Annotated in this window: 51 protein-coding genes, 3 tRNA genes and 1 pseudogene (1 of these 55 only partly in view); 31 read left to right on the top strand and 24 right to left on the bottom strand. The window is 66.9% G+C overall.

Going from position 1 to position 57,671, the window contains the following annotated elements:
* Together WD184_04105 and WD184_04100 are read right to left on the bottom strand one after the other, a co-directional pair.
* Window positions 1–676 carry the 5' portion of a cystathionine gamma-synthase gene (locus WD184_04105; protein ID MEX0825924.1) on the bottom strand. The gene continues 500 nt to the left of window position 1, outside the view, so only the first 676 of its 1,176 coding nucleotides appear in the window; the start codon lies at window positions 674–676; the stop codon falls past the left edge of the window.
* Window positions 643–1,596 (bottom strand): annotated as a pseudogene (locus WD184_04100) (pyridoxal-phosphate dependent enzyme). Before WD184_04100 ends, WD184_04105 begins: the two are co-directional and overlap by 34 nt.
* Window positions 1,597–1,853: 257 nt before the next feature.
* Between WD184_04100 and WD184_04095 the strand changes: the two are divergent.
* The 4 genes from WD184_04095 (at window position 1,854) to WD184_04080 (ending at window position 6,710) form a co-directional block, all read left to right on the top strand.
* Entirely contained in the window at window positions 1,854–3,182 is a 1,329-nt protein-coding gene (locus tag WD184_04095; protein MEX0825923.1) for a DUF2254 domain-containing protein, read from the top strand.
* A gap of 94 nt (window positions 3,183–3,276) precedes the next feature.
* Window positions 3,277–3,489: a cation transporter gene (locus tag WD184_04090; GenBank protein ID MEX0825922.1), complete on the top strand. Its 213-nt coding sequence runs from the start codon at window positions 3,277–3,279 to the stop codon at window positions 3,487–3,489.
* Between the two features lie 41 nt (window positions 3,490–3,530).
* Window positions 3,531–5,696, top strand: coding sequence for a heavy metal translocating P-type ATPase (locus tag WD184_04085; protein ID MEX0825921.1), 2,166 nt, complete (start codon window positions 3,531–3,533; stop codon window positions 5,694–5,696).
* Between the two features lie 45 nt (window positions 5,697–5,741).
* Window positions 5,742–6,710, top strand: a complete 969-nt coding sequence (locus tag WD184_04080) for a GNAT family N-acetyltransferase (GenBank protein ID MEX0825920.1) — start codon at window positions 5,742–5,744, stop codon at window positions 6,708–6,710.
* Window positions 6,711–6,827: 117 nt separating this feature from the next.
* Here WD184_04080 and erpA read toward each other — a convergent pair whose 3' ends face one another.
* Window positions 6,828–7,187 carry an iron-sulfur cluster insertion protein ErpA gene (gene erpA / locus WD184_04075; GenBank protein MEX0825919.1) on the bottom strand — a complete coding sequence of 120 codons (360 nt, stop codon included), beginning with the start codon at window positions 7,185–7,187 and terminating at the stop codon, window positions 6,828–6,830.
* Between the two features lie 100 nt (window positions 7,188–7,287).
* Between erpA and WD184_04070 the strand changes: the two genes are divergently transcribed.
* The 3 genes from WD184_04070 to WD184_04060 are packed head-to-tail and all read left to right on the top strand — an operon-like array spanning window position 7,288 to window position 8,988.
* A complete protein-coding gene (locus WD184_04070) occupies window positions 7,288–8,430 on the top strand; it encodes a P-loop NTPase (protein MEX0825918.1) in 1,143 nt (380 codons plus the stop codon).
* Window positions 8,431–8,464: 34 nt separating this feature from the next.
* Complete coding sequence (locus WD184_04065; protein ID MEX0825917.1) at window positions 8,465–8,698, top strand: hypothetical protein; 234 nt, start codon at window positions 8,465–8,467, stop codon at window positions 8,696–8,698.
* Window positions 8,699–8,706: 8 nt separating this feature from the next.
* The gene (locus WD184_04060; protein MEX0825916.1) at window positions 8,707–8,988 is read left to right on the top strand and encodes a hypothetical protein; all 282 of its coding nucleotides are present in this window, start codon (window positions 8,707–8,709) and stop codon (window positions 8,986–8,988) included.
* A gap of 16 nt (window positions 8,989–9,004) precedes the next feature.
* On the opposite strand, the gene WD184_04055 is transcribed toward WD184_04060, so the two are convergent.
* From WD184_04055 to WD184_04040, 4 genes are all read right to left on the bottom strand, one after another.
* Entirely contained in the window at window positions 9,005–10,087 is a 1,083-nt protein-coding gene (locus WD184_04055; protein MEX0825915.1) for a peptidoglycan DD-metalloendopeptidase family protein, read from the bottom strand.
* Between the two features lie 85 nt (window positions 10,088–10,172).
* Window positions 10,173–11,351 carry a M23 family metallopeptidase gene (locus WD184_04050; protein MEX0825914.1) on the bottom strand — a complete coding sequence of 393 codons (1,179 nt, stop codon included), beginning with the start codon at window positions 11,349–11,351 and terminating at the stop codon, window positions 10,173–10,175.
* Window positions 11,348–12,124, bottom strand: a complete 777-nt coding sequence (locus WD184_04045) for an MBL fold metallo-hydrolase (protein ID MEX0825913.1) — start codon at window positions 12,122–12,124, stop codon at window positions 11,348–11,350. Before WD184_04045 ends, WD184_04050 begins: the two co-directional genes overlap by 4 nt.
* Window positions 12,121–12,285, bottom strand: coding sequence for a hypothetical protein (locus tag WD184_04040; GenBank protein MEX0825912.1), 165 nt, complete (start codon window positions 12,283–12,285; stop codon window positions 12,121–12,123). The genes WD184_04045 and WD184_04040 overlap by 4 nt, the downstream gene beginning before the upstream one ends.
* A 30-nt stretch (window positions 12,286–12,315) precedes the next feature.
* On the opposite strand from WD184_04040, the gene selA reads away from it, so the two are divergent.
* Entirely contained in the window at window positions 12,316–13,638 is a 1,323-nt protein-coding gene (gene selA, locus WD184_04035; GenBank protein MEX0825911.1) for an L-seryl-tRNA(Sec) selenium transferase, read from the top strand.
* Window positions 13,629–15,395, top strand: a complete 1,767-nt coding sequence (gene selB, locus WD184_04030) for a selenocysteine-specific translation elongation factor (protein ID MEX0825910.1) — start codon at window positions 13,629–13,631, stop codon at window positions 15,393–15,395. The genes selA and selB overlap by 10 nt, the downstream gene beginning before the upstream one ends.
* On the opposite strand, the gene WD184_04025 is transcribed toward selB, so the two are convergent.
* Entirely contained in the window at window positions 15,385–15,621 is a 237-nt protein-coding gene (locus WD184_04025) for a WhiB family transcriptional regulator (GenBank protein MEX0825909.1), read from the bottom strand. The two genes, selB and WD184_04025, sit on opposite strands and share 11 nt — an antisense overlap.
* 279 nt (window positions 15,622–15,900) lie before the next feature.
* The gene (locus tag WD184_04020; GenBank protein MEX0825908.1) at window positions 15,901–17,217 is read right to left on the bottom strand and encodes an NfeD family protein; all 1,317 of its coding nucleotides are present in this window, start codon (window positions 17,215–17,217) and stop codon (window positions 15,901–15,903) included.
* Between the two features lie 78 nt (window positions 17,218–17,295).
* On the opposite strand from WD184_04020, the gene WD184_04015 reads away from it, so the two are divergent.
* Window positions 17,296–17,664, top strand: a complete 369-nt coding sequence (locus WD184_04015; protein ID MEX0825907.1) for a response regulator — start codon at window positions 17,296–17,298, stop codon at window positions 17,662–17,664.
* Window positions 17,665–17,713: 49 nt separating this feature from the next.
* Entirely contained in the window at window positions 17,714–18,973 is a 1,260-nt protein-coding gene (locus WD184_04010) for a hemolysin family protein (protein ID MEX0825906.1), read from the top strand.
* A gap of 189 nt (window positions 18,974–19,162) precedes the next feature.
* On the opposite strand, the gene WD184_04005 is transcribed toward WD184_04010, so the two are convergent.
* The 3 genes from WD184_04005 to WD184_03995 form a co-directional block, all read right to left on the bottom strand.
* Window positions 19,163–19,239 (bottom strand) — tRNA-Pro (locus tag WD184_04005).
* 92 nt (window positions 19,240–19,331) lie between these two features.
* Window positions 19,332–20,342: an aspartate-semialdehyde dehydrogenase gene (locus tag WD184_04000; GenBank protein MEX0825905.1), complete on the bottom strand. Its 1,011-nt coding sequence runs from the start codon at window positions 20,340–20,342 to the stop codon at window positions 19,332–19,334.
* Window positions 20,339–21,550 (bottom strand): aspartate kinase, encoded by a 1,212-nt coding sequence (locus WD184_03995; GenBank protein MEX0825904.1) that lies wholly within the window; start codon window positions 21,548–21,550, stop codon window positions 20,339–20,341. Before WD184_03995 ends, WD184_04000 begins: the two co-directional genes overlap by 4 nt.
* Window positions 21,551–21,817: 267 nt before the next feature.
* Between WD184_03995 and WD184_03990 the strand changes: the two genes are divergently transcribed.
* Both WD184_03990 and WD184_03985 read left to right on the top strand, forming a co-directional pair.
* Entirely contained in the window at window positions 21,818–22,654 is an 837-nt protein-coding gene (locus tag WD184_03990; GenBank protein ID MEX0825903.1) for a PHP domain-containing protein, read from the top strand.
* A gap of 102 nt (window positions 22,655–22,756) precedes the next feature.
* The gene (locus tag WD184_03985; GenBank protein MEX0825902.1) at window positions 22,757–24,034 is read left to right on the top strand and encodes a HAMP domain-containing sensor histidine kinase; all 1,278 of its coding nucleotides are present in this window, start codon (window positions 22,757–22,759) and stop codon (window positions 24,032–24,034) included.
* On the opposite strand, the gene WD184_03980 is transcribed toward WD184_03985, so the two are convergent.
* The 4 genes from WD184_03980 to WD184_03965 all read right to left on the bottom strand — a co-directional run bounded on the left by WD184_03980 (window position 24,020) and on the right by WD184_03965 (window position 26,333).
* Window positions 24,020–24,289, bottom strand: a complete 270-nt coding sequence (locus WD184_03980; GenBank protein MEX0825901.1) for a hypothetical protein — start codon at window positions 24,287–24,289, stop codon at window positions 24,020–24,022. The two genes, WD184_03985 and WD184_03980, sit on opposite strands and share 15 nt — an antisense overlap.
* Window positions 24,286–24,690: a methylmalonyl-CoA epimerase gene (gene mce, locus WD184_03975; protein ID MEX0825900.1), complete on the bottom strand. Its 405-nt coding sequence runs from the start codon at window positions 24,688–24,690 to the stop codon at window positions 24,286–24,288. Before mce ends, WD184_03980 begins: the two co-directional genes overlap by 4 nt.
* Window positions 24,691–24,782: 92 nt before the next feature.
* A complete protein-coding gene (locus WD184_03970; GenBank protein MEX0825899.1) occupies window positions 24,783–25,421 on the bottom strand; it encodes a class F sortase in 639 nt (212 codons plus the stop codon).
* Window positions 25,422–25,433: 12 nt separating this feature from the next.
* Entirely contained in the window at window positions 25,434–26,333 is a 900-nt protein-coding gene (locus tag WD184_03965) for an ice-binding family protein (protein MEX0825898.1), read from the bottom strand.
* A 185-nt stretch (window positions 26,334–26,518) separates the two neighbouring features.
* Between WD184_03965 and WD184_03960 the strand changes: the two genes are divergently transcribed.
* From WD184_03960 to WD184_03950, 3 genes are all read left to right on the top strand, one after another.
* Window positions 26,519–27,703: an acetyl-CoA C-acyltransferase gene (locus WD184_03960; protein ID MEX0825897.1), complete on the top strand. Its 1,185-nt coding sequence runs from the start codon at window positions 26,519–26,521 to the stop codon at window positions 27,701–27,703.
* Window positions 27,700–28,689: a class II fructose-bisphosphatase gene (gene glpX, locus WD184_03955; GenBank protein ID MEX0825896.1), complete on the top strand. Its 990-nt coding sequence runs from the start codon at window positions 27,700–27,702 to the stop codon at window positions 28,687–28,689. The genes WD184_03960 and glpX overlap by 4 nt, the downstream gene beginning before the upstream one ends.
* Before the next feature lie 171 nt (window positions 28,690–28,860).
* Window positions 28,861–29,832, top strand: a complete 972-nt coding sequence (locus WD184_03950) for an IS481 family transposase (protein ID MEX0825895.1) — start codon at window positions 28,861–28,863, stop codon at window positions 29,830–29,832.
* A 49-nt stretch (window positions 29,833–29,881) separates the two neighbouring features.
* Here WD184_03950 and recR read toward each other — a convergent pair whose 3' ends face one another.
* Both recR and dnaX read right to left on the bottom strand, forming a co-directional pair.
* Complete coding sequence (recR, locus tag WD184_03945) at window positions 29,882–30,475, bottom strand: recombination mediator RecR (protein MEX0825894.1); 594 nt, start codon at window positions 30,473–30,475, stop codon at window positions 29,882–29,884.
* Window positions 30,476–30,695: 220 nt separating this feature from the next.
* Window positions 30,696–32,462 carry a DNA polymerase III subunit gamma/tau gene (gene dnaX / locus WD184_03940; protein MEX0825893.1) on the bottom strand — a complete coding sequence of 589 codons (1,767 nt, stop codon included), beginning with the start codon at window positions 32,460–32,462 and terminating at the stop codon, window positions 30,696–30,698.
* 223 nt (window positions 32,463–32,685) lie between these two features.
* On the opposite strand from dnaX, the gene WD184_03935 reads away from it, so the two are divergent.
* The 6 genes from WD184_03935 to WD184_03910 all read left to right on the top strand — a co-directional run bounded on the left by WD184_03935 (window position 32,686) and on the right by WD184_03910 (window position 39,077).
* The gene (locus WD184_03935) at window positions 32,686–33,480 is read left to right on the top strand and encodes a transporter substrate-binding domain-containing protein (protein ID MEX0825892.1); all 795 of its coding nucleotides are present in this window, start codon (window positions 32,686–32,688) and stop codon (window positions 33,478–33,480) included.
* Between the two features lie 275 nt (window positions 33,481–33,755).
* Entirely contained in the window at window positions 33,756–34,799 is a 1,044-nt protein-coding gene (locus WD184_03930; GenBank protein ID MEX0825891.1) for a PhnD/SsuA/transferrin family substrate-binding protein, read from the top strand.
* Window positions 34,800–34,918: 119 nt separating this feature from the next.
* The gene (gene phnC / locus WD184_03925; GenBank protein MEX0825890.1) at window positions 34,919–35,692 is read left to right on the top strand and encodes a phosphonate ABC transporter ATP-binding protein; all 774 of its coding nucleotides are present in this window, start codon (window positions 34,919–34,921) and stop codon (window positions 35,690–35,692) included.
* Window positions 35,689–37,056: a phosphonate ABC transporter, permease protein PhnE gene (gene phnE, locus WD184_03920; protein MEX0825889.1), complete on the top strand. Its 1,368-nt coding sequence runs from the start codon at window positions 35,689–35,691 to the stop codon at window positions 37,054–37,056. Before phnC ends, phnE (WD184_03920) begins: the two co-directional genes overlap by 4 nt.
* The gene (gene phnE / locus WD184_03915) at window positions 37,053–38,006 is read left to right on the top strand and encodes a phosphonate ABC transporter, permease protein PhnE (protein MEX0825888.1); all 954 of its coding nucleotides are present in this window, start codon (window positions 37,053–37,055) and stop codon (window positions 38,004–38,006) included. Before phnE (WD184_03920) ends, phnE (WD184_03915) begins: the two co-directional genes overlap by 4 nt.
* Window positions 38,007–38,063: 57 nt before the next feature.
* A complete protein-coding gene (locus WD184_03910) occupies window positions 38,064–39,077 on the top strand; it encodes a deoxyguanosinetriphosphate triphosphohydrolase (protein MEX0825887.1) in 1,014 nt (337 codons plus the stop codon).
* 89 nt (window positions 39,078–39,166) lie between these two features.
* On the opposite strand, the gene WD184_03905 is transcribed toward WD184_03910, so the two are convergent.
* Both WD184_03905 and WD184_03900 read right to left on the bottom strand, forming a co-directional pair.
* Window positions 39,167–39,994 (bottom strand): hypothetical protein, encoded by an 828-nt coding sequence (locus WD184_03905; protein MEX0825886.1) that lies wholly within the window; start codon window positions 39,992–39,994, stop codon window positions 39,167–39,169.
* Between the two features lie 134 nt (window positions 39,995–40,128).
* Entirely contained in the window at window positions 40,129–40,764 is a 636-nt protein-coding gene (locus WD184_03900; protein ID MEX0825885.1) for a hypothetical protein, read from the bottom strand.
* A gap of 59 nt (window positions 40,765–40,823) precedes the next feature.
* On the opposite strand from WD184_03900, the gene WD184_03895 reads away from it, so the two are divergent.
* Window positions 40,824–42,326 (top strand): PQQ-dependent sugar dehydrogenase, encoded by a 1,503-nt coding sequence (locus WD184_03895; GenBank protein MEX0825884.1) that lies wholly within the window; start codon window positions 40,824–40,826, stop codon window positions 42,324–42,326.
* Between the two features lie 209 nt (window positions 42,327–42,535).
* Here the strand turns inward: WD184_03895 and WD184_03890 are convergent, their stop codons facing one another.
* Window positions 42,536–45,112, bottom strand: a complete 2,577-nt coding sequence (locus tag WD184_03890) for a bifunctional diguanylate cyclase/phosphodiesterase (protein ID MEX0825883.1) — start codon at window positions 45,110–45,112, stop codon at window positions 42,536–42,538.
* 120 nt (window positions 45,113–45,232) lie between these two features.
* Between WD184_03890 and WD184_03885 the strand changes: the two genes are divergently transcribed.
* On the top strand, window positions 45,233–46,141 hold the full coding sequence (locus WD184_03885; GenBank protein MEX0825882.1) for a diacylglycerol kinase family protein: 909 nt from the start codon (window positions 45,233–45,235) through the stop codon (window positions 46,139–46,141).
* A gap of 493 nt (window positions 46,142–46,634) precedes the next feature.
* On the opposite strand, the gene WD184_03880 is transcribed toward WD184_03885, so the two are convergent.
* Entirely contained in the window at window positions 46,635–48,155 is a 1,521-nt protein-coding gene (locus WD184_03880) for a peptide ligase PGM1-related protein (GenBank protein ID MEX0825881.1), read from the bottom strand.
* A gap of 213 nt (window positions 48,156–48,368) precedes the next feature.
* Between WD184_03880 and WD184_03875 the strand changes: the two genes are divergently transcribed.
* The 4 genes from WD184_03875 to WD184_03860 all read left to right on the top strand — a co-directional run bounded on the left by WD184_03875 (window position 48,369) and on the right by WD184_03860 (window position 53,021).
* Window positions 48,369–48,442, top strand: a tRNA-Arg gene (locus tag WD184_03875).
* Window positions 48,443–48,715: 273 nt separating this feature from the next.
* Complete coding sequence (locus WD184_03870) at window positions 48,716–50,872, top strand: cyclic nucleotide-binding domain-containing protein (protein MEX0825880.1); 2,157 nt, start codon at window positions 48,716–48,718, stop codon at window positions 50,870–50,872.
* Window positions 50,873–51,011: 139 nt separating this feature from the next.
* The gene (locus WD184_03865; GenBank protein MEX0825879.1) at window positions 51,012–52,583 is read left to right on the top strand and encodes a peptide chain release factor 3; all 1,572 of its coding nucleotides are present in this window, start codon (window positions 51,012–51,014) and stop codon (window positions 52,581–52,583) included.
* Between the two features lie 111 nt (window positions 52,584–52,694).
* Complete coding sequence (locus WD184_03860; GenBank protein ID MEX0825878.1) at window positions 52,695–53,021, top strand: DUF6300 family protein; 327 nt, start codon at window positions 52,695–52,697, stop codon at window positions 53,019–53,021.
* Window positions 53,022–53,049: 28 nt separating this feature from the next.
* On the opposite strand, the gene WD184_03855 is transcribed toward WD184_03860, so the two are convergent.
* Window positions 53,050–53,793 carry a class F sortase gene (locus tag WD184_03855; GenBank protein MEX0825877.1) on the bottom strand — a complete coding sequence of 248 codons (744 nt, stop codon included), beginning with the start codon at window positions 53,791–53,793 and terminating at the stop codon, window positions 53,050–53,052.
* A gap of 12 nt (window positions 53,794–53,805) precedes the next feature.
* A complete protein-coding gene (locus WD184_03850) occupies window positions 53,806–54,762 on the bottom strand; it encodes an ice-binding family protein (GenBank protein ID MEX0825876.1) in 957 nt (318 codons plus the stop codon).
* A gap of 326 nt (window positions 54,763–55,088) precedes the next feature.
* On the opposite strand from WD184_03850, the gene WD184_03845 reads away from it, so the two are divergent.
* The 3 genes from WD184_03845 to WD184_03835 all read left to right on the top strand — a co-directional run bounded on the left by WD184_03845 (window position 55,089) and on the right by WD184_03835 (window position 57,583).
* Complete coding sequence (locus tag WD184_03845; protein MEX0825875.1) at window positions 55,089–56,756, top strand: DUF885 domain-containing protein; 1,668 nt, start codon at window positions 55,089–55,091, stop codon at window positions 56,754–56,756.
* Between the two features lie 31 nt (window positions 56,757–56,787).
* Window positions 56,788–56,878: transfer RNA gene (locus WD184_03840), tRNA-Ser, on the top strand.
* Window positions 56,879–57,124: 246 nt separating this feature from the next.
* A complete protein-coding gene (locus WD184_03835; protein MEX0825874.1) occupies window positions 57,125–57,583 on the top strand; it encodes a nucleoside deaminase in 459 nt (152 codons plus the stop codon).
* The last annotated feature ends 88 nt before the right edge of the window (window positions 57,584–57,671 follow it).

The raw sequence follows: 57,671 nt of genomic DNA, 5'->3' as shown, positions 1-57,671 counted from the left end.
TCACCAGCGCACCGCCCACCACGTCGCTGTGGCCTCCGAGATACTTGGTGGTCGAGTGGAGCACGATGTCTGCCCCCATCTCCAGCGGCCGCTGGAGGTACGGCGTCGCAAAGGTGTTGTCGACCACCAGCAGAGCCCCGGCCTCGTGAGCGATCTCGGCAATCACCGCGATGTCGGCGACCCGTAGCAGCGGGTTGGTCGGGGTCTCCAACCACACGATCCGCGTGTCCGGCCGGATGGCGGCGGCAACCGCTTCGGGATCGGTAGGGCGAGCCACGCTCCACCCGAAGCCCTGGTCACCGAGCACCCGGGCGAAGAAGCGGAAGGTGCCGCCGTACGCGTCGTCCGGCAGCAGCACGTGGTCGGTGGACTTCATCAGGTAGCCGCAGAGCGCGGCAGCGGCCATCCCGGAGGAGGTCGCGACCGATCCCCCTCCGCCGGCTTCGTCGACGCCCTCGAGCGCAGCGAGGGCGGTCTGTAGCGCCGAGCGGGTGGGGTTGTCGGTTCGGGAGTACTCGTACCCCGAATGCTTGCCAGGCGCATCCTGGGCATAGGTGCTGGTGGCGTAGATCGGCACTACGACCGACCCGGTGGTCGGTTCCGGCTCCTGGCCGGCATGGATCGCCTTGGTTTCGAACTTCACGATTCCTCCAGCATGCCCCGCGCCGCCATCCATTCGTCGTCGAAGATCTTCGAGATGTAGCTGCGGCCGCTGTCGGGGATCACCACGACCACGAGGTCGTCGGGATACCTCACGGCAGAACGCAGGGCGCCAACAAGGGCCATACCCCCCGAACCCCCCACGAAGACTCCCTCTTCCCGCACCACCCGCCGCGCCATCAGAAACGCATCCTTGTCCCCCACCATCTCGTACTCGTCGACCACGGAGCGGTCGAACGCCTCAGGCCAGAAGTCCTCCCCGACGCCCTCGATCAGGTAGGAGGTCACGTCGTCCTCCGACGCCGCCGTGTAGATCGACCCCTCGGGGTCGACTCCCACCACCCTGATCCCGGGGTTCTGCTCCTTCAAGTACCGCCCCATGCCGGTGATCGTGCCGCCCGTCCCGACGCCGACGACAAGGACGCCGACCTGCCCGTCGGTCTGCTTCCACAACTCCGGTCCGGTGGCCCGGTAGTGCGCCTCGGGATTCGCCGGGTTCGAATACTGATCGGGGCGGAAGTGGCCCGGCTGAGAAGCGAGGCGTTCGGCCACCGAGTAGTAGGAGGTGGGATCGTCTGGCGCCACCTCGGTGGGGCACACCAACACCTCCGCCCCGAACGCTCGCAGGAGATCCTGCTTCTCCTTCGACTGCTTGTCGGCCATCACCGCGATCAGTCGGTAGCCCTTGATCGCCGCCGCCATCGCCAGGCCGACCCCGGTGTTGCCGCTCGTCGGTTCGACGATCGTGTCGCCCGGGTGGAGCGTTCCCTCCCGTTCCGCCCGCTCGATCATGCCCAGCCCGATGCGGTCCTTGATCGACCCGCCGGGGTTGGTGTACTCGATCTTGGCGACGAGATTGCCCGGAGGATGCAACCGGGAGAGCCGCACCAGCGGGGTGTTCCCGATGGCCGAGACGATGTCGGGGTGAATCTGCACGATCCCGAGGTTAGGAGAGAGCGCAAATGCGCAATACGGAAACGGTCGAGGTAACGCTTCGTTCGACCCTAACGGCCGAAATCGGCACGACACGACCCGCTGACGGCCCCAACGTCAGCCTGATTGGGCGATTGGCGATTGGCGATTGGCGATTGGCGATTGGCGACGAGGGTGGGCGCGTCGGGCCACCGCACGGCCCCTCCGTCACCGCCCTTCGGACGGCGCCACCTCCCCCTCCCCCGCCTACCCTTTCTCTGATGGCCGAACGATTGCGCATCGGCGACAAGATTCGCGACAGCCTCTTCTACGTGCCGCTGTTCGGGATCGTCGTGGCCATCCTCCTCGCCGTCGCCACCTCGTGGATCGACACCAACTTCCGGGAAACCATCGACGGGACCCCCTTCCTGCTGATGACGACCGTCGGCAGCGCCCGGGCCATTCTCACCACGGCAGCGGCGGCCACAATCACCGTGGCAGGAATCGTCATCTCCATAACGGTGGTTGCGGTGCAGCTCGCCTCCAGCCAGTTCTCGCCGCGGGTGGTGCCCACGGTGTTCGGAACCCGGTTCCAGCAGACGGTGATCGGCATCGTGGTTGGATCGTTCACCTACACGCTCCTCGTGCTGAGCCGGATCCGCATCGATCCCGGCCCCGAAGCCGTCGGCGCCTACCGATCGTTCGCCGTCACCCTTGCCCTCGTCCTGGCGCTGGTGTCTGTGCTGGCAATCGTGGCGTTCATCGACCGCAGCATCCAGGTGATGCAAGTGGGCGAGATCATCCGTCGCACCACCGATGAGACGCTTTCCCGTGTCAGGTCCTATATGCCCGAACGAGGTACGCCGATCGAGCTCGCCTCCGAGCCGACGCCCCTGCCCGGGGGCGAGTCGGTCACCGTCACGAGCTCCACCGACGGCTGGGTGCTGGCCGTGCGCACCGAACACCTGCTGCTCGCCATCCCACCCGGCGCATTCGCCCGCCTCGACACCACCGTCGGGGGATTTGTCGCCGTCGGGTCGCCCCTGATCACCATCTGGCCGCTCGAGGAGGGTGTCGACGTCGACGAGGCACTGTTCCGGCGCCAGTTCTCTGTGGGCGAACGGCGGCGGGCCCGGACCGACGCCACGTTCGGGATCAGGCAACTCGTCGATATTGCCCTGCGTGCCCTCTCTCCCGGAATCAACGATCCGACGACCGCCAACGAGGTGATCCTCAACCTGATGGCGATCCTGCGCGAGGTGTTGGTGCGCGACCTTCCGCCCCGCGTACTCCACACCGACTCTGGCGAACGCCTCTTCCTCCCCCAGTCATGGAGCCGTTCTGACTGGGTTCGCCACGCGTTTGCGGAGATCCGCGTGGCTTCGACCACCCAACCAGCGGTGGCGGAAACCTTGATCGAGGCCCTCGGCGCACTCCGCGACCACCTGGAAACCGAGGAACTCCCCGATCGAGCCGAGCCGTTGCGCGTCGAGGCCCGGCTGGTCGTCGAGGGGCTCGAAGCCCGCCCCGAACTGCTCGCCGCCGACGTGGAACCCATCCGCTCGCTCGCATTCCGCCTCGGGCTCGTCGACGGCGAGACGCTCTCGTGACTCGATCCCTCGGGCATGATCCCGCCCTGAACGTGGTTTCATGAGTAACGGGTGCCAGCACCATCCGCCGAACCACAACACGAGAGGGAGATCCATGACCGAGAACACGCTCTCGGTGCCCGAGATCCACTGCGACCACTGCAAGATGTCGATCGAGGGTGCCGTATCCGCCATACCCGGCGTGGAGCGGGCAACCGTGGACGTCGACAAGGCCACCGTTTCGGTGGCGTTCGGCGACCCGGCGACGCTCGACGACATCGTCGGCGCCATCGAAAGCCAGGGATACGAAGTCCCGGCACAGGCCTGAGCCCGCTGCCCGCTAGAGCCTGACTGGGGCTGAGGACCAACATGACCGATACCAAAAACGGCACGTCGGTGCTGTTCGACGTCGAGGGGATGACTTGCGCATCCTGCGCGGTGCGGGTCGAACGCGTCCTGTCCAAACAACCCGGGGTGGAGTCGGCGGTGGTCTCCCTGGCGGGCCAGGAGGCGCGATTGGTGGTGGGGCCGACCGTCGACCTTGCGGCGCTGAGCGAAGCCGTATCCAAGATCGGCTACCGCGCCTCGGTGATCGAGAAGGACAGCGAGCGGGAGAGCCTCGCCGACCGGTATGACGCCGAAACCCGGTATCAGGCCCGCAACGCGATTTCTGCCGCGGTGCTGACAGTCCCGGTGGTGGCCTTGTCGATGTTCGGGCCGGAAGCCAGGTGGGTGGGGATAGTCGCGTGGGCGCTGACCACCCCCGTCGAGTTCGTGTTCGGGTGGCAGTTCCATCGGGCCGCCACTGTCCGCCTCCGTTCCTTCTCGGCCAACATGGACACGCTCGTCTCGATGGGCACGCTGGCCGCGTACGGGTATTCGGTGTGGGCCTTCTTCGCCGGAGAACACCTGTTCTTCGAGACGGCCGCCGTCATCATCACTCTGATCCTTCTCGGGCGGTTCTTCGAGTCGCGTAGCAAGGGCCGCGCCTCGAGTGCAATCACCAGGCTCCTCGAATTGGGCGCCAAGGAGGCGCGGGTGATTCGTGACGGCCGTGAAGTCACCATCCCCGTAGATCAGGTGATGCCGGGTGACCGATTGGTCGTCCGTCCGGGGGAAAAGGTCCCCACCGACGCCCGAATCGTCGAAGGAGAGTCGTCATTCGACGAAAGCATGCTCACCGGTGAGTCGATGCCGGTCAGCAAGGGACCTGGCAACGAAGTTTTCGGTGCAACAATAAATCAGCAGGGGAACATCGTCGTCGAGGCGACCCGGGTCGGGTCGGACACGGCACTCGCCCAGATCGTCCGTCTGGTGGAGGACGCCCAGGCGACCAAAGCGCCGATTCAGCACCTCGCCGACCGTATCTCAGGCATCTTCGTGCCGATCGTCATGTTGATCGCAGCCGGCACCTTCGTCGCGTGGATGGCGATCGATGGGGAGGTCGTCTCCGCGCTGCGAGCCTCGGTGGCGGTCCTCATCATCGCGTGCCCGTGCGCCCTCGGGTTGGCCACCCCCACCGCGATCATGGTTGGCAGCGGACGCGGGGCCGAGTTGGGCGTGCTGTTCCGCAACGCCGACGTCTTCGAACGCACCAGATCGATCGACACAGTGGTCTTCGACAAGACCGGAACCCTCACCCGCGGCGCGATGACGCTCGCCGAGTTGGTGACCGACGAGGCGGAACCCCGGGTCCTTCATCTGGTCGGATCCGTCGAGGGGGCCAGCGAGCATCCGATCGGCAGGGCCGTGGCCCTGGGAGCCGAAGAGCGCGGCACGACCCTGGTACGCCCCAGCACCTTTGAGAACCTGCCCGGGCTGGGGCTGCGCGGAACCGTCGACGGCATTGCGGTGACCGTGGGGAGACCGAAACTGATGGCCGAGGCCGGATTTGGCGGCGCGGAGAAGTACGAGGAGGCGATGGTCGCGATGGAGGGACGCGGTCTCACCGCCTTCCTCGCCGGTTGGGATGGGGAGGTCCGCGCAGCCCTCGGCGTAGCGGACACGGTGCGCCCCACTGCCGAGCCGACGGTGCGCGCCCTCCAGGACAGGGGGGTCGAGGTGATCATGATCACGGGCGACAACCGCCGTACCGCGATGGCGATCGCCGAGACGGTCGGCATCGGCCGGGTCATCGCCGAGGTGCTCCCTGGTGAAAAGTCCGAGGAGGTCGCCCGCCTTCAGGCCGCAGGCCGCAAGGTGGCGTTCGTCGGCGACGGCGTCAACGATGCCCCCGCCCTCACCCGCGCTGATCTCGGCATCGCCATCGGCACTGGCTCCGACGTCGCCATCGAAGCCGGCGACGTGGTGCTCATGTCGGGTGACCCCGCCCTCGCCGAAGTCGCCCTCGGCCTGGCGGGGGCCACCTTCCGGGTCATCCGGCAGAACCTGGCCTGGGCCTTCGCCTACAACATCGCCGCGATCCCTCTGGCAGCCCTCGGCCTCCTCAACCCGATGATCGCCGCCGGGGCCATGGCGTTCTCCAGCGTCAGCGTGGTCAGCAACTCGCTGCGGCTGAGACGATATGGCTCGTAAGGCGCCGACGGCACCCGCTAAACGACCGGTACTCTCCCGCCGAGCATGGCTCTCCCCACCACCTCCGGTCTGACCTGGCGCGCTCCGACTCCTGACGATGCCGACGCGCTCGTGGCGCTCACCAAGAGGATCCACGAGGCGGAACGGCTCGAGTTCGTGCCCGGCCCCTCGTTCTATCGATGGCTGATGGGGCAGGCCGAATTCGATCCCGCCACCGATTGGACGGTGGCGGTAGATGCCGAGGGTCGCATCGTGGCCGACGGCGGAGCGTGGATACAGGTGACCGACCAGGGCGGCCGCGCCTTTGTCTGGGCAGAGACCGGGCCCGGGCATCACGAGCTGGAACCCTCTCTGCTCCAGTGGGCCACCGCCAGGGCCATCGAGGGCCTGGGAGCAACCGCCGCAGGGTTGCCGCGCTCGATCCGCGTGCCGACCGAAGAACACCGCGCCCGCCACCGCGCGGTCATCGAGGCGTCGGGGCTGGAGGTCGGCAGGTCGTTCGTGACGATGACCCGGCCGCTCGAAGATCTGCCCGAGTCCCCTCCCCTCCCCACCGGGGTCTCAGTGGTCCCGTGGGCGGCAGAATGGGCAGAGGGGGCGCGGGTAGCCAACAACAACTCCTTCGCTGACCACTGGGGGAGCCTGCCGGTCAGCGCCGAGCAGTGGCGCACGGCCTACGCCGAGTCCGAGCAGTTTCGCCCCGACCTCTCCTTCCTCGCATTGGCCGACGGGGAAGTGGTGGCGATCTGCCTGTGCGAAGTCGACCCCGAATCGAACGCCGAGAAGGGGGTCGAGGAGGTCTACGTCGAACGGGTTGGCACGGTTAGGACTCACCGCCGCCAGCGGATCGCCTCCCACCTGCTCACCCGGTCGATGGCTGGCGCCCGGGAGAGCGGGCTGAGCGCGGCCGCCCTCGAGGTGGACGAGACCAGCCACACCAGTGCCACCGAGGTGTATCGCCGGCTCGGGTTCGAGGTGGCGTCGCGGAATGTTCACTATCTGCGGGAGATTTGACCGCGATTGGCGATTGGCGATTGGCGATTGGCAGGAAAGTCCATCGAACCCGCCACGCGTCTTCTAGTTTCTTGCGGGCAGCGGGCAGCGGGCAGCCCTTTAAGAGCCGGCAGCCCTCTAAGAGAAGGAGTTGCCGCACCCGCACGAGCGGGAAACGTTCGGATTCTCGATGTGGAATCCGGCGCCCTGGAGGCCGTCGCGGTAATCCACCGACGCCCCCTTGAGCATTTCGAGACTCTCCGGGTCGACGGCCATCTTCACCCCGTCGGTCTCGGCGATGAAGTCGGACTCGCTGACCGTGGAGTCGAAGAACATCTCGTAGGAGAAGCCCGAGCACCCGCCGGCGCGGACGCCAATACGGAGTACGAGATCTTTCTCATCCTCGCGCTCAATCAGTTCGGCAACCTTGGCGGCGGCGGCCGAAGTGAGCGTGACCTTGGGCGCCGAAGCGCGGGGGGTAATGGAAAGGCCCTGCATGGAAGCTCCTGATCGGGTCTCGTGTTGTCTAACTATACCGGCAACGGGTTGATTCCCACCGGACGAGTCCACGACACCAGGCAGTACCTTGAAGACCCACATGGCCACCGCAACCCCAGCAGACGTCGAAGCCGCGTTGCGCGGAGTCGTCGATCCGGAACTCGGCGGCGACGTCGTCGAGTTGGGGATGATCCGCGGCATCACGGTCATGGACGGCGTGGCGACCGTGAAGATCGCTCTCACGATCGCGGCATGCCCGATGCGCGACCAGATCGAAAACGACGTCAGGCGCAAAGTGGGTGCCCTCCCCGGCATCGAGAAGACCGAGGTGGAAGTCACCGCGATGACCAGCCGGCAGCGCACCGAGCTCATGGCTGTCGCCCGCAAGCGGGCCCGGGAGAACGCCAACCCCACCATGGTCAGCCCCCTGACCAGAGTGATCGCCGTCGGATCCGGCAAGGGGGGTGTCGGCAAGTCGTCCATCGCGGTCAACCTCGCCGTCGCGATGCAGCGCGCCGGATTCGCCGTAGGGCTTCTCGACGCCGACATCTGGGGGTTTTCGGTGCCGCGGATGTTGGGGGTGAGTGAGCGCCTGGAGGCGAACGAGGACCGCAAGATCATCCCCATCGACGTCGATGGGCTTCAACTCGTCTCCACAGGCCTGTTGGTCGACGACGAGGAGACGGCCCTCATGTGGCGGGGCCTCATGCTCACAAAGGCACTCGAGCAGTTCCTCCAGGACGTGGCGTGGGATCGCGGTCTCGACTACCTGGTGCTCGACATGCCACCCGGCACCGGCGACATCCAGATGGCACTCGCCCGCCTGCTCCCCCAGGCAGAGATGGTGGTCGTGACGACCCCGCAGCTAGCCGCCCAGAAGGTGGCGGCACGCGTCGCCGACATGGCCCGCCGCTCGTATATGCCGGTGGTCGGGGTGATCGAGAACATGTCCGGCTTCACCACCGAGGACGGTCGCCATTACGAATTGTTCGGGTCCGGCGGCGGCAAGGCGCTCGCCGACGACCTCGGCGTGCCCCTAATCGCCAGCATCCCCCTCGACCCGATGGTCGTATCCGGAGGCGACCACGGCCAGCCGGTGGTGAGCGCCCACCCGGAAGCGCCCTCCGCTCAGGCGTTGATCGCCGCGGCTGCCCGCATCGTGGAACTGGTTCCCCCCGCCGAAGACGAGACCTGCACCGCCCGCATCGCCGTCCTGCTCGAACAGTTGGAGGGCCCTGCGTGACGGGGAGAAGCCTTCGGGACATTCAGGAGCCCCGGTGATTCCAACCGTCCTGCTGACCGCATTCCTCGGGGCGATTCTCTGGCCGGCTCGCGCCGGTTGGGTTGTGGCCGGCATCTCGGTGGGCTGGCTGCTGACCCTGGTCCTCTTCGAGGGGTCCGGTTCGTCGCCGGCTGACCTCGTGACTGCGGCCGCCCTCGGTGTCATCAACGCCGCCTTCGGGTTCGCAGTCGGGTGGGCAGTGCGCCGCCAGGTCGGCGAGCGGTCGTAGGCGGAGAAATGTCAGGCTTCTTCGTCGTCGGCGCCATCGTCCTGGTCTTCGGTTTCATCGGGTTCGTCGTGTGGGCGTCGAACTCGCGCATCGCCGGGGAACGCGGGTGGGTCTACAACAAGCACAACCCCCGGCCCCGTGGCATCGGGACGCTCGGGCTCCTCGAGACGGTCTACCAACCCTCGATGGAGCATGTGATCGAAGAGCGCTCGTCCGAGAAGGCCCGCGGCAACCAGACGAAGACCGGTGATAAACCCCGGCCTGGCAAGTCCCCCGACGAGCCGCGCTGAGACCCTGCGACGCCGCCTACCGGCAGACCTTGAGCAACAGCTGATAGGGATTGGTGAGCGCGCCGCCGCCCGGTTGGAATCCGAGATGGAGGTGGGGGGTGCTCGTCGCCCCGGTGCTCCCCACCCAACCGACGATCTGCTTGACGACGACCCGGCTGCCCGGAGTGGTGCCCGAGGCAAAGCCCTGCAAGTGGGCGTAGTAATACACGTCGCCACTGTCGCCCCGGATGTACAGCCCGTTGCCCCCCGCCCAGTGAAAGCCCCTGCTGTAGATGTAGCCATTCTCTATCGCCACCAACGGGGTCCCGGGGGCGGCGATCAGGTCGGTTCCGTGGTGATAGCCACCCCGGTAGGGGCGGGGTTCGAGCCAGGAGTCGCGAAAGGCATTGGCACCCGCCACCGGACAAGTGCGGCCCGAAGCATCGACAAAGGCGCTGCTGGCGAATCCGGAGCTCTGGGCGGCCGCCGCGGCAGCCGCCGCGTTGGCCCGCTGGCGCGCCAAATCAGCCGCCCGGCGACGGGCGGCCTCTTCGGTCTCCCATTGGCTGTAGAGCGCCTGATACTCGTCGTTGTACTGCCCGAGCTGCTCGGTGAGGCGTTCGGTGATCTCGGCCACTTCGGCGGCGAGCTCCTCCTGCTGGGCGAGGAGCGACTCGAACTGGGCGGCGAGAGAGGCCCGGTCCTCTTGAAGGAAGAGCAGTTCGTTGACCGCGTTGTTGTCGGTGTCGACGACGACGTCGAGATAGGCGGTCTTGGTCTCGTTCCTGGCCACGCCTTCGGGGGACACCGTCGACCCCGTGACACCACCACCGGCGCTGATGTACATCTCCCGGGCGCGATCTCGAGCGGCGAAGCCGGCGATCACGATCTGACGATCACGATCGGCCATCTCCTTCTGGATGCGCCCGATCCGGGCCTCGTAGTCGGCCTGCTGGGAGAGGATGGCGTCGAGCCGCTCGAGTTCGTCCTCGAGAGCAGACGACTGCTCGTTGACCTTGTTGCGTGCCTCTTCGAGCTCCGATCGGGTCACTTCCGCGCCGACCGGTCCGGCCGTGACCACGAGGAGCACGCCCACCAGCACCGTGACAACCCTGCGCACTCTTAGGATCGCTCCCATTCGTTCGGGCGGAACACTAACTGTCCCCTCCGCCTAGGCGACGCCAGCCGTCGCCGACCGCCTCCGATCATCCGCAGAGGCCCTTTACGACGCTGTAGGGGTTCTGATATGCCCCTCCCCCGGGCTGCCAACCGAGATGGAGGTGGGGGGTGCTGGCGTTGCCCGTCTGCCCCACGAAACCGACTCGCTGACCCGCCTCCACTCGAAGCCCGTCGACCAGTCCGGTGACATAGGAGTTCAGGTGGGCGTAATACCAGCGGTCTCCGCTGTCACCCCGGATGTAGAGCCCCAGGCCGCCGGCGCTGTGCCAATTGGGGCTCCAGATGTGACCGCCTTCGATCGCCACCAGCGGGGTGCCCTGGGCCGCCAGCAGGTCGGTCCCGGCGTGCGACCGGCCGCCGGGTCGGGGGGCGCCCCAAGAATCGGTGAATGAAGTGGCCCCATCGATGGGGCAGACCCTGGTTCCGGGGGGCTGGGGCGGCACGGTCGTGGTGGGGGCGGGGGGCGGGGTGGTGGTCGTCACCACCGGGGTCGTCGAGGTCGCCCCAGGCTGGGTGGTCCCGGTGCCGGCAGTCGTAGTCGGGGCGGGGGGCAGGGTGGTCGAGGTGGCGAGGAACTCCAGCCGCCGCTGCTCCTCCTCCTCCCGGCGGATGCGCTCGGCCTCCTGTGCATCCCACTCGTCCCTGACCGCCTGGTACTCGGCGTTCGCCTCCTCGAGCTCCGAATACACCTGCTCGAGCAGCGTCTCCATCTCCCCGCGGAGCAGCGCCTGTTCCGCCACCGCATCGTCTACCAGCGTCTTCTGCTGCTCGTAATCGCGGCGCGAGGCCTCGAGCCGGTTGACGAGATCACGATCTGTCTGTGACACCGACTCGAGGTACACATAGCGGGCCGGTGCCTGGGCGAAGTCATCGGTCAGCACGGTCGAAGACGACGCCCCGGCGGTCATGTACATCTCTGCCGCACGATCCCGCGCCGAGCGGCGCGCCATCACCAGCTCGCGCTCCCGGGCGGCGAGACCGACCAGTAGTCGGTCGAGGCGGTCTCGTAGCAGAGCCTCCTCGGCCACCACGTCGTCGTATCGGCCCACCTGGTCCTCGAGTCGCGCCTGCACCTCGCGCAGGGCATCGCGAGCCGCGGCGACCTCGTCCGCGGTGACATCGGCGGAGGCGGGCAGCGCGGCCAGCAGCGAGTACGCCAGTGCCACCACCCCCACCCAGGCGATCAGGGCCACTCGCCTCGTCATGCCACCACCACCTTCGCCGACCATCCGGTGCCGGCGGCCGAGAAACGCACCTCGCCGTCGGCGGCGAGTTTGCGAAGGTGGGACGCCACCGATAGCGCCGCAGCAGGATGGAGTGCCGGGTGAACATCGGCGTAGACCCTCTCGACCACCTGTCCGACGGTCGCGGCGCCCGCCCGGACTGCAGCGAGGATCTGCGCCTCCCGCTCGAGTCGATGGGCGATGTAGTCGCTGATGACCGCGTCGGGCTCCTCGATCACCTCCCCGTGACCGGGATAGACAATGGTCAACCCGGTGTCGCGCAGGGCGTGGAGGGAGTTCAGGTAGGCGGCCATGTCCTCCACGATGACGGTGGAGCCACCCATGATGTGATCTCCGGTGAACAGCGAGGTCCCGATCCGGAAGCAGGTCGAGTCGGGCGTATGACCCGGAGTGGCCACCGCCACCGCGTAAAGGGTGCCGAATGCCACGGCATCTCCATCGGCGACGATCCGGGTGGGGCTGAAGTCGGGCCCGGATGCGGCTCCGATCGACGGGACTCCCAACCCTTCAGCCAGTCGGTCTGCCGCCGGAGCATGATCGGGATGGGCGTGGGTCACGAGCACGGCAATCGGCTCGAACCCCGCCAGCGCCCGATGGATCGCTTCGAGATGATCGGGGAGAACCGGGCCGGGATCGATGACGATCGCCTCGCCGGCCGACGACACCACCCATGTGTTGGTCCCGGGCCCCGTCATCACCGACGGGTTGGGGGCGAGAATCCGCTCGACCTTCATCTCGCCGCCTCGAAGTCGGCCACGCCCGGCAACAGCACTCGCCACGCCGATTCCCGACGGACCATGAGTACGTCGAAACCGCTCCCGCGAGGGGAGAGGGCGAGCACGGTCGCCGCAAGCTGAATAGGGACGTCCGCCGACGCCGGTGTATCCACGGTCATCGAATATAGGTCGGCTTGTAGGCTGTGCCTATGGCCCTGCGTCCCCCCTCGGTCGATGCATTGGCCGCCTCGATCGACGATGGGGCGCTTCCCCGTGCTCTCCTGATCGAAGTGGCACGGGCAGGTGTCGAGGCCTGGCGACACGACGAGCACATCGATCCCCTCGCCGAGGCCCGCCGAATCGCCGCCGGCCTCCTCCGCATCCGCCCTGGTCGAGTCATCAACGCTACTGGTGTGCTGCTCCACACCAACCTCGGCCGGGCGACACTCCACCCGGACGCCGTAGCCGCATCGACCGAGGCTGGGGCCGGATTCTCGGCACTCGAGTTCGACCTCGCCGCAGGCGAGCGCGGGGGACGAGGCGAGTACGTCGAACGTCTGGCGGCCACCCTCACCGCGGCCGAGGACGCGCTCGTCGTGAACAACAACGCCGGAGCGCTGTTCCTGGCCATGGCCGCCCTCGGCGCCGGTCGCGAGATCGTCGTCTCCCGGGGCGAGCAGATCGAGATCGGGGGCGCCTTCCGCCTCCCCGAGTTGATCGCCGCCTCCGGTGCCAAGGCCACAGAGGTCGGCACCACCAATCGCACGCGGGCCAAGGACTACGCAAAGGCGATCGGCTCTGCCACCGGCGCGCTGCTCAAGGTGCATCCGTCCAACTACCGCATCGAAGGATTCACCGAAGAGACCGGCTACGCCGAGGTCGCCGCCATAGCCCACGAGCGCAATGTGCCCCTCGTGGCCGACATCGGCAGCGGGCTGCTCGACGCCCGGGTGCCCTGGCTCGACGGCCCTCCGCCGGCGTGGCTTGCCGGTGAGCCCGGGGCGCGTCAGGTGATCGAAGCCGGAGCCGACCTCGTGCTCTTCTCGGGCGACAAGCTGTTGGGGGGCCCACAAGCCGGGATCGTCGTGGGTTCGGCGGGCGTCATCGCCCGACTCCGCAGTCATCCGGTGGCTCGAGCGGTCCGTATAGGTGGGCCTGCCCTTGCTGCCCTGTCGGCCACCTTCGAGAAGTACGCCTCCGGTCGCGGGTCCGAGATCCCCTTTTGGCGAATGGCATCGACGCCGTACGCCGACCTCGCAGCGCGCAGCAGCCAGGTGCTCACCCGCTCCGGCGTCGAAGGTGCCGTGGTCGAGGGTGAGTCGGTCCCGGGCGCCGGCACAGTTCCCGGGAAGGGGATCCCCACGCCGGTCATCGCGGTGCTGGGGGCCGAACAGCGGTGGCGACGCCTTCTCGACGCCGTTCCCCCCGTGGTCGCCCGTAGAGAAGCGGGTCAGGTGGTGCTCGATCTGCGCGCGGTCGACGAGGCGGATGACGGATCGGTGGCGGCTGCGCTGACCAACGCATGCCGGTGATCGCCACCGCCGGCCATGTCGATCACGGCAAGTCGACCCTTGTCCGGGCACTCACCGGCCGTGACCCCGACCGGTGGGAGGAGGAGAAGCGGCGGGGGCTGACCATCGACCTGGGATTCGCCTGGGCCATGCTCGGCAACAGAGAAGTCGGGTTCGTCGATGTCCCGGGGCACGAGCGATTCATCAAGAACATGCTCGCCGGCGTCGACGGGGCGGATGCGGCGCTGTTCGTCGTCGCCGCGGACGAGGGATGGAAGCCTCAGTCCGAGGAGCATCTGGGAGTGCTCGACCTGCTCGGCACTTCCCCCGGAGTGATCGCGTTGACCCGGGCCGACCTGGTCGATACCGATCACCTCGAGCTCGCGGCGGTTGCGGTGGCCGAGAGCCTCGACGGCACGACGCTTGCGGGCTCGGAGATCGTGCCCACCGCAGCCCCAACAGGCGTTGGCCTCGATCGACTCCGCGCCGCCCTGACCACGATGGTCGCAGGGCTGGAACCGCCGGACCGCGATCGTCCCCGCCTCTGGATCGACCGCGCCTTCACGGTCGAGGGCGCGGGCACCGTGGTCACCGGCACCCTGGTGGACGGGATGATCAAGGTCGGTGACACCCTCGCCCTTTACCCGGGCGAGACTCCGGTGCGGGTCCGTGGCCTGCAGGTGCACGAACGATCCGTCGATGAGGTAGGGCCGGGCAATCGCACCGCGATCAACTTGTCGGGGGCCGATCGGTCACTCATCGAGCGGGGAACGATGCTGGGCAGGCCGGGTGAGTGGCGAGCGACGAGGCGGCTGGTGGCAACCCTCGACCCGATGAGAGGTCACGAGCCGATCCGGGGGGACCGGGGCTCCTTCCACCTCCATGCGGGGAGCGGTTCGTGGCCGGCCCGCGTCCGTTCGATTGCCGACGGGGTCGTGCTGGTCGACCTCGACGGCGAGGTTCCGCTGCGGGCGGGCGATCGCTACATCCTGCGTGAGGTGGGCAGGGGCGCCGTCACCGGAGGCGGCCGGGTGCTCGATCCGCGGCCGACGGGAAGAACTCGGGCGGTGCGCAGCACGCTGGGTCATCTCGCCAAACACGCCACGACACCCGACGATGCGGCATCGCGCCTGTTGGCGGTGCGAGGGATCGCCGCGGTGTCCGATCTTGCCGCAGACACCGGTGGAGGATCGCCAGACGATGCCGTGATCACGGGCAAGCTGGCCGTCTCGCCCGAAACCAATCGCACCATTTCACAGCGTGCCGTCGAACGGATCGGCACCTTTCACGAAGCCAACCCCTTCAAGCCGGGGATGCCCCGCACCACGCTCGCCCGTGAGCTGGGGCTCGGCGCCGACACCCTCGACGCGATCATCGCCACCGTCGGCGGCGTCGTGGTGGATGGCGCCGCGGTGCGCCTCGCCGACCATCGGCCGGCGGCGGCAGCGACCGACGATCCTGGCTGGGGAAGCGCCCGAGCCGACCTCGACGCCGCCGGCGCGGCACCACCCCGGGCCGATGAGTTGGGCCTGCACCCTGATGCTGTGCGCGCCCTGATCGCGTCCGGAGACCTGATACCGGTCGGACCGTTCGCCTACCTGCCCGAGACGGTCGATTCTCTCCTCGAAACGGTCGCCACCCTCCCCGACGGATTCACGGTGGGCGACTTTCGCGACATCATGGCGATCACCCGCAAGCACGCCATCCCCCTACTCGAGTGGCTCGACGATCGCGGAGTCACCCGTCGGGTCGGCGACGGGCGGGTCGTCAGACGGTGATGCCGCGCTTCGAAGCCAGGTGTCGACGCTCGGTCTCGGTGTAGCCGCCCCAGATCCCGTACGGCTCGCGAATCTCCACCGCAAAGTCGAGGCACTCTTCGGCTACCGGGCACACCGAGCAGATGGCCTTCGCCTTGTGCTCGCGGCGCTCGCGTTCCTCCTTGCGCTCTGCATGACTCGGTGGAAAGAACAGAAACGAATGATTGCCCCGGCAAAGCCCCTTCATCTGCCAGGAACGATCAACGGACGCCACGTCCAACACAGCGGTACTCCTCCCAGACGCCAAGCGGCGCGGGACGGTACCAGCGGACCCTTCGAAATGCCAGGGAGGAAATGGTAGGGGCGTCCTCCCCTGCCGTCCTCGGCGGTGACGGAGGGGGCAGCGGAGACAGCGTGCGGTCTGGCAACTTCTTCAGGAACTGGTCCAGTCCCGCCCGCAGGGTCAGCTGCCCCCCTCCCCCCTTCGGGGTACTCCCCCCGGAGACCGGGGGGAGACGACTTCTACTCAGCCTTCGCCGGCGTCTTCGTCCTCCTTGCTGGAGGCTGGTGCTGGCTCCACCTCGAGCACCACGCCTGAGACCCCGGCCACCTTCACCCGATCCCCGGCGGCGATGCCCGAGGCGCGGGCCGACCGCGCTCGCCACTCGGCGCCGTCGACGATCACGATCCCCTCCGGCGCGATCCGGCCGGCGGCAATACCCACCCGGCCCACCAGGTGCTCCCGGCCGATGGTCTGAGTCGAAAACCTCGCCCTGACCACCGTGGTGAGGGCAAACCCGAAGAAAAGGGCGGCACCGAGTACGACGAGCACCACCACCCACCAGGTGGTGCGCAACTGCGGGGCGCCGTCGACTAGGCGAAGACCCCCCGCGGTGAGCAGGGCAGTGCCGAGAAGGCTCTTCCATCCGAGGTCGTTTCGCTGAAACTCGACGACGTAGAGGCCGACGCCCGCCAGGACCGCCGCGACCGACAGCCAATCGACGGGGAGGAGAGCGATCCCATACCCCGCCAACAGCAGACAAATTGCGGCGACGGCGGCGGCGAGTCCCGGCCCGGCGGCGTAGAACTCGAACGCCACCAGGGCCAGACCCATGACCAAGAAGAAGAAGGCTGCCTCCGGTGACACCGCGAGACGAAGGGTTCGATCCACCAATCCGGGCTCGATGAACGTCGCCGACACCGGCGAGACCACCTCCTCGCCATTCACGACCTCGCGCTGTGCAGTGACGAGCGTCCTTACCTCCCCCCGCACCGTCACCGTGGTCCCATCGAGCGCCACGATGAACTGCCCGATGGAAGGCTGCACCACGTCGACGAGTCCCGGGATCGGCTCGGAGCCGACCAGCACCCGTCCGGTGTGCGCCTCTGCCGGCAGGTCTGGAGCGAGGGCGAGCAGTGCCCTCCCCGCATCCCCGTCGGATGAACCACCCGCCACCAGAGGCAACGCCCAGCCGATGCGCACTCTGGGGGCGGCTCCCCGGATCGGTGCCGCCGAGACAATCGCGGCCGCCATCCCGTGGGCCACCGCGGGGGCGGGTCCAACCCAGACGGCCACCGGCACCGGCGGGTCGTCGAGGAGGGCCACCAGGTCTGATGCCCCGGATGACAGCACCGCGTGGACGTCGAGCTGGATCACGACCAGGGAGGCGGAGGATCCTTCGATCGAGTCCCTTACGAAATCGACGGCACGACCCTCGAGAATTCCCTCCACCACCACCACGTCGACCGACGAAGCGCTTCCCCCAAGGCCGATACCCGGCGTAAGCATCAAGAGGGCGAGTGGAACCACAATGAGCAGTCGGCGGAGCACGAGGGCGATCATAGGAACGATGAAACGATGCCCGGACTGCAGCCGGGTCTCGCAAATCGCGCCCCCGTGGCCGACTACTAGCCTCGGGGAATGACCGACATCCTGGTCGTGGCCGACGAAGCATGGGTCCTCGACGACGTGAGAGCCGCCTTGTCCGAGCCGCGCTTCACCCTCCACGAGATCTCCAACCCGCGGCTCGTCACCGACCGCCTCGACGAGTTCCCAGCAGATGCCGTCCTGATCGACATGCAGGTCGGCTCGATGGGGGGAATGGCCGTCACCCGGGCGGTTCGCAACAAAGCCGCAGTCGGCGGCACGACCGCACCGCCGGTGGTGCTGCTGCTCGACCGAGACGCCGACGCGTTCCTCGCTGGCCGATCGGGTGCCACCTCCTGGGTGCGCAAGCCGTTCTCGTCGCATGAGCTGCGGGCGGCACTCGCCGACGCAATGAGCCGATGACTGCCGGCGGAGGTGAGCCTCCCAGTACGAGGCGGCTCCGGGGGTGGGAATGAGCAGCGAGCAGATCGTCTACGTGGTGATCCTCGGCGTCTGCATCCTGGCGTCGGGCTTTTTCTCGGGAAGCGAGACCGCACTCGTCTCGGTGCCCCGGGAGAGGGTCGAACAGCTGGCGGCCAGCGACCGGCGAGCCAGATACCTCCGGGCGCTTCTAGAAGAACCCGAGGCGATGCTCAGCACGCTGCTGGTAGCCAACAACTTCGTCAACATCCTCGGCGCGTCGGTGGCCACGGTGCTCTTCGTCGATCTGCTCGGCCACGACTGGGGACCGTGGGCGGCAACGGCTGCGGTGACCGCGGTGATTCTCGTGGTTGGCGAGATCACCCCTAAGAGCCTGGCCAGCCGTTTCCCGGATCGCGTCGCGCTTGTGGTCGCCCCGACGATCTGGCGACTCAGCCGGTTCCTTCGGCCCATCGCGCGGGTCTTCGTCGCGATCGCCCGGGGCCTCTTCCGACTCTTCCGGATCGGCGCCGGCCACGATCGCAGCGCGGTGACTGGCGACGACATCCGGGCGATGGCGGTGCTCGGCGAGCGGGTGGGCAACATCGACGCCGCCCAACGCGAGATCATCCACTCCCTCTTCGAGCTGGCAGAACAAACCGTCCGCGATGTCATGACCCCGCGCACCGACCTCGACCCGCTGGAGTCTCCGGTCACGATCGAGGCGGTCCGCGCCGCGGTCGCCGCCACAGGCCACAGCCGCTTCCCGGTGATCAAGGACTCGGTCGATGAGCTCATCGGCATCCTCCAGGTGAAGGATCTCATCGGCATGCCGAGCGAACCCAGCACCAGCGACATTCACCGGGTGATACGCGAGCCGGTCTACGTCCCCGAGTCGAAGTCGGTGCTCGACCTCCTCCTCGAGATGCGGCGCGACAGATTCACGCTGGCCGTGGTCACCGATGAGCACGGCGGGATCGAGGGAATCGTCACGATCACCGACCTGATCTCCCAGCTCGTCGGCGAGATGCAGGACGAGTACGACACAGAAGACCCATCGGTGCTGGCGATCGGGGACGGCGAGTGGCTGGTCGACGGGCGCACCCCCGTCGAGGAGGTGGCCGAGGCCATTCAGATCGATCTTCCCTCAGGGGAGTACACCACCGTGGCCGGCCTGGTCCTCGACCGGAGCGGAAGGGTCCCGCGCGAGGGCGACGTCGTGATCGTCAACGGAGTGACGATCGAGGTAGCCCGCATGGTCCGCAACCGGGTGGACAGCGTGAGGATCATGAGAGAAGAAGCAGGCAGGTAGCAGGGAGGGCTTCCCCTAGAAGCGTCCTCCCTCGCCGTCCTCGGCGGGGGAGGTGGCACCGCCCGCAGGGCGGTGACGGAGGGGGCAGCGGAGACAGCCTGCGGCCCAACAAGGGTGCCCTCTTCAATAAACCCTCGCCCAACCGCCCGACCCGCAATCACCGAAGCCCGGCACTTGGTGCGGGGCTTCTGGTCGGGACGGCCGGACTTGAACCGGCGACCTCATCGTCCCGAACGATGCGCGCTACCAAGCTGCGCCACGTCCCGTCGGGTCCAGTGAGTGTAACGGGCGCCTGACGCCTGGAACCTTCCCCTGAGGCCCGGGTCCCTGTGGTCCCCCTTGGCGGTTCGCTCACCCCTTAGACGAGCTCTGCGATCTGCACCGCGTTGAGGGCGGCTCCTTTGCGGAGGTTGTCGCCGACTGCCCACAACGAGATTCCTCCGGGCCGGCCTAGGGTGGGCCGGAGCCGACCGACCAGAACGTCATCGCGGCCGGCAGCATCGAGCGGGGTGGGCACCTTGTCGGTCCACACCTCGACGCCGGGGGATGCGGCGATCAGCTCGGTGGCTTCCCCGACGGTCATCTCGCGGTCGAACCAGGCGGTGACCGCGACCCCATGGCTCGCCACCACCGGTACCCGGACGCAAGTGGGCTCGACGAGGATGGCGTCGGCCTCGAGGATCTTCCTGGTCTCGTTCACCAACTTCATCTCTTCGTCGGTGTACCCCGAATCCGTCGAACTACCGGCGAACGGGATCACGTTCCACCCGATCGGACGCACGTAGAAGCCGGGGGCAGGCTCGGTCCACGTGCCGGTTCGCAGCGCATCGGGGTCGGTGCCGAAGTGGGCGACCTCGTCGATCAGGGTCTGTACCCCACGGTGCCCGGAGCCCGAAACCGACTGATATGAGGTGGCGATCATCTCGCGCAACCCGGTTGCCCGATGGAGTGGGGCGACTGCCATGAGCATCACCATGGTCGTGCAATTCGGATTGGCGATGATCCCGGAGTGAAGCCGGGTGGCGTGGTCGTTCACGCCGATGACAACGAGCGGAACCTTCGGATCCATTCGCCAGGCAGAAGAGTTGTCGACCACCACCGCCCCCGCCGCGGCGAATCGGGGAGCATGCTCGATCGATCGGGAACCGCCCGCGGAGAACAGGGCAATGCCGATTCCCGCCGGGTCGGCGGTCGCCAGGTCCTCGACCACCACCTCGCCCCACGGCGTCGTCACCGACGAACCCGCAGAGCGTTCGGACGCCATCAAGCGGACGGAGCCCATCGGGAAAGAGCGGCGTTCGAGCGTCGCCAACATCTCGCGGCCGACTGCACCGGTGGCCCCGACGACGGCCACGACCGGGGCTGTCACGCGTGCACCGTCGGCGGATCGAAGGCTGCGTGGAGTCGACGCACCGCCTTCTCCACGTCCTGCTCATCGATGACGCAGGTGATCCGAATCGGCGATGTCGAGATGGCCCGCACGCCGACCCCCGCCTCGGCCAGCGTCGACAGCACCTCGGCGGCCACGGCGGGATGTGACGACATGGCCGAACCGATCACCGACACCCTTCCCACCCGGTCCACCACCTCGACCTCACCCGCCCCGAGACCGGCGACCGCCGCCTCGGTGACGGTGCGGGCGAGTCCGATCTGATCGCGCGGCACGGTGAATGACAGGTCGGCGGACCCATCCTTCGCCCGGCTCTGCACGATCGAGCCAACGGCGACGCCGTCGGCGGCGAGCGCCGCGAACAGCGAAGCGGGCGCGGAGGGAGCCGAGCGAACCGTGATCTCGCCCGCGGAGACGTCGTGGGCGATCCCGACGACACTCATCTGCTCCATTGTCGACTCCTTCACCCAGGTACCCGGCCCCTCGTGGAAGGAGGAGCGCACATGGATCGGGATCCCGGATCGCATACCTGACTCTACGGACCTCTCCATCAATACTCCCGCTCCCGCTGACGCCATCTCCAGCATTTCGGCGTAGGAGATCTCATCGAGTTTGCGCGCCCCGGGCACGACGCGTGGGTCGGCGGTGAACACCCCATCGACGTCGGTGTAGATCTCGCAGGACTCGGCGTCCAGCGCCGCCGCCATCGCCACTGCGGTCGCATCGGACCCCCCGCGGCCGAGGGTGGTGATCTCCTTCGTGTCGGGATTCACCCCCTGGAACCCGGCGACGATGACCACCTTGCCCGCTTCCAAGCTTTCAGTCACGCGAATCGGACGGATGTCGCGGATGCGAGCCTGGCCATGTGACATGTCTGTGAGGATTCCCGCCTGCGACCCGGTGAGGCTCACCGCCTCCACCCCATGGTCGCGAATCGCCATCTCGAGCAGCGCCATCGAAATCCTCTCCCCGGCGGTGAGGAGCATGTCCATCGCTCGGGGATGGTGGCGCGGGCTCACCTCGGCGGCGATCCGAATCAACTCGTCCGTGGTGTGACCCATCGCCGAGACGATGACGACGACCGAATCGCCCTCCTGATGGCGGCGCGCCACCCGCTCGGCGACGGCGCGAATCCGGGAGGCATCGCCGACGGAGGTGCCGCCGTACTTCTGCACGACGAGGGACATGGGGGAATGGTAGGAGGCCTCGCTTCGCTCGGCCTGCGATCGGCGATACCGCGACCTCGCGGGCGCACAGATCAGGGCCTTCTCTTGCGGAAGGCGGAAGGCTTCTGTTTCTCGCCCCGGAGGGGGGAGTACCCCGAAGGAGGGAGGGGGCGCTCAGACCAAGCGCGTCCTAGGAGCCTGGTCCCCCTCCTGCGGAAGGCGGAAGGCGGATGGCTGGAGGCGGAACGCGATTGCGCCCCGCTCACACCGGAAGCCCATACTCCCCCGATGCCCATTGACCTCCACACGCATTCCACCTATTCGGATGGGACCGTTTCGCCCTCGGACATCGTCGAGCGGGCGGTGGTGGCGGGGCTCAGCGCGGTTGCGCTCACCGACCACGACGGGTTCGAGGGGTTGATCGAGGCGGCGGGAGCCGCCGCGGGCCGCATCAGCTTCATTCCCGGGGTCGAGCTGTCGGTGGACTGGAACGGGCGGGCGATGCACCTCCTGGTCTACTGGGTCGAGGACGACTCCGGCCCGTTGCAGGACGCCTTGGCGGGGATCCGCGACAGCCGCTGGACCCGCAACGTCGAGATGATCGAAGCGCTACAGGCTCTCGGTATCGAAATCACTGTGGAGGAGGTGCTCGAGGAAGCGGGGCACGGTGTAGTGGGTCGACCTCACATCGCCGCAGTCCTTTGCCGCCGCGGGGTGACCGCGACGAACGCCGAGGCGTTCGAGCAATACCTCGGCTCCGGTGGGGTGGTCTATCGGCAGCGAAAGCGCCTCCTCGCCAGTGATGCCGTCGGTCTCGCCCGAGCCTCGGGAGGCGTCACCTCGGTGGCCCACCCCCACACCGTCGCCGAGTCTGTGGACGGATACCGGGAACTGTTCGAAGGGGTCGCCGCTCTCGGCGTCGACGGCATCGAGTGCCACTACGTGGAGTACGAGCCCGATCTCCGCACCCGCCTGGCGGCGTGGGCCGACGACCTGGGACTGGTCCCCACCGGAGGCAGCGACTACCACGGCGCCTACAAGCCCGGGATCGAGGTAGGCATCGGTCGCGGTGACCTCCGCGTCCCCGACGAATCGCTGGAGCGCCTCGCCGAACGCCGCCCTTGACCCGCCGGCGCCTCGTTTCTTACGCCTTGGGGGTCTTACGAAATGCGTCTTACGGCCTGCGACTTACTAAGGCACTAGTCCCTGGCGGCCGATACTGAATCGGTGACCACGGAACTCCGTTCCTCGAAACCCGGCGCCCCCGTCGACTACGGGCCCATCAGGGCCGGGTTTCAGCGCGTGCGCGCCCTTCTGGCGGGCACCATTCTGGTTCTCGCAATTGCGGGTGTCGCCGCCGGAGTACCGGGCTCTGCGCTGAAGGCGGTTGCATTCGGGACCGTCGTCGCCGACGCCCTCATCAGGTCTCGCCGTGCCGGGCGACCATTGGGATCCCTCTCCGTGGACGGGGTCGTCGCCGGATTCGCCGCTGGAGCCGGCGCGATGTTCGATGCACCGCTGGTTGCCTTCGGCGCATACGCCCTCGCAGCCTCTCTCACGTTTGGCGGTCTCCGCACCCTCCTCGCCGTGACCGGCATGACCGGAGTGGGCCTGGTCGCTCGCTCGGCGGTGCAAGGCATCACCGAAGCTGGATCGGTGCCGGCCGCCGGCGTGCTCTTTGACTGGCTCGAAGTCGGCGTCTATGTGGTTGCACTCGGCCTAACCCTCACCGCCGCGGGCCGGGTGCTCCAGGCGAGTCGCCGCCGCCAGGAGGCCGCTCTTGCCACCGAGCGACGCGCCTCCGAGATGAAGAACGAGTTCGTGTCGATGGTCACCCACGAGCTGCGGACGCCGCTGACGAACATCGCCGGCTTCGCCCTCACGATGCGCGAGTCGTGGCGCGATCTGGGCGAAGAGGAAGTCGACGAGTTTCTGAAGATCATCGTCGAGGAGTCTGAGCACCTCGCCAACCTTGTCGACGACGTACTGGCAATCCCCCGCCTCGAGGCCGGGCGTCTGCTCCTGGATGTCACCGAGTTCCCTCTACGGCCTGCGGCCTACAAGATCGCCAACCTGCTCTTCCCCGCCGGCGGGGAGAAGTCGGCTTCGGTGTCGATCGGAGGCAACGTGCAACTTCTCGCCGACCCCAACCGGGTCGAGCAAGTGCTGCGGAACCTCCTCGAGAACGCCCGCAAGTACGGTGGCGACCAAGTCACGGTCGAGGCAACACGACGTGACCGCGACTACCTGATCGTCATCGCCGATAACGGTCCTGGCGTCCCCCTCGAGGACCGCGAGCGGATCTTCTCTCCGTTCGAGCAGGTGAGCACCGGCAACACCCGGACGGAGAACGGGTTCGGCCTCGGTCTCGCGGTGTCCCACAACCTGGTCGAAGCGATGGGCGGACGGCTCTGGTACGAGAGCGGATTCCCAGTCGGTGCTCGTTTCTGCTTCACGCTGCCGGCCGCGGTCGGTGGCGAGCGGGAAGTGTCAGCCGTCGCCTGACGGCGTCGCGCCCGGGGGGACCGTGTCATCTTGGTCTGCGCCGGCCGGCCCCCAACTCCGCTCCCGCGGAGACTGTCGGGCAACCGACGGCGTCGCAACAGGACGCGGCCTGCCCGCCATCACCCATCGACTCTGCCGCAGCGGCTCGGGGGCGATCGATCTGAGTACCTCTTGCTCCTCCTCGAACCGCGCCAGTACCGCAAGGACTGCTGCCGTCTCGAGCGGCCCGATCGGCCCGCCTTCATCGACGATCACGACACCTCCACAAGTTCGATCAGGGTGCTCCCGAAAGCCTTCGGGTGCACGAACGCAATCCGATGCCCTCCCCCGCCGCGCCGCGGTACTCGGTCCACCAGTTGGGCCCCGGACGCTTCGAGATGGGCCAGGGCCGCCTCGATGTCGGCCACCTGAAAAGCGACATGATGCAGTCCTTCGCCGCGGGAGGCGAGAAAGCGGCCCACCGGAGTGTCATCCCCCAGCGGCATCAGTAGCTGCAGGTGAGAGCCCCCGAGGGGAACCATCGCCTCCTCGACGCCCTGCTCATCGATCACCTCGCGGTGGGACGGAGTCACCCCGTACTGCACAGCAAGGTCGGCAAGTGCGGCATCGAGGTCGCGTACTGCGACGGCGGTGTGGTGGATGTTGAGGGGAAGCACTCGTTTGAGGCTAACGGGCGCGACCTGGCCGTGTTCGCTCGGTGAATCGATTCCCGTTTCCCGGCCCGAGGATTCGGCAACGCGTCACAGATCTAGGCCTGGCCGGTAAGCGACGCAAACACGATGACGTTGTCGAGGTAGTGCCCGGTGTCGCGATCGAACTCACCACCACAGGTCACCAGCCGCAAGGTGGCGTTAGGAGTCTGGCCGTAGACGAGCAGCGTCGGAAACTCCACCTTTCGGTAGCGGCGCACCTCGTCCACCCGGAATATTGCAACAATGCCGTCGCCGCGGGTGATCCGGACCTCGTCCCCCGGTTGCAGCTTCCCGAGATCGAAGAACACCGACGGCCCATAACCCCCGGAGTCGACGTGCCCGAGAATCACGGCGGGACCGATCGACCCCGGCGTGGCGGAGTACTTGTACCACGCGGCCTCGTCGAACCGAGGTCCTGGCGCGGGGACTTCCAGCCGATTGTCGGGGGTGAGGCCAAGGTACTGCAGGGTGGAATGCACCCCGATCGCGGGTATGTCGATCGTGAGCGGTGGCGAAGGAGGAAGGGCAAGGGCCGCACCGGCTCCCGTCACCGAGGGCTCGGATGAGTCGACCGCCGCCAGGGGCGGCTGCGGAGGACTGAGCTGTGCCGAAAGCGCCAGCGCGATCGCTGCTACCCCGCCGACAATCAGTGCCACTGAGATCGCCGTGACGACGCGAGTCGGGCGCGAGGCCATGAACCCCCCGGGTCAGCTCGCTGCGCCGCGGCGCGAAAGTCGCCGACCAAGCGCGAACGCCGCGACCCCGCCTGCGAGAAGCGCCGCGCCGAGGATCAACAGCGGGCCATTCTCGATACCCGAAGTCGAGCCGCCACCGGTGTCGATCGGCCCGTCGGGCAAAGAGGTCGTGGTCGTGGTGCCGGACCCGTCGTCGGACTGGCACACCGCTCGGGTGATGGTATTGGTGTCCATCGTGACGGCGCCGTTTCGGGCCAGAACGCGGCCCTCGACGCTCGCACCCGTGACGAGGGTGATGGACTCCAACGCCAGGATGTTTCCGCGGAAAGTCGTACCGGCCTCGATCGTCGCCGAGCTTCCGACCTGCCAGAAGACGTTGCACGCCTGGCCGGAGTTGATGATGCTCACCACCGCGCCCGTCGCCGACTTCAACGTGGATTCGGTCAGGAACACGAAGACGGCATCGGGGTCACCTTCGGCATTGAGGATCAGCGTCCCGGTGATTTCAAAGGTGCCGTCGGCAGAGTCGTACACGCCGGGGAGGAGCGTTGCACCACCCAGCTCGGTGCCAATGGTCGACACTGGCCCGCTTCCCGCAGCGGTGTTGTAGGCGGTCACCAGGTCGTTCTTTGCGCTCAGGGCCACACCGTCGGCCGTGTGAAGATCGCCGTTCAGTGTCACAGAACCGAAGCCCGTCACCGAACTCGCGTCCCCAGGGTGGATGCCCACGTCTCCGGTGATGGTTGTAGGCCCGGTGTTGGAGATGGCAGACCCGGCGAGGACCGCGAAGTCGCCTGCCGTACCCAAGCCGGGGGCCACGGCAGCAAATGCTGCCAACGCCCCAAAGACAAGGGGCACCGCGATCATCACCACAACTTTTGAGCGGAACCTCTGTCGACGATTTGATGCCATATCTGGTTTCCTCATGGTGCGTGGGGGCCCGGTGTCTGAAACTGCCAGCATCTTAGGCCCACCGGCCGATGGTTGCGAGCAGCAAAGCACCCGATTCTCCGCGGCACCCCCACAACACCGCGGAGCCGGTGAAAGGCAACGATCACCGATCCATTGGGGGCTCGGTGATTCCGTACACTCAGGGCATGCCCACCGTCATCGTTGGCCTCGCTCGAACGCCGATCGGACGATTTGGCGGCGTGTTCCAACCGCTGCGAGCAGTCGACCTCGGCGCCGCGGCGATGAAGGGGGCGTTGGAGCGGTCGGGTCTCGAGGCTGCCCGCATCGACGAGGTCCTGTTCGGGCATGTGCTCCAGGCGGGCGCCGGGCAGATCACCTCGCGTCAGGCCGCCGTCCTGGGCGGGGTACCCATGACGGTGCCCTCCACGACCATCAACAAGGTATGCCTCTCGGGCATGGCGGCGATCGCGATGGGCGACAGGGACATTCGCCTCGGCGAAGCGACGTTCGTGTTGGCGGGGGGCATGGAGTCGATGACCAACGCCCCGTACCTGCTCCCGACCGGGCGCTGGGGAGCGCGGATGGGCGACGCCGCAATCGTCGACTCCTTGACCCACGACGGCCTGTGGTGCGCCTTCGACAAGTGCACGATGGGCGAGTCGTCGGATGCCAAGAACTCGGTGCTCGGAATCGGACGGGCAGAACAGGACGAATGGGCAGCGGAAAGCCACCGACGCGCTGCGGCTGCAGCGGCATCCGGCGGGCCCTTCGAGGACGAGAACATCCGGGTGTCGGTGCCCCAGCGGAAGGGCGGCCCGCTCGAAGTGACCCTGGATGAGGGGGTCCGGGCGGACGCCACCGAGTCCTCACTCGCCGCGCTGCGACCCGCCTTCGCACCGGACGGGACCATCACCGCAGGCAACGCCTCCCAGATCTCCGACGGGGCAGCCGCGGTGGTGCTGGCCGACTCAGCCGCCGCCGATGCCGCCGGCTTGCCGATTGTCGCCGAGATCCTTGGGTACGGCCAGGTGGGCGGTCCCGATGCCACGCTTCATGAACGGCCCGCCGAAGCCATCAGGATCGCCCTCAAACGCACCCGGCTGTCGCCGTCCGACCTCGACCTGGTGGAGATCAATGAGGCATTCGCCGCGGTGGCCCTGTGGTCGGCGCGAATGCTCGACATCCCCCATGACCGCGTCAACGTGAACGGCGGAGCGATCGCTCTCGGCCATCCGCTCGGGGCAACCGGGGCGCGCATCGTTGTGACCCTGGTGAACGCACTTCGCCACCGCGGTGGGGGCGTCGGCGCCGCCGCCCTGTGTGGGGGCGGCGGCCAGGGCGACGCAATCGTGGTGCGGGTGCCCGGATGAGCGACAAGCCAGTCGATCACAACCTTGCCCTCGATCTGGCGCGGGTGACCGAGGCGGCCGCGATGGCGGCCGCCCGGCTACAGGGTCGGGGCGAGAAGAACTCGGTGGATCAGGCCGCCGTCGACGCCATGCGAGCGGTGCTCGACACCATCGACATGGATGGCGTGGTCGTCATCGGTGAGGGCGAGAAGGATTCGGCACCGATGCTCGCCAACGGCGAGCGGGTCGGCAACGGGCGGCCACCCCGCGTCGACGTCGCCGTCGACCCGGTCGATGGCACCCGACTCACCGCCGAGGGACGTCCGGGAGCGCTCGCCGTGCTCGCCCTGGCCGACCAAGGGAGCATGTATGCCCCCGGGAGACTCGTCTACATGGACAAGATCGCGGTGGGCGAACAGGCAGCCGGGGTCATCGATCTCGATGCTCCTGTCGAACACAACCTCAAACGAATCGCCCAGGCGCTCGGCAAGGACGTCGACGACCTGACCGCGATCATCCTCGACCGCCCCCGCAACCAGCCTCATGTCGACGCGGTACGCAAGGCCGGTGCCCGCATCCACCTCATCCACGACGGCGACATCTCGGGAGCGATCGCAACCGCGGTTCCCGAAAGCGCCATCGACGTGCTCCTGGGGATCGGTGGGTCGCCCGAGGCGGTGACGGCGGCCTGCGCCATGCTGTGCCTCGGTGGTGAGATCCAGTGCCGGCTGTGGCCGCGGGATGACTCCGAGCGTGCCTATGCGGCCGAGGCCGGCCTGGACCTCGACCAGATCATCGGCACCCGCGACCTGGTCTCCTCCGACAACGTGTTCTTTGCCGCCACCGGCGTCACCACCGGCGAGTTGCTCGACGGAGTGCGCTTCGTCCCCGACGGCGCCGAGACCCACACCGTCGTTATGCGGTCACGCACCGGCACCGTCCGCTTCATCCGCGCCCAACACCGCTTCGACCGCCTCGGGAAGATGACGGGGGCCTACGAGGCGTAGGCCCCGCTTCGCTCGGCCTGCGATTGGCGATTGGCGATTCCCGGACCGTGGATTTTGCGGGTAGCGGGCAGCGGGTAGCTGTACTCGGCCAGGACGTTGGTGACACTTTGACATGAGTGAAGACCTCCGAGTGGAGTGGAGATGTCTGTCTTCAACCCACCGGAGGTCTTCATGGGTCACCGTAATGCTCGCTTGACGTTTCAGGGCCGTTGTTTGTTGGTCGACCGGGTGGGGCAGGGGATGCCGGTGGCGCATGTCGCTGCGGCGATGGGGGTGTCGCGTCAGTGTGCTCACCGGTGGGTGGCGCGGTTTGCTGCCGAGGGTCGGGAAGGGTTGTGGGATCGTTCGTCGCGTCCGCGTCGGATGCCGGCTCGGACGGCTCCTGAAGTGGAGGCGGTGGTGGTGGCCGCCCGGGTGCAGCATCGGCGTGGTGCGGACTGGCTGGGCGCCGAGTTGGGGATCCCGGCGCGGACGGTGAGCCGGATCTTGATGCGGCACCGGCTGCCCCGGCTGGCGGAGTGTGACCCTTTGACCGGGGAACGGATCCGGGCCTCGAAGGCGACTGCGGTGCGTTATGAGCGGGACCGGCCGGGGGAGCTGGTGCACGTCGATGTCAAGAAACTGGGCCGTATCCCCGAGGGAGGCGGCTGGTTGGCCCGAGGGCGGCTGGGAAGCCGAACCGGGGCCGAGCGGCGGGCCCGTATCGGCTACGACTACGTGCACTCGGCGGTCGATGACCACAGCCGGCTCGCCTACTCCGAGATCCTCGATGACGAACAGGCCGACACCTGCGCCGGATTCATCACCCGGGCCGCCGCATTCTTCACCGGTGAGGGCATCGACCGCATCGAGGCGGTAATGACCGACAACGCCTGGCCCTACACCAAGAGCAGTTCTTTCGCCCAGGCCCTCGCAGCCCTAGGAGCCCGACATCTCACCATCCGGCCCCACTGCCCCTGGCAAAACGGCAAGGTGGAACGCTTCAACCGCACCCTGCAAACCGAATGGGCCTACCGGCAGATCTTCACCAACAACCACCACCGAACCCAGGCCCTGCAACCATGGCTCCGCTACTACAACCACCAACGGCGTCACAGCGCCCTCGGAGGACTCCCACCCATCAGCAGACTGTCACCAACCTGATGGCCGAGTACAGGTAGCGGGCAGCGGGGAGGCCGGCGCAGTCGGCCGACTACAGCTCTAAACGCCCCGCTAGAGCTCTACCAAGAGTTATCTCGTCGGCGTAGTCGAGGTCGCCACCCACCGGGAGACCGCTGGCAAGTCTGGTGACCTTGACGCCGAGAGGCTTCAGAAGGCGGGCGAGGTACAGGGCGGTGGTGTCGCCCTCGACGGTGGGGTTGGTGGCGGCGATGACCTCCTTGATCCCCTCGTCATCGATGCGGGCGACCAACTCTCTCATCCGCAGTTGCTCGGGTCCGATGCCTTCGATCGGCGAGATCGAGCCGCCCAGGACGTGATACCGACCCCGAAATTCCTGGGTTCGTTCGATGACCACGATGTCCTGGGCGCGCTCGACCACACACACGGCCGATGGATCCCGGCGCACATCACGGCAGATCGAGCACTGCTCGGTGTCGGTGACGTTGAAGCAACGGGCGCAGAGACGCACCTCCTGGCGCATCGTCGTGATCGACTCGGCGAGGCGCCGGGCATCCTCCTCCTCGATGTGGAGCAGATGGAACGCAAGCCGCTGCGCCGATTTCTGCCCGATCCCGGGCAGACGCGCCAGCTCATCGATCAACCGCTGAACCGGAGCTTCGAACATGGCAGGAGGGTAACGGCCTCGCTTCGCTCGGCCTGCGATTGGCGATTTGCGATTTGCGCAAATGCCTCGCTTCGCTCAGCCGCAATGCGCAATGCGCAATGCGCTTACCGGGTTCCGCCCTTCGCACCGTGCGGCGGCCCGCGTAGCCCCGCGATGCCAGCGCCGGGAACGCCACCGCGAGCACCGGATCTGCCTTTCGACGCCGCCCCGAAGGGGCGGCTTACTCCACTACTTCACCGCCCAGTAGGTCGACGACCAGGTCGGTGGGGTCGATGGCTCCGGCGGTGGCTTCGTCCATGTCGGCCTCGTCGGGGGCGCGGCCCGGATCGGCACTGACCTCGGGTTCTACTTGCACCGCCCCTGAGCGGTAGGCGACCCGCGCCGAGCCGCCGAGGACGTCGGCGAGAACGGAGATCACGATGGCATTCAAACGGTCGTCCTCGGACAGGGCATCGAGGTGGAATTTGAACTGCTCGGGGATCTCGAGCACCAGGGTCGAACCGTCGACTGCCGCTGGCCGAGCCTCCCGGAAGAATGCAAAACGCCGGGGCCCGGCCTCGTCCCGGATCCGCGCCACGATCGCCGGCCACTTCTCGTCGACGACATCCAGGTCGAATACGGCCGACGGGGTCAACTCTGCAGCCGCCGCGGGCTCCTGAACCGGCGCCGTGACCGCGAAAGGGGCATCGGAGGCGGAGACCCCGGCTGCGGTGTCAGGAGACGACGCCACCGTCGGCGGAATCGGCAAGGCGACGGCTGCTGAGGGCGCGGGGGCGGGAGCCGTGGGGCTCGGTTCCGCCGGCGCCGAGGCGGGAGCGGGCGCCCCCGCCCGGCGGAGCCGTTCCTCGACCCGATCGAGCCGGCCGGCGAGCGAGACCGGGTCGGTGGCGGTCTCGGGGCGGGTCATCTGGAGCAGGGCGAGCTCCACGACCAAGCGCTCCTCGCGTCCCTCCCGCAACTGCACGAGGGCATCGCCGAGCCGGTCGATGCACCGGAGGACATCAGATGGCTCCAGCTTGTCGGCGAGACTCTTCCACTCCTCTATCACTTCGGTCGGCTCGTCGACGATCTCCGCGAGATTCGGGGCGTACTGCGCCAGGAACAGGCCGCGGAACAGCTCGAGGGCGTCGGACACAAACCGCCGCAGATCCGCGCCCTCGGCGGCGATCTGGGCAGCGAGGGTGAGGACCCCGGCGGCATCCTCCTTGGCGATGAGCCCGATCAGCCGGGCGAAAGCGTCTGGCGCGGCCAGGCCGAGGGCTCTGGTCACGCCTTTCGAATCGACGGTTCCGAGACCTAGCGCCGCAACTTGTTCGAGCAACCCGAGCGCATCGCGGGCGCTACCGCCGGCGTGCCGAGCAATCAATGCCAGCGCATCGTGGGTCGCCTCGATGTCCTCTGCGCCGGCAACCCGTGACAGGTGGGCGATCAGTGCCTCCGATCCGATCGGATGGAAATCGAAGCGCTGGGTGCGGCTGCGAATGGTGTCGGGGAGCTTGTACGGCTCAGTCGTTGCCAGCACGAAGAGAGCGTGCTCCGGCGGCTCCTCGAGGGTCTTGAGCAACGCGTTCGCCGCCGCCCGCGACAGCATGTGAGCCTCGTCGAGGATGTACACCCGCTTGGCGCCACCGACGCTGGCGACCGTACCGACGTTGGCCCGGATCTCCCGCACGTCCTCGACCTTGTTGTGCGAGGCGGCGTCCAATTCGATCACATCCATCGACGATCCCTCGGTGATGGCGAGACAGGACAGGCACACGTTGCACGGCTCGCCGTCCTCGCGCCGGTCGGGGCAGTTGATGGCCTTGGCGAGGATGCGCGCCGTGGTGGTCTTGCCGGTGCCTCGTGGCCCGGCAAAGAGATAGGCGTGCCCCAGCTTCTCGGCCACGACCTCGCGTGCCAGCGTCTCGGTCACGTGCCCCTGTCCCACCACATCGGCGAATCCTTGGGGCCGATGGGTGCGATAGAGGGCGCGGTACTGGGTCACGCGCTGATGGTAACGGGAGCCAACGAGCACAAGCAGGGGGCAGTTCCGCAATCCGCAATGCGCGACGCGTTGGAGGCACCAGCGAACTCCTAACGGTTCTGCCTAATCGCCAATCGCCAATCGCCAATCGCCAATCGCCAATCGAAGCCTGCCCAGTTGCCAGTCCTTACTAACCTCCTACACGCGCGCTTGCGCGCCTGAATACCAATTAGGAGCAATCGAAATGCGACTACGCAGCATGCTGTGGTTGGTCGTCGTTCTCGCCCTGCTTGCAGCGGCTTGCGGCGACGACGATGCGACCGATCTGACAAAGACCCCCGGGGTGCTTCTCGTCGGGTCGGACATTCCGTTCCCGCCGTTCGAGGACTATGCCGGCGACACCGTGGTCGGCTTCGACGCCGACCTGATCAACGAGATCGCGTCACGGCTCGACCTCACCGCCGAGTGGGTGGCGACGCCGTTCGACACGATCTTCACCCAATTGGCCACCGGCCAATTCGACGTGGTCGCCTCAGCGACGACAATCACGCCGGAACGGTCAGAGTTGGTGAACTTCACGGTTCCCTACTACAAGGCCCAGCAGGCGTTGACGGTGAACACCGCGGCCCGCCCCGACATCACCAGCGTTGAAGACCTCGGCGACGGCGACCGTGTCGCGGTGCAGAGCGGCACCACCGGAGCCGCCTGGGCCACCGAGAACCTCGCCCCCCTCGGGGTCGAGGTCGTGGAGTACCCGAGTGCGCCCGACACCTACAACGCCCTCGAAGGCGCACAGGTGGACGGCGTGATCTTCGATGAGCCTTCGGCGGTCGAGGAATCGGCCAATCGCGCGGATCTCGCGGTGGTCGCCGTGATCGACACCGACGAGGACTACGGGTTCGGGGTGGATCCCGCCCGGGAGACCCTGCTCGCGGAGATGAACCGGGTTCTCCAGGAGATGTTCGACGACGGCACCTACCAGGCGATTTACGACACCTGGTTCGAGGCCCCCGCCGGCAGCGTCCTGTACTCAGGCTGAGAAGAGAAAGATCAGAAAGGGGGGAGGGGCTCAGGCCCCTCCCCCCTTTCGCGTGGTTCCCACCCAGTCCCCAGTCCCCAGTCCGGCAACACTCTTGCGGAGGCGGGAGGCGGAGGGCGGAAGGCCGGGGCCGCCCAGATTCCTGTCCCCCGACCGTGATAGCCTCATATCAGTGCCACCGGAATTGCTGAGGTCGATTTGGAGTGGGGTCCCGACCCGTTGCGGGCCCGACACTCGGCGTTCAGTTGGGCAACGAAACACAAGGGAGCAATCACATGCGCGCACGTAAGTGGGCGGCGCTTGTCCTGGTATTGGGACTCGTAGCAGCCGCCTGTGGGGATGACGATGGTGGTGACGAGGGTGAGTGGCCGGAGAAGCTGGTATTCGGCTTCGTGCCATCTCAGGAAGCCGGCGAGTTGCAGGACGATGTCGACACGCTCGCCGCAATTCTGGCCGACGCCCTCGATATCGAGGTCGAAGGCTTCGTAGCCACCGACTATGTCGGTCTCGGTACCGCGATGGGAACCGGACAGGCCGACCTCGGCGCGTTCGGACCTGCCGGATACGTTCTGGCGAGCCGGACCTACTCCAATTTGGAGCTCTTGGCCCAGTCAGTCCGCTTTGGCGATCCGACCTACCACGCCCAGTGGTACACCAACGATCCGTCGATCTGCGGAGCCGACCCGGTCGAGGGTGCCTTCTACTACGACGCCAGTGGCAATGTCGTAGCAGTCGGCCCGACCGACACTCCTGCCCTGCAGGTGGGTTGGAATGGCGACGGAACCCGTGACACGGAAACTTCCGCGGGTCTGCGTTGCCCTGAGCCGGTGTCGCTCGATGTGGTCGTGGGCAAGACGATCGCCTTCCCTGGCGAGCAGTCGACCTCCGGCTATATCTTCCCGACCATCCAGTTGCAGGATGCCGGGATCACCGACGACCAGTACGAGTCGACTTTCTTCGGCGGCAGCCACGACCTGGCGGTCACCGCGGTCTACAACGGTGATGCCGAAATCGGGCTGTCGTTCGACGATGCCCGCCGTGCGATCCGCGAGGACTTCCCGGACGTCGGTGAGAAGATCATTGTCTTCAACATCTCCGACCGGATTGCCAACGACGTCATCGCCATTCGCGGCGACCTGCCGGACGACCTGAAGGAGGCAATCTTCCAGGCACTGTCCGACTTCATCGCCACCGAGGAAGGCGCCCTGGTGATGGATGCCCTCTACAGCTGGACCGCGCTCACCCGCGCGGATGCCACGACGGAGGCGTCGCTGGTGCCAATCGGTGCTGCGATCGACCGTCTCGGCTTCGGTACCTGATCCCGAACTAGGACGAATGCGTAGAGGGGCCGCTCGCAAGAGCGGCCCCTCTTGCATACCGGGAAGTCGAACGGTCTTGAGCGGCTAGCCTCGGAATTCGAGCGCGTGAGGAGCCCCCTTTGATCGAGTTCGAGAATGTCGAAGTCACGTACCGCGGGGGCCTCAAGGCGCTCAAGGGCGTCAGCCTCACCATCCCGCAGGGTGAACTCGTCGTGATCGTCGGATTGTCCGGTGCCGGCAAGTCGACGCTCCTCCGGGCGGTGAACGGCCTGGTCCCGATCACCGGCGGCTCCGTCAAAGTGAACGGCGTCGAAGTCCGCGGCGCCTCGGCGTCCACCCTCCGCGAACTCCGGTCCGAGATCGGGATGATCTTCCAGACTTTCAACCTGGTGACCCGGACTTCGGTGATCAACAACGTGTTGATGGGTCGGCTTGCCAAGGTCAGCTGGTGGCGGGCGATGCTCGGCGCATGGCCCGCCGCCGACCGGGAGGTCGCCTTCAAGGCAATGGAGAGAGTCGAGATCGTCGAGAAAGCATATGTCAGGGCTAGTGACCTCTCCGGCGGCCAGCAACAGCGAGTGGGGATTGCCCGAGCCCTTGCCCAGGAGCCGTCGATCATCCTCGCCGACGAGCCGGTGGCTTCCCTCGACCCAGTCACCTCCCACCACGTGATGCGTGACCTTCGCCGCATCAACCGGGATCTCAACATCACCACGATCATCAACCTCCACTTCCTCGACCTGGCACGCGCCTACGGCAAGCGACTCATCGGGCTGAGGGCGGGGGAACTCGTCTACGACGGCGACATCGCCGACGTTCAGGAATCGACCTTCCGGGAGATCTACGGCCGATCGGTGACCCCGGACGACCTGCTGGAGGGCGCCGAACTGTGACGGTCGAGGCCCCGGTCCAGCTGCGACCCGATCCCCCGCTGCGCGTCCGGACCATGTTCGTTCCGTTGCTGGTGGCAACGGTCGGTTTTGTCGGGGGCGGCTTCCTCGGCACATACCTTTCGGGCGCAATTTGGGGCGTTGTTGCCGCGGGTGGGTTCTTGCTCGCGTTGCGCATCGGGCACATCGCATTTACCCCGATCTCGGGTGGAATCCTCTCTGCAGGAGTCATCGCCTCCACGGTCCTGACCACGGTCGTCCTCCCTGGTACGCCCCAGGCGGTCGACGTGATGATGTGCGTGCGGTTCACGCTCGCCTGGCTTCCCGCGGCCGCGGCTGCCGCGTGGTTTGCCCGCTACAAGGGGTCATCGCCATCGGCGGCGGTCAACGTGGCTCTCTCCTGGTTGGCGGGGGCGGCGGTGGCAATGCCGGCCGCGGTGTCGTTCGGAGTGACCAACCCCATCGAAGGCTTGCGGCGCAGTCAGGATCCGGTCTTCGGGGCAGGCGACTACGCCATCGTGGCGCTGGCGTTGGCCATGTTTGGAGGGGCCGCATTGCTGGCGGTGGTCTCCAAGCTCCCGACGCTCACCGTCGGCAGCATCTTGCTGTTCATGACCGTGTACGCCGCGTCGCAGGTCGGGTTCACCATTCCCGGCCTCGTGCGGAACATCGGGAACATCGTCAAAGTCCCCAACTTCTGGCCGCCCGACTTCGGGTGGGCCATAGGCGGCGGCGACTGGTGGTGGTTCCCCTCATGGGAATTCGGGAATCCAAACCGGGGAAACCCCTTGGTCGAGACCCTCCGCATCTCGATGATCGCCTCCACGATCGGCGTGTCGATCGCTCTTCCGCTCGCATTCCTCGCCTCGAGCCTGACGGCTCCGAACCGACCGATCTACCTGATCGACAAGGGTTTCATCAGTCTGATCAGGACAGTCCCCGACCTCTTCTGGGCAATGATCTTCGTTACGTCGGTCGGGTCCGGCGCTTTTGCCGGGGCGCTCGCCTTGGTTTTCTTCTCGCTTGCGATCATGGCGAAGCTGCTCTCCGAAACGGTCGATGCTGCCGACCCCGGACCGCTCGAAGCTGCGAAGACGAGCGGATCCCGGCACTTCCCCGCCGTCCGAGCGGCCGTGCTTCCCCAGGTGCTCCCGAACTACGTGGCGTACGCCCTCTACGTCTTCGAGATCAACGTCCGGGCCTCGGTCGTGCTCGGGGTAGTCGGTGCGGGCGGAATCGGACAGGTGCTCGACGCGCAGAGACTCTTCTATCGGTTCGACCGGGTGCTGGCAGTGGTGATGCTGATCTTCGTCGTGGTGTTCGTCATCGAACAGATCAGCATCGCCCTCCGCAGGCGGCTCGTATGACCAGCCTCCCGCAGCAGATCCGCCCGGCCGCTCCAATCGGGCCAAGGGTGTTCCGCTGGGCGGTTGCGGTTGCCGTGATCGTCCCCGCAATCTGGGGGGCGATGGGACTGAATGTGTCCCTCGACCGCCTATTGAGCGCTCCCGCCGACGTTTGGAACATTCTCAGCAAGTTGATGGTGCCCGACCTGAGCGCCGATGCCGTCCAGCGGGCACTCCCCAAGATCATGGAGTCGTTCTTCATCGCCTGGATCGGCACGATGATCGGCGCGTTCTTCTCCTTCCCGATGGCCTTTCTCGCAGCCAAGAACGTCAGCCCCGCCGCGGTGAGCAATATCACCCGACAGTTCCTCAACGGAATCCGTGCCATCCCCGAACTGCTGGTGGCGATCATCCTGATCCCGGTGACCGGGCTCGGAGCCTGGACCGGAACCCTCGCCCTCGGCATCCACTCCATCGGCACCCTGGGCAAGTTGTCATCGGAGGTGATCGAAGGAATCGACGATGGCCCCGTCGAGGCAGTCGCTGCCGTCGGGGGCGGGCCCATCGCCCGGATGCGGTTCGGAGTGGTTCCGCAGGTGATGCCCAACATCCTGGCCTACTGGCTCTACCGGTTCGAGATCAACATCAGAGCATCGGCGGTCCTCGGCGTGGTGGGGGCCGGAGGTATCGGCGGCGAGTTGATCGCTCAGTTGAGGTTCCGCAACTACTCGCGGGCCAGCACCGTCCTCGTACTCACGATTGCGGCGGTCCTTGCCGTCGATGCCATTTCGGCTCGCATCCGCCGACGCCTCATCAGTGGGCATCGCGAGCCCGGGCCGGTAGCGCAGTTCATCAACGGACCGATATGGAAGCGGGCCCTCATTCTGGCGGGGGCCGCGGCGGTCATCGGATTCCTGACCTTCCTGGCGGTACAGCTGCAGACCGATGTAGCCCTCCTCGATCGTGGATGAAGCCAAGCGCTCAGAAACCGAGTCTTCGAGTGACGCTCGGTTGGAAGCCGAACTCTGATGGCAGGTGGGGTCCCCTCCCCGCGGTTCCTGAGGCGCCGAACCCGCGAGGACGCCGAGGAGCACGAGCGCACCATGCTCTCTGCGTCGGCGACGCGGTCGACTGACTCCCGCGGCCGCTCGATCCCTGAAGAAGCGGACCCAGGACGGACCGCTTTCGAACGGGATCGCGACCGCATCCTCCACTCGAAGGCCTTCCGGCGGCTCAAGCACAAGACCCAGGTGTTCATCAACCCCGACGATGACCACTTTGTCACCCGGCTCACCCACACCCTCCAGGTGACCCAGATCGGCCGCGCTCTTGCAACCTACCTGCGGCTCAACGAATCACTCGCAGAGGCCATCTGCCTGGGGCACGACGTCGGCCACTCTCCGTTCGGCCACATCGGGGAGGACGCCCTCACCCCCTACGTTCCCGGCGAGTGGCACCACGCCGCTCAGAGCGTGCGGGTGTTCGAGGTGCTTGAGCCGCTCAACCTCACCTGGGAGGTGCGCGACGGAATCCGGGCGCACTCGTGGAAGATCGATCCGCCGCCGGCCACGCCCGAAGGCATGGTCTGCCGATTCGCCGACCGCATCGCCTATCTCACCCACGACGTAGACGACGCGGTGCGGGCTGGGGTGATCGCCTACGCCGACCTACCGGACACGCCGCGTCAAGTGTTCGGTGAACCCGGCGGCGAGTGGATCCGGTCGATGATCGACGCCGTGGTCGACGAGTCGATCCGGCGAGGGGAGGTCACCATGGAGCAGGCCGCCCTCGACGCGATGAACGAACTGCGCGTCTTCATGTTCCACCGGGTCTACCTGCGCCCCGAGGCCGACGTCCAGCGTGATGAAGCCATCACCGTGATCCGCACCCTCACCGACCACTACATCGCCCACCCCGACGAAGTCCCTGATACATACCGCCACCACGGCGCCGACGAGGTCACCGCCGCCATCGACTACGTATCAGGCATGACGGACCGGTACGCGATCCGGGAGTACGAAGAATTGGCAGGGAGCAGGTAGCCATCGCGTCATACCGCCGCACGGCCCCTCCGTCACCGCCCTTCGGGCGGCGCCACCTCCCCCTACGGGGGAGGAAACGCGATAGACCCTCACTCCGCCAACGCGGCGATCGATGACACCGCGGTCGTGGCCAGGGCGGCCCAGGCGGGGGCGACGGCCAGGACCCCCGCGGCTCCTGACCACATCGCCGCGCCCACGCACGCAACGACGGTCATCACGCGGGCGAGCCGGATGCGTGACTCGAGAATCCGGCCTCCGTGGCGGCTGTCGGTCGCCGATCGCAGCGGTGCCACCACCCATGTCGCCACCAGGCCGGCGGCCAGACCACTGACCAGCAGCCCCCGCTCGAGGCCCTCCGGCTGGAGCCACGGCCCCGGGTCAGCGATGAAGACAGATAGCGCAGCCACTGCCAGCAGTATCGCCACGGATCCGACGAAGAGGAGGCGACGCGCCGGTCGATGCCACCACGCCGAAAGAGCAGGGGCGAGTGCTGCGACGGTCGCGACCGCACCCCCGCCAGCCCGAAGGCAGATCAGCGCCGCCCCCAGGCCGAGGAAGAGCAGGTCGATCGGCCTCATTGCACGCCCGGTGGTGCCGCCAACTACCCGAACCGAGACGAGCAACACGGTCATGACGAGCAGGTTGGCGGGACCGGCGACCAATAGAACCGGGGCCAACACGGCCGCGATTCCGGCGCTCACCGGGTGGTCGGGATCGAGCTCGCGAGCAGTCGCCCACGACAAGAAGGAGGCACCACCGGCGAGAACGCCGTCGGCAACCGCCGGCCACCAGCCACCGCCACTCAACAGACCGACGCAGCCGGCAACGATCCCGGACCCCAGCGTCGCCACGACGGCGAACCGGTTCGATCGATAGGAGAAATCGAACCGCCGGGTGATGCCACTTCTGATCCTCATCCGCGTGAAGGTATGGCGCAACCGGCAGGATGGCGAACCGACCCAAAGCCCCTGGCGCTCCTCGGCGGCCGCGACACCTCCCGATCCGATGGTGACGGCGACACCGCGCCCGATCCGGCGAGGACCTCTAGCTGTCAGTCTGCCGGGTGCCGAACCGGCAGCGCCGCGGCCGGAAGCCACGGGTCGCCATCGTGCGGCGCGGTCGCCACCGACCTTCGCGCCGGCGGCGGCATCCGAGAGACCGTCGACGGCGTCCGGGAGATTCCGGCTGCGGCGGACTTCAGCGCAATGCCGATTCCGAGCACGGCCATGACGGCTCCCGAGAACTCGATAGACCCTGCCACCGACCCTGTCATATGGAGGGCATCGAACCCGTGAGGGCCGAGGATGTAGGCCCAGTCGTGCTCCCCGCCGCCGACAAGAGGCAACGATTGGGTGACTGCGTCACCGGCATACACCGATACGTCCCAGGCCGATGCTCCCGCCCAGGCCAGGCAGAACCCCGAAGCAGCCGCATCACGAGCCCGGGCCCAGAAATAGCTGGCCATGACCAGCGGGAAGGCCACCTGGGCGACCGACCCGGCGAGAAACATCGCCAGTCTCGGCAGCCAAGCCCCGAGCAAATGCCCCGCCTCGTGAACCCCCAGGTCGAACAAGTCGAGCACCGGTACCGGCCGATCGGCCACGAACGCAAACCACGCGACCAAGCCGCCGACGGCGGCCGACACCAGCGGCCTGCCGATACGCCTCCACCGATTCCGGGTTTTCATCCGACCCCATCGGCATCTCGGAAGGCATTCTTCACCCGGGAACAGGGGATACTGGGGTGGTGCGACGCATCGTGATGGCCATCGCAATGGCGGCCACCACCCTCACGGGTACGGGCGCCGCCGCCGGGGTGCCCGAGTGCAACGGCCTGCCCGCGACGATCGTCGCGACGTCAGGCATACCGACGATCGGAACCCCGGGGGATGACGTGATCGTCGGCACCGCCGGCGACGACATCATCCGCGGCCGTGGCGGTAACGACGTGATCTGCGGCGGTGGCGGTGACGACATCATCAACGGTGGTTCCGGCCACGACATCATCTTCGGGAGCAGCGGATCCGATCAGATTCGTGGCGGCAAAGGGGCCGACCAGATTCGAGGCGGTTCAGGCGCGGATGAGATCTTCGGTGGAAGAGGCAACGACGTCATCCGCGGCGGCGGCGGATTCGATGTGGTTCACGGCGGACGGAGCCGTGACAAGTGCTTCTCGGCGGAAGTCCGCTCCTCGTGCCTGCGGGGACTTGCCCTGACCCTCATCGCCAGCCTGCCGCCCGGCCACCAAGCGGGCGTCGCGGTCTCGCCCCCGGGTGACCCCCGGCTCTTCCTGGTGGGCCAATCAGGGCCGATCTGGGAGATCGGACCGGGAGGACACCACTCCACGCCGCTGCTGGATCTCACCGGGCGGATCTCGACTGGGAGCGAGCAAGGGGTGCTGGGGCTGGCATTCCACCCCGCATTCGTCGAGAACGGCCGCTTCTTCGTGTTCTTCACCCAGCCAAACGGAGACATCAAGATCGAGGAGTTCGAGGACGATGGCAGTTGGCCGATCGACCCCGATTCCGGCTCGGACATCATCGAGATCGAACACGGCGACGCCACCAATCACAACGGGGGCAACCTCGCATTCGGTGCAGACGGCTATCTCTACGCCTCGATCGGCGACGGCGGCACCGGAGGCCACGAGGCCCAGGACACCACGAGTCTCCTCGGAACGATCATTCGCCTCGACGTCGATACAGCCACTCCCTATGCCTCACCTGCAACCAATCCGTTCGTGGGTGGCGCGGGGGCCGATGAGATCTGGGCCTATGGGCTCAGGAACCCGTGGCGGTTCTCGATGGACCAGGGGCTCATCTACGTCGGTGACGTCGGCCAGTCCACACGCGAGGAAGTGAACGTCTCGTCGGTCTCGTCAGGGGGCCTCAACTACGGGTGGCCCATCCTCGAAGGAACCGATTGCCACAGCCCATCCAGTGGTTGTAGTTCTGCCGGCACCGTACTCCCGGTGCATGAGGAAGATCACTCGACGGGGGTGTGCTCGGTGATCGGCGGGTACGTGTATCGCGGAGACCGGATGCCCGAACTCGACGGCCACTACCTCTTCAGTGACTTCTGCCGGGGGTTCATCAAGTCGTTCCGCCACGCCGGCGGCGATGCCGAAGAGCTGACCACCTGGATCGCGAGCACCGGCCACCTCGTGACATCGTTCGGGATGGATGCCGACGGTGAGCTCTACGTGGCCACGCTCTCAGGGGATCTCTACCGAATCACTCCCGTCCGCTGACCCCGAACGCGAGTCACGGGGCCCTTGCGGGCCCGCGACTGCGGTCACGATTCAGATCGATCAGGTCCAGCTGCCATGCCGGTGGGGGCAAAGCGCGGGGAACGCCGCAGCCGGGGTCGAGTGGGAGTGGATCGTGACCTTATGGGTCCTGTATCGGCCGCACAGCCGAGAAGAAGAGGACTAATCGACCGATGGCACGGTCGTACTAGTCACGCCGACTCGGCGGTCATGCCGCCGAAAGTGACTCGCGGACCCCCATCCCCCATCGGGACGGCCCCCGAAGCGAGCCAAGCGCTGAGGTCGGTGAACGACATCGGCCGGCTCAGGTAGTAGCCCTGGGCCACATCGCATCCAGCTGCCTTGAGCAAATCCCAGGTGCCGTGGTTCTCCACCCCTTCGGCGACCACGACGAGGCCGAGGCTGTGGACCAGGCTGGTGGTCGAGGTAACGATCTTGGCCAACCGCTGATCGACGGCCATGTCCATCACGAAGGTGCGGTCGATCTTCACCTCATCGACCGGCAAGTTGCTCAAGTAGGCAAGCGAGGAGTAGCCGGTGCCGAAGTCGTCGATCGCCAGCTTTACACCCAATTCGTCGAGGGCGTTCAACACCAGTCGGGCGCGGGCCGAATCGGTCATCATCGTGGTCTCGGTGACCTCCAGGGTGACCGCCTGCGGGTCGACGTCGTTTTCTCCGATGAGGCGAGCCACCAGGTCGGGGAACTCCTCGTCGGTGAGGGAGGCGGCGGCGATATTCACCGAAACCGAGATCTTGTGGCCGTCGGACCGCAGCCGCATCACATCGCGGAAGGCGGTGCGCAGAACGTGTTCGGTGAGCGGGCGGATGAGCCCGGTTCGCTCGGCCAGTTCGATGAACTCGTCGGGGGGGACGGCACCGTGCCGGGGGTGCAACCACCGGGCGAGCGCTTCGACCCCGACCGGGGCGCCATCCAGCAGCCGTGCCTGCGGCTGATAGTCGATGGCGATCGAACCCTGATCGAGGGCATCACGAAGTTCTGCGGCCATCGCGAGTCGGCGTGTGCTGTATTGGTCTTGCCGCGGGTCGTACACCTCGAACGAGGAGCCCACCGATTTTGCCTCATACATCGCGACATCGGCACGGCGTAAGAGTGTGGTGCCGTCCGTTCCGTGGTCGGGTGCCATGGCGATGCCGATGCTCCCCGACACCTGAATCGCCAGGCCCTCGTTGAGAAACGGTCGGTGGAGGGCTCGACCGATCTTGCGGGCCCAATCGACGGCCTCACTGATGCCGGCGATGTCACGAAGCATGATGCCGAACTCGTCCCCGCCGAGCCGAGCGATGTGCTCATCGCCCCCCAACGCATCGCTGAGGCGGAGCGCCATCTCCTGGAGGAGCACGTCCCCGCGCTGATGCCCGAGCGTGTCGTTGACCTCCTTGAACCGGTCGAGGTCGACGAGGAGGACCGCAAGACGCCCGCCGCGTTCCTGGGCCTTGCGCAGGGCATCCTCGACGACGATCGAGAAATGGAGTCGGTTCGGCAGGTTGGTGAGCGCGTCGTGGAGCGCCTGGTGCTCCTTCTGGCCGGCTTCACGCCGCAGCCGGTCGACCAGCCGACCGCGCTCGAATGACAGCCTTGCCTGTCGGGCGAGGGAGTCGAAGAGCCGCATCTGATCCGACGTGAACCCGCCTCCCCTGCGGCCGCGACCGACGACGATCATCGTGGCGGTTCCACCGCCTCCAGCCAGCAGCGCCGCCATCGCGTCGGTCACCCCCTTGGACGAGTAGTGGGCGACGATTGCCGAATCCAGCTCCGAGAGCCGGAACACCGCGGTCCCGTCGACGTGAGCCGTGATGGCCTCGACCACGCCCGGCGGGGCCGGTCGCCGCTGCAGCGATCCATCGGCGGTACGAGTGACCGCGGTCGATCCGACCCCCCGCGCCATGACGACCTCGGCGAACTCGGCATCGAAGAGCTCCACGGTCTGACTAAGGGTCGCCTCGATGAGCTCGTCGGTGTCGACGGCGGCGTCGACGGAACTGGTGAAGGCATAGACGGACTCCAGGTCCTCGAACCTCTGGCTGAGGGAGCCGTAGACGCGCAGAGCGCCGTACATGCCGCCGGCGACCACCGCCACTGCCACCAGGGCGAGGGGGTCACGCCAGGCGACGACAAGGCTGACGATGCCTACGACTGCCGAAAGGAAAGAGATCACCATCCCCGAGCCCATCGACCGGGCTACGGCACCGAGGGCGCGCCCCGGACGGTCGAGCCACACCGCGAGGGTCACGAAGCCGGCGGTGACGACCATCGAGGTGGTCAACGCGACCATGCCCACGCCGAGACCGGCCATGGATACCGGCGACCGACCATCGAGAATGAAGCCATATGCCGTCAGTGCGACCACCGTCTCCAGAAAGAAGAGGGCGAGGTTGAAAGCCATCCGATAGGGGGGTTGCTTGCGTCGAACGGCCCGCGCCACACCCGCGCCGACCAGGCGTCCGACGATCAGTGCTGCCGGGCCGGCAAAAACCACGCCGAGTATCAGGGGGATCTCGCTCATCGACACGGTGTGAGCGTTGGCACGGACGTGTAGTCGAATATTGAACACTTCGGTGGCCGCGAACGCCAACGCGATCAGCCAGATGGGTATCTCGAAAGGGGCCGCGAAGGGGGTCGGAACGAGCGCAAAGAAGTACAGGAGCGCGCCCGCTCCTGCCATTGCGACGGCCACGCCGAGCACGTGGATGCGCCGACTCTCGAGACCATCCGGGGCGTCCGGCGACCCGGGTGCTTCCTCATTCATCTTCAATGTTGTCGGTCGGAGCAGTGGGCGCCTGAAGCCCAACGGAGGCGCCGCTTTCGGGCAAATCGTCGAGCCACGCCGCCGTATCCGGCCCATCGCGGCACCAGTTAGCCTCGCCCGATGCGCCGCATCGCCCTCGTGGTCAACCCGAGAGCCGGACGCGGGAGAGTCGGCCGCGAATTGACCCGGTTGCTCGTGACACTGGCCGAGGCGGGCCTCGACGTCGAAGTACACGAGACCACCCACCGGGGGCATGCCGTCGACCTCGCCAGGGCGGCTGCGCTGGGCGGATTCGAGACGGTGGTCGCCGTCGGTGGCGACGGCACCGTCAACGAGGTGGCCAATGGGCTCATCGATCGAGATCGCCCGGTGTCGTCTGCTTCATTGGGGGTGGTGGCGGCCGGATCGGGGGCCGACTTCGCCCGCAGCTTCGGCTTTCCCAAGCACGTCGATCACGAACTGACCGGGATCGCCGGCCGGACCCGGCGTCTCGACGTGGGGAAGATCGCCTGCAGTCCCGTCTCTGGAACCGAGCCGGTCATCAGGTATTTCGTCAACGCCGCCGAGGCGGGGATGGCAGCCGCCACCGTCGAGCGAGCCGAGCGGTTGCCTCGCTGGTTCGGGAAGGCGCGGTACCTGATCGCCTTCTGGCCATCGCTGGCGGGCTTCGACCCGGTCGAAATGACGGTGTCGGCAGGCGATGCCTCATACACGGGACTGGCTCACAACGCCCTGGTGGCGAACGGGAGGTACCTCGGTGGAGGAATGCAGATCTCGCCCCATTCAGATACAGGCGACGGTCGATTCGACATCCAGGTGAACATCGGCCCCAAACGGCAGGCGTTCACCCTGATACCGAAGATCTACCGGGGCACTCATCTGCCCGACGATCTGATCATCCAGATGTCGGGTCGCGAGGTCGCCATCCATACCGAGCGGCCCGTGCCGATCGAGGCCGATGGAGAGATGGTCGGTGTCACCCCGGCGACGTTCACCAACCTTCCGGGGCTGCTCGAACTGGTGGTGTAACAGCCTCCCCCTTCGATACCCCCACCTCGGGTTACATTGATGACGGCGACCGCGAGGGGGCGGCATGGACTGGCGGGAGGAGGACCCAGGCCTTCCGATCAAGCCGGACCTGTCTCGAACGGCGAGTTTCTTCCCCAGCCGCTCGGGCCCACGGTCACCGAGGCACTCCGCCTCGCCCGACAGCAGTGCGACCGGGCAGCCAGACGCCTCCGCATCGACCGCCGGGAGTTTCTGAAGACGGCGACCGCCTCCGCAATCACCCTCTTCTTCCTCGACCGGATGTCGGCCCAGGCGGCGGCGACGGTGGGAGGTCGTTATCACATCCCCCGCGACGCTCTGTGGGAACCCGAAGCGGCCGCGGCCACTCACCGTGTACCTGCCAGGTCACCGACGTCGGTGGGTTCTGTGATCAGGCCTGCATGGCGGAGAGCGGGGCGGGCATCACCTGTTTGTGTGGGCACCCGCAATGCGAGGGGGCGCCCGAACTCGAACCTCAGCCGCTGCCCTGATCGGACGCCGCCTCCTCAGCCAGTACCCTCTCCGTCTGTTCGAATCGCTCCTGCGCCTCCTCGGGCGAGTCGCCCACACAGGTGGCGCCGAGTTGGCCGAGCTCGGGAACCGAGCACAGCATGTGGAAGGCCGCTCCCACCTGGGTCGACTGGTCGAAATGCAGGCCACGCATCAGTGCGACGTCGAACACATCGGTTGGGGTCAATGCCTGCAGCCCCGGGACCTCGAGATGGTCGCTGGCCACATAGAACTTGCGCTTGCCACTCGGAGCGGTGAACACGCTCTCCTCGGGGTCGTAGCGGCCATCCGTGAGGAACTGCAGGGTGAGGAACCCATGGGTGGTTCCGCCTTTACGGAGGTTGATCTCGATGGCGTACGAAGACCACGGTCCCGACCCGTCGCGGGTCACCACGAAGTCGAGGGCGAAGCGCCCGATCACCCCCAGGGCGGCGAGGCGCTCACCCACCTTGAGGGCGTCGACGCTGATCATCGGCGCATACGCCGGGTCAGCCGGGAACCGGGAACCGAGGAAGATCTGGCCGCTCTCCCCTCCGAGGATCTGGTCGTGAGTCGAGAGCAGCTGCACCTTGCCCAGGGGGGTGACCCGCAGCTGCGCGCTGGGGCTGCGCACCTCGGCTCCGCTGACCATCTCCTCGACGATCCCGCCCTCGCGGGCGAACATCGACCAGTACTTCTCGGGTGTACCTGGTGCCTCGACCGGGATCCGATCGAGCAGATCATGGATGGCCGGGGCCTCATCAGAGTCGCCGGCCGGGGGAAGCCCGTCGAGCCCAAGGATCGAGTTGCCGTAGCCCGACACCCCCTCGTTGTGCTTGATCACCACCGCGCGCATGCCGGGCTTCGCCTGGCGCATCCGAACCAGCGCATCGGCGACTGCTTCCCGGTCGGGCAGGTCCTGGTGGCCAATGGGATGGTTGACCCCGGATTCCGCGAACAGCCTCCGGCTCGAGGTCTTGGTACCGAGGTGGGAGTCCTTGGGGTCGGCTCCGTACATGGGGATGCCCAGCCGCATCGCCAGCTCGCGGTCCTTCCAGGTCGCCCAGTAGGGCACGAGGTGGGCGCGGTCCGGGTCGATGATCAACGAGCGGATCCTCTCGATCAGCCGGGGCCGGGAGAGGATCTTGTCGGTGAGTGGACGGGGGGTGGCCTCCATCGGGGAGACCATGTACAGCCGCTTACGGGCGTGGCTCGAAACCACTCCAGGCATCAGGTCGAGGTAGTAGTCGACGATGTCGGGGTGGATCGACTGGCCGGTCACGTAGATCAGCCGGGCTCGAGGCTGGCGGAGCAGCAGCAGGAAGAACAGGTACCGCTCCTCGATCGCCTGTAGTTCGGTGGGCGAGAGCTCTAGGTCGAACTCGGCGGAGGGAACCACCACGATGGTCTGCGGGTCGGTGTTGATGCTCTGGAGCGACTTCCAGAGCGGGATCAGCTTCTTCTGCAGCGCGTCGTAAGCAGCCTGGTCGTGAACATCGAACGACACTGGTCATGTCCTCCTGTTGCCGGGAAGTTACCCGGCGCGCGACCGCCGCGGGTGGGGCGTCCACCGCGATCGCACCGAGTGAACGGCGTAGCCCCGTACCCGCCCTGAGCGACAAACTCACCACCGATGCGAACTCCTCCCGCGGCTACGATGCCGACTGCTCGCGATGCCCCGGAAGGTCCCCAGTGGGCGGCCGGTTGGAAGTGAGTGAATGCGCCCGTAGCTCAATTGGATAGAGCGTCTGGCTACGGACCAGGAGGTTGGGGGTTCGAGTCCCTCCGGGCGTGCAACGTCCCCGCGGCCACCAGTCGGCCCAAGGGCCGACCGTCGCAGCGTTTCGACCCCTAACCGGGCTCGAAACCCCACTCCACAGCGCTCCGCACCCCAATGACTGGTTGGGGGTTCGAGTCCCTCCGGGCGTGCAACCGAGACGCTACCCGCTTCCCGCTGCCCGCTACCGGCAGGAAGCGGCGGGCCGCCCCCGCCGTCGTCGCTCTGGCCATGGACCATGGACCGTCTATTCGGCTAGGTTGCCGGGCGTGGTGAACCCTTCTCTCCGAGTGTTGATCGACGGTGCCCAGGTGGAGGGCACCAACACCTCTCGCCTCTCCCTCGAGCCCGGTGAGATCCTGATGCGGCGGGGAGACACGGCCGACACGGTGTTTGTGCTGGTCGAAGGGTCGCTCACCGTCTCGCGCACCATGACCGCCGACCGGTCTCTCCTCGCGATCGTGGACGAGCCAGGAGCAGTTGTCGGCGAGATGGCCCACTTTGGCGGCGGAGTGAGGTCGGTCACCGTGTCCGCCCGAACCCGCGCCGAGCTGATCGCCTACCCGACCTCCGCCTTCCAGCAGATCCTGGACGCGAACCCCGACCTCTCCCACCACCTCGCCGAACTGGCGGTGCAGCGTGCCGAGTACGCCGAACTGGCGTCGCTCCTCGCAGACCATTTCGCGATCGACGACGACGAGGCCCTGATGTCGACCTGCCAGTCGGTCCAATGGCTCAAGCTCGAGCAGGGAACAGTGCTCTTCAAAGAGGGCGACGCGTCGGACGCGGTCTACGTGGTGGTACGAGGTCGCCTCACGGCGACAAGAGGAACCGCACCCAACGAGGTTCGCATCGGCGAGGCGGGCCGGGGGGAATTCGTCGGGGAACTCGGCCTCATGGGGCAAACCCCCCGTGGGGCGACCTTGACCGCGGCGCGCGACACCGTGGTGGCGCGGATGGACGAAAAGGCGTTCAACCAACTGGTCACCAGCCAGCCGCGGATGATGTTCGAGCTCTGTCTCCGCGCTGTCGCCCGGGCCGAGGACGTTGCCCGTGACGCCCCGCCCAGCACCGTTCTCGCCCTCGCTATCTCGCCACGGCTCGACGCCGAAGCTGTGGTCAAGGTCATCAAGCACGAACTCGACCGTCACGGCCGTACCTATCGCCTCTGGCCACAACGTGTCGACGCCCTCCTCGACACTCCCGGAATCTTCGACTCGGCGCGCGGGGAGATCGGTGGAATCCGGGTCTCCCGGTTGGTGCAGGACTTCGAGCTCGAGACCGATCACCTGGTCCTCGAACTGGGCCCCGAGCCCGGCCCCTGGTCGCGCCGGGCACTGGGAATGGCCGATCGGTTGCTCGTCATCACCCCCGACGACCCCACGGCGGCCGAGGTGGAGCATCTCGAACGATTGCTCGCGGGCTGCCGACCCGGCCTCGATCGCACGGTCGTGGTCATGCGGCCGTCCCGAGCCTCACCACCGACGGGTTCGGCAAAGATCCGCGACCTGTTCTCGGGCGACCAGGTCATCAATGTCGAAGACGGGTCCGATCAGGATCTCGCTCGTGTCGCCCGGGTCGCTGTCGGCAAGGCGAACGCACTGGTCTTCGGCGGCGGCGGTGGCCGGGGGTTTGCTCACCTGGGTGTGGTCCGCGCGATGAACGAACTCGGCATCCCCATCGACATCGTGGGCGGTACCTCGATCGGCGGAGTGATCGCGGCCACAGTGGCCGAAGGGTTCACAGCCGACGAAGCCACCGAATGGGCTCGCAAGAGCTTCATGCGCGTCCTCGACTACACGCTGCCCTTCGTATCCCTCGTCAAGGGAAAGCGGATTGCCGGCGAAGCCGAGAACACCTGGAGGGACCGCGAGATCGAGGACCTGTGGCTCACGTACTTCTGCGTGTCGACGAACCTGACTGCGTCGCGCATCCACCTCCACCGCCGTGGATCGGTGGTGTTGGCGATTCGAGCCACCACCGCCATTCCCGGGGTGATGCCCCCGGTCCCGTTCGAAGACCAGCTATTGATCGATGGCGGCGTGCTGAACAACATGCCGATCGACATCGCCCGCGAGATGTCACCGGGGGGTCTGGTGATCGCGGCCGACGTGGCTCCGCCGGCAGGGCCCAGGGCCCGCCATGACTACGGGCTCTCGGTGTCGGGTTGGTCGGCGCTCCGCTCCAAGCTGCGCAAGAAGAGTCCCGGCTATCCCCGGATCTCGGCGGTGCTGATGCGCTCGATGATCACCGCGTCGATGCGGGAGCGGAACCGCCAGCTCGCTTCGGGCCTTGCCGACTTCTACCTCGAGCTCGACATCAGTGGAGTCTCGATGCTCGATTTCGAGGATCCAATCAGCGTCTCCCAGCGAGGCTACGAGGCGGCTCTGCCAGCACTCACCCAGTGGCTCGAGGGGCGTGGCGTGAATCCGAACGCCACCCATTGAGGGGCCGAGTTCGGCAACCCATCGGACCGCAGTAGATTCGGCTGACGGCCGCCAAGCGGTCCGCTCGAGACAGGACCGAGATCATCGCGCTTCCCCACCCCTCCCCCGTCGTGTGTCACTGCCCCATCGGACGGCGGCCATGACCGACGCCATCGCTTCCGAAGCGGCGCGGCGGCGCACCTTCGCCATCATCTCCCACCCCGACGCCGGCAAGACCACGCTGACCGAGAAACTGCTCCTCTACTCCGGGGCGATCGTGGAGGCGGGCGCGGTTCGAGCACGCGCCGGGGTCCAACGTGATGTCTCGTCCGATTGGATGGAACTCGAGAGGCAGCGAGGTATCTCGATCAGCTCCACCGTGTTGCGATTCGAGCACGACGGGGTGCTGTTCAACCTCCTCGACACCCCCGGCCACCGGGACTTCTCGGAGGACACCTATCGGGTGGTCTCCGCCGTTGACGCAGCGGTGATTGTCCTCGACGCCGCCAAAGGCGTCGAGTCCCAGACCCTGAAGCTGTTCCAGGTGGCTCAAGCGAGGGGAATTCCGCTGATCACCTTCATCAACAAGGTCGATCGATTTGGGATGGCTCCTCTCGAGTTGATCGACGACATCGAGAGACAGCTGCGGATGGCGGCGACGCCGGTGACTTGGCCGGTCGGCAACGGCACCGATTTCGAGGGCGTGGTCGACCGCCGTGACGGTTCGTTCTGGCAGTTCGAGCGCACTGCCCGCGGTGCTCACATCGGCGCCGAGGAGCAAACCACCCTCGAGGCGATCGCTGGATCGCCGCACCGGCACGAGGCCGAGCAGGAGTTGGCGGTACTCGCCGGAGTCGGCGCGGACCACGACCGGGAGAGATTCCTCAGCGGTGTTTCGACGCCCGTGTTCTTCGGATCCGCCCTGTGGAACTTTGGCGTGCGCCTGCTGCTCGATGCCATTGCGGAAATGGCCCCGACACCGACGCCTCAGATCGAGCGAGACGGACGCGCCCGCTCGCTCGACGCCCCCCTTGCCGGATTCATCTTCAAGATCCAGGCGAACCTCGACACGCGCCATCGAGATCGCATTGCATTCATGAGGGTGTGCTCGGGACGCTTTGAACGAGGCGGCGCGCTCATCAATCATCGAACCGGTCGCAGCACGACCACCAAGTACGCCCATCAGATGTTCGGCCGCGAGCGCGACACCGTGGACATCGCATATCCCGGTGACATCGTCGGACTGGTAAACGCCTCCGACCTCACGATCGGCGACAGTCTCAGCATCGACGGAAAGGCGCAATTCAGGACCTTGCCCACCTTCGCCCCCGAGCATTTCCGGCTCGCCCGCAACCTCGACACTTCCCGCTACAAGCAGTTCCGTCGGGGAATCGCCCAACTCGACGATGAGGGAGTGATCCAGGCGCTGCACACCCGGGACCGCGGGGAACGAGAACCGATACTCGGCGCGGTGGGCGAGATGCAGTTCGAGGTGGCGGTGTTTCGCTTGGAGGCAGAGTTCGGAGCGAAGGTGAGGTTGGACCCCGTGCCCTACCGGCTGGCTCGCCGCACCAATGAAGCGGGACGGGCGGCGGCCTCGGCCCAGAGGGGGGTCGAGGTCGCTGAGAGGCGTGACGGCACGCTCCTGGCTCTCTTCCCGAGCGAAAATATGCTCAACGTGACCCGACGCGACCATCCGGACATCGTGCTCGACTCGATCATTGGGCTCTGAGGAGCGGTTGCCCGCCACCACCGTTGCCCGTGTAACCCGATCGAGACGGATCACCGATCAGTGGCGGGCTACGGTTACCGGCAGTCTCAGTGGCCCAAGCGCGGGGTGCCCTTGGCTATCGACATCGAATGTCCGTCATGCGGCGAGACGAGTGACCTGAAGGGTGTGCCTTTGGGGGATTCGATCGCCGTCACCTGGGGTACTTGCGGGATCACCTGGGAGCGTTCGACCGATCCCCGCTGCTCGCGGTGCGGAGGCGGAGACCTCCAGCCGGTGCCTCTGGCGATCGTCGAGAAATCGCGCGGCACCCAACTGTCGATCGTGGGAATCCGAACGGTTCACCTTTGTCCGGCGTGCGACAGCGAAACGACCGACCGGTGGCACCGGGGGCGGCCGCGGCCGCTGTTTCCGGATGATCTGCCGACCGACGCTCAATGACCAGTTCGGGGTGAGTGGAAGCCGCCCCTCAGCTGACGATGGAGTGGAGCGGGGTCTCCCGAAAGCCGGTCAATGAGGCGAACACCACGATGTTCTCCTCGAAACTGTTCGCGTAGCGGTCCCACCGGCCGCCACAGGTGATCACCCGCAGCGTCGATCCTTCGGTGGGGCCGTAGACGAGGAAGGTCGGGAAGTGGTCCTTCGGGTAGCTGCGGACACCATCGACGACGAAGACCGCTATCAGCCCGTCGCTTCGAGTGATGAGGATCTCGTCGCCCGGACGCACGGCGCCCAGGTGGTAGAAGATCGAGCGGCCGTCCGAGACCGAGTCGACGTGGCCCAGGATCACCGCCGGGCCGGGCGAACCCGGCTCCGACGAATACTTGTACCAAGCGGCCTCGTGGTACCGCGGTGACTTCGGGACCTCGAGGGCGCCGTCGGGAGTCAAGCCGAGGTATTGAAGGGTGGAGTGGGCCTCGATCGCCGGAATCTCGATAGCGATCGGTGGCGACGACGGGATCTCATAGGGCTCAGCGACGACCGGGGTGCTGGTGACCGAAGTCGGATCGGGGGTCGTGACCGCCCCAACCTGCGCCGGGACCTCCCGCCACGACCCGACGACTCCGAACGCGTCATCCGGAGGTTGTGGGGCCTGGTGCTCCGAGGTCTGCATCGCCAACACGATCGCGATCACCCCGGTCACAGCCATCACGGCAGCAGCCGCCGCCATGAAGGTCTGGCGGCGGCTGGAGCCGATCGAGGTGGACTTCAACTGAGGCTCGGTCTACGAGTTGCGTCGGATCGAGTGCATGCGCCAGCCGAATACGCCGGCCGCGGAGGCGAGCAATACGGCTCCGACCACAACGAGCGTCATGTCCGGGGTGCCCGATGTCGGGCTCCCACCCGTCTGCGCCCCGCCTTCTGGGAACGGGATCGTCGGAGTCACCAACACATCGATGCCCGACGTAGTCGAGGTCGTCACAGGTGCCACGGTGGTGCTGGTCGTGGCGGCCGGAGCCGCGGTGGTCGTCGTGGTGGCGGCCACCGTCGTCGTCGTAGTAGTGGCTTCAACAGGAGCAGCACAGCCAACCTGGGTGATCGTGTTGGTGTCCATCGTCACCGCGCCGTTACGCGCCAGCGCCCTTCCTGAGATCGACACACCGTTCTGCAGGTTGATGGAGGTGAGAGCAAGGATGGTCCCGCGGAAGGTCGTGTTGGAGAACAGATCTGCCGAGCTCCCGACCTGCCAGTAGACGTTGCACGCCTGAGCACCATTGGTGAGAACCACCGAACTGCCCGCGCCTGTCGTGAGCGACGAGGCCATCTGGAATATCCACACGGTGTCTGGGTCACCTTGCGCGTCGAGCGTCACGGCCCCATTGATCTCGAATGCTCCGCTGCCGGACGCGTACACCCCGCCGAAGACCGTGGTTGCACCGAGTTCCGAACCGAGGGTGGCATTGTCAGGTGTCCGTCCCGCGGCGTCGAGGTAGGCCGAGGTGAGCGCGTTCTTCGCTGCCAAAGCTTCGTCGTCGGCCACAAAGAGTTCGCCGTTCAACGTGACCTCGTCGAATCCGGGAGTCTCGGTTCCATCATGGAGGCCGACATCACCGTTGATGGTCGTGCCCCCGGTGTTGGTGATGGTGGTGCCGGCGAGAACGGCGAAGCTGTTCGCTACGCCAAGGCCGACGGGCTCCGCCGCCCACGCCATGAAGGGGACCATGAGCAGGGCAATCGTCATTGCTGCGACCGCGACCAGCCCGACCTTGGGCCTGTCTCGGTTGACTCTCGTAGAGCCGTTGAAAACTCGCGTGATGAGCACCTTCTAGCTAGAGGACTACTACCCCAAGTAGATCGGCATTTTTGGCGGACATCGTTAGCCGTTTGGCAGTCGTTTCCAAGAAATCCCCCCGATGAGATTCTCCATCACGCCACGGCCCAGCCAGTGACGGGAGGGCGAAGGGTCTGGCGTGCTGGCCGCTGGCCGGTCCGGCGGAATCCCCGGGTCCGGCGGCAGTGGCTCGTCTTCACCCCCCTATCGTTCGGCGGGCCTACGAACGGGGAAGCATGAACGAGCAGCTCTCGCAACTGGCCGACCGCTACTGGGATCGGGTCATGGAGGCCAGCCCCCTGTGGGCCTCGCTGCTCGGCGATCATCGCTTCGACGACCAGGTGGAGAACCTCTCCCGCGGCGCCGAGGAGGCGCTCACCGCCGATCTCGACTCGATCGTCATTCAGGCCAAGGCGGTCGACCCAACCGGGCTCGACAAGAACGATCGGATCACCCGGCACGTCCTGCTGTCGGAAGCGGCCTCCCAGGCCGACGGACTGCGTTCCCGGATGCCCGAGTTCATGGTCGACCCGATGCTCGGAGTCCATATGGATGTGATCCAGGGCGTGTCGCAACTTCGGGCCAACAACGCCGAGCAGGCGAATGCCTTCCTGGGGAAGGCATCGAAGACCGGCCTCCTATTCGACCAGGCCCTGCAGCGGCACCGCGAGGGTGTAGCCAACGGACGGACCCCACCGCAGGTGGCGATCGAGAAGGTGCTGAAGCAGATCGACGCGTACCTGGAGTCGCCGCTCACCGCCGATGCCTTCATGCAGATCTCCCTCCCCGAAGAGATGGACGCCGACGACTGGCGCGTCGAGATGATCGAACAGGTGCGCGAGGTGGTCAGACCCGCCTTCGCCCGATACCGCGATGGCATCGCCGCCGACATCCTCCCCCACGGCCGGCCGCCGGAGAAGTCGGGCGTTTGCTGGCTGCCCGACGGCGAAGAGATCTATCGACGGGCCGTCAAGCGCTACACCACTCTCGAACTCGACCCGCGCGACCTGCACCAGATCGGATTGGACGAGGTCGCCTCACTCGAGGACGAGTATCGGGCGCTCGGCGGTCCCGTCCTCGGCACCACCGACGTACCGACCATCTATGACCGACTGCGTAGCGACCCCGCCCTCCGTTTCAAAACGGCGGACCAGGTGCACCAGGCCGCCGAAGACGCCCTGGCCCGCGCCCGCGAAGCAATCCCTCAGTGGTTCGGCCGCCTGCCCGAAGCGCCATGCATGGTGCAGCCGATCCCCGACATCGGGGCGGCCGACGCCACGCTGGCGTACTACTTCCCTCCCGCCGACGACCAGAGCCGCCCGGGGATCTTCTTCATCAATCTCACCGAGCCGACGACGCGCACCCGGTTCGAGTCCGAGGCGCTCGCATTCCACGAGAGCATCCCCGGACACCACCTCCAGATCGCCATCGCCCAGGAACTCGAAGGGGTGCCCACCTTCCGGCGCAACGGCAACGTGACCGTCTACACCGAGGGCTGGGGTCTGTATACCGAGCGGCTCTCCGACGAGATGGGCCTGTACTCGGGTGACCTGGAGCGGATGGGCATCCTGTCGTTCGATTCCTGGCGGGCGGGGCGCTTGGTGGCAGACACCGGACTCCACGCCCTTGGGTGGAGCCGCCAGCAGGCGATCGACTACTTCATGAAGAACTCCCCCCAAGCGCCCAACAACATCGTCAACGAGGTGGATCGGTACATCGGGTACGTCGGGCAGGCGCTGGCATACAAGGTCGGCCAGCGCGAGTTGTTCCGCCTCCGGGAACACGCGAAGCAGGCGATGGGCAGTCGGTTCGACATCAAGGACTATCACGACACGGTGCTGGAGAACGGTCCCGTTCCCCTCGACCTTCTCGCTGACCTCGTCGGAGAGTGGATCGGGGCCTGACCCGGGGCCGACCTACACTCCCAGGCCACCAGGAGGGATCGCATAGTCCGGCCGAGTGCGCACGCCTGGAAAGCGTGTTGGCGGCGAAAGCCGCCACGAGGGTTCAAATCCCTCTCCCTCCGCGAAAACCACCGCTCCCCGGTCTTCGCCGCCTTACCGGCGGCGAAACCGGCCCCTTCTCGCGTCGCCTCCTACACTCCCCGGCTCCGCATGGACCTGGCGAACGAGGATCCCCGACCCTCTCGACACCGCGGAGAAGGGTTCAAATCCCTCTCCCTCCGCGTCCTCCCCCGAAGGGGGAGGTGGATCGGCCGCAGGCCGAGACGGAGGGGGCGCTCAGAGGAGACCCTCTCCTTGGAGCCTGGGCAATGACACTGCCCAACTATTCCACCCCCATGCGCCATGCACTCGGGGAAGCGCGGCTCGCTTTACAGCACGGAGATGTCCCCATCGGGGCGGTGCTGCTCGAAGGCTCCGGGGCGGTGGTGGCTGCCGATCACAATCGTCGGGAGGAGTTGGGTGATGCCTCCGCCCACGCCGAGATGCTGGTTCTTTCGGCGGCGTCGCGGGCCGCCGGCGACTGGCGACTCACCGGGCACACGCTGGTGGTGACCCTCGAACCCTGCCCGATGTGCGCCATGGCGGCGGTGTGGGCGCGGGTGGAGCGGATCGTCTACGGGGCAGCCGACCTGCGGGCCGGCGGTGCCTGGAGCCTGTACAACATCCCCCAGGACGCCCGCCTCAATCACCGGGTCGAACTCGTCGCCGGCGTCCTGGGCGAGGATTCGGCGGCACTCCTGGAGGAGTTCTTCAGTTCACGACGGTGAGTGGCGATTACCCCCTCGGTAGATGCCACAATTGCAACCGACAGTTGGAGTCGCACGGCTGGTCCTTGTTCCCTCTGGCAGGGGCTGG

The sequence above is a fragment of the Acidimicrobiia bacterium genome, from assembly GCA_040878325.1.
Classification (GTDB): Bacteria; Actinomycetota; Acidimicrobiia; order Spongiisociales; family UBA11373; genus JAUYIV01.
This window is presented reverse-complemented; position numbering and strand designations above follow the sequence as displayed.

Bases quoted from the DNA above. Each gene is read 5' to 3' on its own strand.
- WD184_04015 (MEX0825907.1), top strand. From the start codon at position 17,296: ATGACCGACATCCTGGTCGTGGCCGACGAAGCATGGGTCCTCGACGAC.
- WD184_04020 (MEX0825908.1), bottom strand. From the start codon at position 17,217: ATGATCGCCCTCGTGCTCCGCCGACTGCTCATTGTGGTTCCACTCGCC.
- WD184_03865 (MEX0825879.1), top strand. From the start codon at position 51,012: ATGACCGACGCCATCGCTTCCGAAGCGGCGCGGCGGCGCACCTTCGCC.
- WD184_03995 (MEX0825904.1), bottom strand. From the start codon at position 21,550: ATGTCCCTCGTCGTGCAGAAGTACGGCGGCACCTCCGTCGGCGATGCC.
- WD184_04010 (MEX0825906.1), top strand. From the start codon at position 17,714: ATGAGCAGCGAGCAGATCGTCTACGTGGTGATCCTCGGCGTCTGCATC.
- WD184_04025 (MEX0825909.1), bottom strand. From the start codon at position 15,621: ATGAAGGGGCTTTGCCGGGGCAATCATTCGTTTCTGTTCTTTCCACCG.
- phnE (MEX0825888.1), top strand. From the start codon at position 37,053: ATGACCAGCCTCCCGCAGCAGATCCGCCCGGCCGCTCCAATCGGGCCA.
- WD184_04050 (MEX0825914.1), bottom strand. From the start codon at position 11,351: ATGACGAGGCGAGTGGCCCTGATCGCCTGGGTGGGGGTGGTGGCACTG.
- WD184_03910 (MEX0825887.1), top strand. From the start codon at position 38,064: ATGGCAGGTGGGGTCCCCTCCCCGCGGTTCCTGAGGCGCCGAACCCGC.
- WD184_03835 (MEX0825874.1), top strand. From the start codon at position 57,125: ATGACACTGCCCAACTATTCCACCCCCATGCGCCATGCACTCGGGGAA.
- selA (MEX0825911.1), top strand. From the start codon at position 12,316: ATGGCCCTGCGTCCCCCCTCGGTCGATGCATTGGCCGCCTCGATCGAC.
- WD184_04040 (MEX0825912.1), bottom strand. From the start codon at position 12,285: ATGACCGTGGATACACCGGCGTCGGCGGACGTCCCTATTCAGCTTGCG.
- WD184_04045 (MEX0825913.1), bottom strand. From the start codon at position 12,124: ATGAAGGTCGAGCGGATTCTCGCCCCCAACCCGTCGGTGATGACGGGG.
- WD184_04090 (MEX0825922.1), top strand. From the start codon at position 3,277: ATGACCGAGAACACGCTCTCGGTGCCCGAGATCCACTGCGACCACTGC.
- WD184_03845 (MEX0825875.1), top strand. From the start codon at position 55,089: ATGAACGAGCAGCTCTCGCAACTGGCCGACCGCTACTGGGATCGGGTC.
- WD184_03935 (MEX0825892.1), top strand. From the start codon at position 32,686: ATGCGACTACGCAGCATGCTGTGGTTGGTCGTCGTTCTCGCCCTGCTT.
- WD184_04095 (MEX0825923.1), top strand. From the start codon at position 1,854: ATGGCCGAACGATTGCGCATCGGCGACAAGATTCGCGACAGCCTCTTC.
- WD184_03905 (MEX0825886.1), bottom strand. From the start codon at position 39,994: ATGAGGATCAGAAGTGGCATCACCCGGCGGTTCGATTTCTCCTATCGA.
- WD184_04070 (MEX0825918.1), top strand. From the start codon at position 7,288: ATGGCCACCGCAACCCCAGCAGACGTCGAAGCCGCGTTGCGCGGAGTC.
- erpA (MEX0825919.1), bottom strand. From the start codon at position 7,187: ATGCAGGGCCTTTCCATTACCCCCCGCGCTTCGGCGCCCAAGGTCACG.
- WD184_03960 (MEX0825897.1), top strand. From the start codon at position 26,519: ATGCCCACCGTCATCGTTGGCCTCGCTCGAACGCCGATCGGACGATTT.
- WD184_03930 (MEX0825891.1), top strand. From the start codon at position 33,756: ATGCGCGCACGTAAGTGGGCGGCGCTTGTCCTGGTATTGGGACTCGTA.
- WD184_04085 (MEX0825921.1), top strand. From the start codon at position 3,531: ATGACCGATACCAAAAACGGCACGTCGGTGCTGTTCGACGTCGAGGGG.
- WD184_03990 (MEX0825903.1), top strand. From the start codon at position 21,818: ATGCCCATTGACCTCCACACGCATTCCACCTATTCGGATGGGACCGTT.
- WD184_03970 (MEX0825899.1), bottom strand. From the start codon at position 25,421: ATGGCCTCGCGCCCGACTCGCGTCGTCACGGCGATCTCAGTGGCACTG.
- WD184_03890 (MEX0825883.1), bottom strand. From the start codon at position 45,112: ATGAATGAGGAAGCACCCGGGTCGCCGGACGCCCCGGATGGTCTCGAG.
- WD184_04060 (MEX0825916.1), top strand. From the start codon at position 8,707: ATGTCAGGCTTCTTCGTCGTCGGCGCCATCGTCCTGGTCTTCGGTTTC.
- selB (MEX0825910.1), top strand. From the start codon at position 13,629: ATGCCGGTGATCGCCACCGCCGGCCATGTCGATCACGGCAAGTCGACC.
- WD184_03900 (MEX0825885.1), bottom strand. From the start codon at position 40,764: ATGAAAACCCGGAATCGGTGGAGGCGTATCGGCAGGCCGCTGGTGTCG.
- WD184_03850 (MEX0825876.1), bottom strand. From the start codon at position 54,762: ATGACGATTGCCCTGCTCATGGTCCCCTTCATGGCGTGGGCGGCGGAG.
- WD184_03965 (MEX0825898.1), bottom strand. From the start codon at position 26,333: ATGGCATCAAATCGTCGACAGAGGTTCCGCTCAAAAGTTGTGGTGATG.
- recR (MEX0825894.1), bottom strand. From the start codon at position 30,475: ATGTTCGAAGCTCCGGTTCAGCGGTTGATCGATGAGCTGGCGCGTCTG.
- glpX (MEX0825896.1), top strand. From the start codon at position 27,700: ATGAGCGACAAGCCAGTCGATCACAACCTTGCCCTCGATCTGGCGCGG.
- WD184_04080 (MEX0825920.1), top strand. From the start codon at position 5,742: ATGGCTCTCCCCACCACCTCCGGTCTGACCTGGCGCGCTCCGACTCCT.
- WD184_03885 (MEX0825882.1), top strand. From the start codon at position 45,233: ATGCGCCGCATCGCCCTCGTGGTCAACCCGAGAGCCGGACGCGGGAGA.
- WD184_03950 (MEX0825895.1), top strand. From the start codon at position 28,861: ATGGGTCACCGTAATGCTCGCTTGACGTTTCAGGGCCGTTGTTTGTTG.